The 57,671-nt window shown below is 51.3% G+C and carries 56 protein-coding genes and 1 rRNA gene (1 of these 57 running past the window's edge); 26 read left to right on the top strand and 31 right to left on the bottom strand.

Annotated features, from left to right (window positions below; genetic code table 11):
- From tdh to yibB, 3 genes are all read right to left on the bottom strand, one after another.
- Positions 1–884 carry the 5' portion of an L-threonine 3-dehydrogenase gene (gene tdh / locus A936_RS10420; RefSeq protein ID WP_008457475.1) on the bottom strand. It extends 142 nt beyond the left edge of the window, so only the first 884 of its 1,026 coding nucleotides appear in the window; it begins with the start codon at positions 882–884; its stop codon lies beyond the left edge, outside the window.
- 10 nt (positions 885–894) lie between these two features.
- Positions 895–2,091, bottom strand: coding sequence for a glycine C-acetyltransferase (gene kbl, locus A936_RS10415; protein ID WP_008457474.1), 1,197 nt, complete (start codon positions 2,089–2,091; stop codon positions 895–897).
- Between the two features lie 280 nt (positions 2,092–2,371).
- Positions 2,372–3,229 (bottom strand): protein YibB, encoded by an 858-nt coding sequence (gene yibB / locus A936_RS10410; protein WP_008457473.1) that lies wholly within the window; start codon positions 3,227–3,229, stop codon positions 2,372–2,374.
- A gap of 301 nt (positions 3,230–3,530) precedes the next feature.
- Between yibB and rfaD the strand changes: the two genes are divergently transcribed.
- The 4 genes from rfaD to rfaL are packed head-to-tail and all read left to right on the top strand — an operon-like array spanning position 3,531 to position 7,728.
- The gene (rfaD, locus tag A936_RS10405; RefSeq protein WP_008457465.1) at positions 3,531–4,463 is read left to right on the top strand and encodes an ADP-glyceromanno-heptose 6-epimerase; all 933 of its coding nucleotides are present in this window, start codon (positions 3,531–3,533) and stop codon (positions 4,461–4,463) included.
- 16 nt (positions 4,464–4,479) lie between these two features.
- Positions 4,480–5,529, top strand: coding sequence for an ADP-heptose--LPS heptosyltransferase RfaF (gene rfaF / locus A936_RS10400; RefSeq protein WP_008457463.1), 1,050 nt, complete (start codon positions 4,480–4,482; stop codon positions 5,527–5,529).
- Entirely contained in the window at positions 5,529–6,491 is a 963-nt protein-coding gene (rfaC, locus tag A936_RS10395; protein ID WP_008457458.1) for a lipopolysaccharide heptosyltransferase RfaC, read from the top strand. Before rfaF ends, rfaC begins: the two co-directional genes overlap by 1 nt.
- Before the next feature lie 28 nt (positions 6,492–6,519).
- Entirely contained in the window at positions 6,520–7,728 is a 1,209-nt protein-coding gene (gene rfaL / locus A936_RS10390; RefSeq protein ID WP_008457457.1) for an O-antigen ligase RfaL, read from the top strand.
- A gap of 71 nt (positions 7,729–7,799) precedes the next feature.
- Here rfaL and A936_RS10385 read toward each other — a convergent pair whose 3' ends face one another.
- The 6 genes from A936_RS10385 to rfaQ form a co-directional block, all read right to left on the bottom strand.
- Positions 7,800–8,942, bottom strand: a complete 1,143-nt coding sequence (locus A936_RS10385; protein WP_008457456.1) for a lipopolysaccharide N-acetylglucosaminyltransferase — start codon at positions 8,940–8,942, stop codon at positions 7,800–7,802.
- Between the two features lie 7 nt (positions 8,943–8,949).
- Complete coding sequence (locus tag A936_RS10380) at positions 8,950–9,969, bottom strand: UDP-glucose--(galactosyl) LPS alpha1,2-glucosyltransferase (RefSeq protein WP_008457455.1); 1,020 nt, start codon at positions 9,967–9,969, stop codon at positions 8,950–8,952.
- An 84-nt stretch (positions 9,970–10,053) separates the two neighbouring features.
- Entirely contained in the window at positions 10,054–11,064 is a 1,011-nt protein-coding gene (gene waaO / locus A936_RS10375) for a lipopolysaccharide 3-alpha-galactosyltransferase (protein ID WP_008457454.1), read from the bottom strand.
- Between the two features lie 65 nt (positions 11,065–11,129).
- Complete coding sequence (gene rfaP / locus A936_RS10370) at positions 11,130–11,927, bottom strand: lipopolysaccharide core heptose(I) kinase RfaP (RefSeq protein ID WP_008457453.1); 798 nt, start codon at positions 11,925–11,927, stop codon at positions 11,130–11,132.
- The gene (locus tag A936_RS10365; protein ID WP_008457452.1) at positions 11,920–13,044 is read right to left on the bottom strand and encodes a glycosyltransferase family 4 protein; all 1,125 of its coding nucleotides are present in this window, start codon (positions 13,042–13,044) and stop codon (positions 11,920–11,922) included. The genes rfaP and A936_RS10365 overlap by 8 nt, the downstream gene beginning before the upstream one ends.
- The gene (rfaQ, locus tag A936_RS10360; RefSeq protein WP_085938898.1) at positions 13,044–14,111 is read right to left on the bottom strand and encodes a lipopolysaccharide core heptosyltransferase RfaQ; all 1,068 of its coding nucleotides are present in this window, start codon (positions 14,109–14,111) and stop codon (positions 13,044–13,046) included. Before rfaQ ends, A936_RS10365 begins: the two co-directional genes overlap by 1 nt.
- 372 nt (positions 14,112–14,483) lie before the next feature.
- On the opposite strand from rfaQ, the gene waaA reads away from it, so the two are divergent.
- Both waaA and coaD read left to right on the top strand, forming a co-directional pair.
- On the top strand, positions 14,484–15,761 hold the full coding sequence (gene waaA, locus A936_RS10355; protein ID WP_008457450.1) for a lipid IV(A) 3-deoxy-D-manno-octulosonic acid transferase: 1,278 nt from the start codon (positions 14,484–14,486) through the stop codon (positions 15,759–15,761).
- An 8-nt stretch (positions 15,762–15,769) separates the two neighbouring features.
- The gene (coaD, locus tag A936_RS10350; RefSeq protein ID WP_008457448.1) at positions 15,770–16,249 is read left to right on the top strand and encodes a pantetheine-phosphate adenylyltransferase; all 480 of its coding nucleotides are present in this window, start codon (positions 15,770–15,772) and stop codon (positions 16,247–16,249) included.
- Here the strand turns inward: coaD and mutM are convergent, their stop codons facing one another.
- The 4 genes from mutM to radC form a co-directional block, all read right to left on the bottom strand.
- Complete coding sequence (gene mutM / locus A936_RS10345) at positions 16,250–17,059, bottom strand: bifunctional DNA-formamidopyrimidine glycosylase/DNA-(apurinic or apyrimidinic site) lyase (protein WP_008457446.1); 810 nt, start codon at positions 17,057–17,059, stop codon at positions 16,250–16,252.
- Between the two features lie 68 nt (positions 17,060–17,127).
- Entirely contained in the window at positions 17,128–17,295 is a 168-nt protein-coding gene (rpmG, locus tag A936_RS10340) for a 50S ribosomal protein L33 (RefSeq protein WP_002436700.1), read from the bottom strand.
- Positions 17,296–17,315: 20 nt separating this feature from the next.
- Complete coding sequence (gene rpmB / locus A936_RS10335; RefSeq protein WP_008457442.1) at positions 17,316–17,552, bottom strand: 50S ribosomal protein L28; 237 nt, start codon at positions 17,550–17,552, stop codon at positions 17,316–17,318.
- Between the two features lie 214 nt (positions 17,553–17,766).
- Positions 17,767–18,444, bottom strand: a complete 678-nt coding sequence (radC, locus tag A936_RS10330; RefSeq protein ID WP_008457436.1) for a RadC family protein — start codon at positions 18,442–18,444, stop codon at positions 17,767–17,769.
- Positions 18,445–18,609: 165 nt separating this feature from the next.
- On the opposite strand from radC, the gene coaBC reads away from it, so the two are divergent.
- The 3 genes from coaBC to slmA all read left to right on the top strand — a co-directional run bounded on the left by coaBC (position 18,610) and on the right by slmA (position 20,974).
- On the top strand, positions 18,610–19,821 hold the full coding sequence (gene coaBC / locus A936_RS10325; protein WP_008457434.1) for a bifunctional phosphopantothenoylcysteine decarboxylase/phosphopantothenate--cysteine ligase CoaBC: 1,212 nt from the start codon (positions 18,610–18,612) through the stop codon (positions 19,819–19,821).
- Complete coding sequence (gene dut / locus A936_RS10320; RefSeq protein ID WP_034808728.1) at positions 19,799–20,257, top strand: dUTP diphosphatase; 459 nt, start codon at positions 19,799–19,801, stop codon at positions 20,255–20,257. The genes coaBC and dut overlap by 23 nt, the downstream gene beginning before the upstream one ends.
- Before the next feature lie 120 nt (positions 20,258–20,377).
- Complete coding sequence (gene slmA / locus A936_RS10315) at positions 20,378–20,974, top strand: nucleoid occlusion factor SlmA (RefSeq protein ID WP_008457430.1); 597 nt, start codon at positions 20,378–20,380, stop codon at positions 20,972–20,974.
- 37 nt (positions 20,975–21,011) lie between these two features.
- Here the strand turns inward: slmA and pyrE are convergent, their stop codons facing one another.
- Both pyrE and rph read right to left on the bottom strand, forming a co-directional pair.
- On the bottom strand, positions 21,012–21,653 hold the full coding sequence (gene pyrE, locus A936_RS10310) for an orotate phosphoribosyltransferase (protein WP_008457428.1): 642 nt from the start codon (positions 21,651–21,653) through the stop codon (positions 21,012–21,014).
- Between the two features lie 65 nt (positions 21,654–21,718).
- A complete protein-coding gene (rph, locus tag A936_RS10305; RefSeq protein WP_008457427.1) occupies positions 21,719–22,435 on the bottom strand; it encodes a ribonuclease PH in 717 nt (238 codons plus the stop codon).
- 125 nt (positions 22,436–22,560) lie between these two features.
- Here rph and A936_RS10300 point away from each other — a divergent pair, with 125 nt between their 5' ends.
- Positions 22,561–23,424 (top strand): YicC/YloC family endoribonuclease, encoded by an 864-nt coding sequence (locus A936_RS10300; protein WP_008457425.1) that lies wholly within the window; start codon positions 22,561–22,563, stop codon positions 23,422–23,424.
- Positions 23,425–23,469: 45 nt separating this feature from the next.
- Here the strand turns inward: A936_RS10300 and A936_RS10295 are convergent, their stop codons facing one another.
- Complete coding sequence (locus A936_RS10295; RefSeq protein WP_008457423.1) at positions 23,470–23,859, bottom strand: hypothetical protein; 390 nt, start codon at positions 23,857–23,859, stop codon at positions 23,470–23,472.
- A gap of 186 nt (positions 23,860–24,045) precedes the next feature.
- Between A936_RS10295 and A936_RS10290 the strand changes: the two genes are divergently transcribed.
- Positions 24,046–24,663, top strand: coding sequence for a trimeric intracellular cation channel family protein (locus A936_RS10290; RefSeq protein WP_008457422.1), 618 nt, complete (start codon positions 24,046–24,048; stop codon positions 24,661–24,663).
- On the opposite strand, the gene ligB is transcribed toward A936_RS10290, so the two are convergent.
- On the bottom strand, positions 24,657–26,360 hold the full coding sequence (gene ligB, locus A936_RS10285) for an NAD-dependent DNA ligase LigB (protein WP_008457420.1): 1,704 nt from the start codon (positions 26,358–26,360) through the stop codon (positions 24,657–24,659). The genes A936_RS10290 and ligB overlap by 7 nt on opposite strands.
- A gap of 245 nt (positions 26,361–26,605) precedes the next feature.
- On the opposite strand from ligB, the gene gmk reads away from it, so the two are divergent.
- The 5 genes from gmk to recG are packed head-to-tail and all read left to right on the top strand — an operon-like array spanning position 26,606 to position 32,477.
- Complete coding sequence (gene gmk / locus A936_RS10280) at positions 26,606–27,229, top strand: guanylate kinase (protein WP_008457418.1); 624 nt, start codon at positions 26,606–26,608, stop codon at positions 27,227–27,229.
- Positions 27,230–27,283: 54 nt separating this feature from the next.
- Positions 27,284–27,559, top strand: coding sequence for a DNA-directed RNA polymerase subunit omega (gene rpoZ, locus A936_RS10275; protein WP_008457417.1), 276 nt, complete (start codon positions 27,284–27,286; stop codon positions 27,557–27,559).
- A gap of 18 nt (positions 27,560–27,577) precedes the next feature.
- Positions 27,578–29,698: a bifunctional GTP diphosphokinase/guanosine-3',5'-bis pyrophosphate 3'-pyrophosphohydrolase gene (gene spoT / locus A936_RS10270; RefSeq protein ID WP_008457411.1), complete on the top strand. Its 2,121-nt coding sequence runs from the start codon at positions 27,578–27,580 to the stop codon at positions 29,696–29,698.
- Between the two features lie 4 nt (positions 29,699–29,702).
- Entirely contained in the window at positions 29,703–30,392 is a 690-nt protein-coding gene (gene trmH / locus A936_RS23605) for a tRNA (guanosine(18)-2'-O)-methyltransferase TrmH (RefSeq protein ID WP_008457409.1), read from the top strand.
- Between the two features lie 3 nt (positions 30,393–30,395).
- Entirely contained in the window at positions 30,396–32,477 is a 2,082-nt protein-coding gene (recG, locus tag A936_RS10260) for an ATP-dependent DNA helicase RecG (protein ID WP_008457407.1), read from the top strand.
- Here the strand turns inward: recG and gltS are convergent.
- On the bottom strand, positions 32,474–33,676 hold the full coding sequence (gene gltS, locus A936_RS10255; RefSeq protein ID WP_008457405.1) for a sodium/glutamate symporter: 1,203 nt from the start codon (positions 33,674–33,676) through the stop codon (positions 32,474–32,476). The two genes, recG and gltS, sit on opposite strands and share 4 nt — an antisense overlap.
- Positions 33,677–33,904: 228 nt before the next feature.
- Between gltS and A936_RS10250 the strand changes: the two genes are divergently transcribed.
- Both A936_RS10250 and A936_RS10245 read left to right on the top strand, forming a co-directional pair.
- Positions 33,905–35,296 carry a nucleobase:cation symporter-2 family protein gene (locus tag A936_RS10250; RefSeq protein ID WP_008457403.1) on the top strand — a complete coding sequence of 464 codons (1,392 nt, stop codon included), beginning with the start codon at positions 33,905–33,907 and terminating at the stop codon, positions 35,294–35,296.
- Between the two features lie 122 nt (positions 35,297–35,418).
- Positions 35,419–37,101, top strand: coding sequence for an AsmA family protein (locus tag A936_RS10245; RefSeq protein ID WP_008457401.1), 1,683 nt, complete (start codon positions 35,419–35,421; stop codon positions 37,099–37,101).
- A 13-nt stretch (positions 37,102–37,114) separates the two neighbouring features.
- On the opposite strand, the gene fabY is transcribed toward A936_RS10245, so the two are convergent.
- The 5 genes from fabY to typA all read right to left on the bottom strand — a co-directional run bounded on the left by fabY (position 37,115) and on the right by typA (position 41,968).
- Positions 37,115–38,056: a fatty acid biosynthesis protein FabY gene (fabY, locus tag A936_RS10240; protein WP_008457400.1), complete on the bottom strand. Its 942-nt coding sequence runs from the start codon at positions 38,054–38,056 to the stop codon at positions 37,115–37,117.
- 37 nt (positions 38,057–38,093) lie between these two features.
- On the bottom strand, positions 38,094–38,531 hold the full coding sequence (gene dtd / locus A936_RS10235; RefSeq protein ID WP_008457399.1) for a D-aminoacyl-tRNA deacylase: 438 nt from the start codon (positions 38,529–38,531) through the stop codon (positions 38,094–38,096).
- Positions 38,528–39,400 (bottom strand): virulence factor BrkB family protein, encoded by an 873-nt coding sequence (locus tag A936_RS10230; protein WP_008457398.1) that lies wholly within the window; start codon positions 39,398–39,400, stop codon positions 38,528–38,530. Before A936_RS10230 ends, dtd begins: the two co-directional genes overlap by 4 nt.
- The gene (gene yihX, locus A936_RS10225) at positions 39,397–39,993 is read right to left on the bottom strand and encodes a glucose-1-phosphatase (protein WP_008457397.1); all 597 of its coding nucleotides are present in this window, start codon (positions 39,991–39,993) and stop codon (positions 39,397–39,399) included. The genes A936_RS10230 and yihX overlap by 4 nt, the downstream gene beginning before the upstream one ends.
- 148 nt (positions 39,994–40,141) lie before the next feature.
- The gene (gene typA / locus A936_RS10220; RefSeq protein WP_008457395.1) at positions 40,142–41,968 is read right to left on the bottom strand and encodes a ribosome-dependent GTPase TypA; all 1,827 of its coding nucleotides are present in this window, start codon (positions 41,966–41,968) and stop codon (positions 40,142–40,144) included.
- Between the two features lie 376 nt (positions 41,969–42,344).
- Between typA and glnA the strand changes: the two genes are divergently transcribed.
- From glnA to A936_RS23470, 4 genes are all read left to right on the top strand, one after another.
- Positions 42,345–43,754: a glutamate--ammonia ligase gene (glnA, locus tag A936_RS10215; RefSeq protein ID WP_008457394.1), complete on the top strand. Its 1,410-nt coding sequence runs from the start codon at positions 42,345–42,347 to the stop codon at positions 43,752–43,754.
- A 137-nt stretch (positions 43,755–43,891) separates the two neighbouring features.
- On the top strand, positions 43,892–44,941 hold the full coding sequence (gene glnL / locus A936_RS10210) for a nitrogen regulation protein NR(II) (protein WP_008457392.1): 1,050 nt from the start codon (positions 43,892–43,894) through the stop codon (positions 44,939–44,941).
- Positions 44,942–44,949: 8 nt separating this feature from the next.
- Entirely contained in the window at positions 44,950–46,365 is a 1,416-nt protein-coding gene (gene glnG, locus A936_RS10205) for a nitrogen regulation protein NR(I) (RefSeq protein ID WP_008457391.1), read from the top strand.
- A 112-nt stretch (positions 46,366–46,477) separates the two neighbouring features.
- The gene (locus A936_RS23470) at positions 46,478–46,600 is read left to right on the top strand and encodes a YshB family small membrane protein (RefSeq protein ID WP_008457389.1); all 123 of its coding nucleotides are present in this window, start codon (positions 46,478–46,480) and stop codon (positions 46,598–46,600) included.
- A 28-nt stretch (positions 46,601–46,628) separates the two neighbouring features.
- Here the strand turns inward: A936_RS23470 and hemN are convergent, their stop codons facing one another.
- Entirely contained in the window at positions 46,629–48,002 is a 1,374-nt protein-coding gene (hemN, locus tag A936_RS10200; RefSeq protein WP_008457387.1) for an oxygen-independent coproporphyrinogen III oxidase, read from the bottom strand.
- 190 nt (positions 48,003–48,192) lie between these two features.
- Entirely contained in the window at positions 48,193–48,708 is a 516-nt protein-coding gene (yihI, locus tag A936_RS10195; RefSeq protein ID WP_008457385.1) for a Der GTPase-activating protein YihI, read from the bottom strand.
- A gap of 449 nt (positions 48,709–49,157) precedes the next feature.
- On the opposite strand from yihI, the gene yihA reads away from it, so the two are divergent.
- On the top strand, positions 49,158–49,793 hold the full coding sequence (gene yihA / locus A936_RS10190; protein ID WP_008457383.1) for a ribosome biogenesis GTP-binding protein YihA/YsxC: 636 nt from the start codon (positions 49,158–49,160) through the stop codon (positions 49,791–49,793).
- A 120-nt stretch (positions 49,794–49,913) separates the two neighbouring features.
- Here yihA and spfP read toward each other — a convergent pair whose 3' ends face one another.
- Positions 49,914–49,961: a small protein SpfP gene (spfP, locus tag A936_RS24075; RefSeq protein ID WP_071892919.1), complete on the bottom strand. Its 48-nt coding sequence runs from the start codon at positions 49,959–49,961 to the stop codon at positions 49,914–49,916.
- 165 nt (positions 49,962–50,126) lie between these two features.
- Positions 50,127–52,913 carry a DNA polymerase I gene (polA, locus tag A936_RS10185; protein ID WP_008457382.1) on the bottom strand — a complete coding sequence of 929 codons (2,787 nt, stop codon included), beginning with the start codon at positions 52,911–52,913 and terminating at the stop codon, positions 50,127–50,129.
- A 446-nt stretch (positions 52,914–53,359) separates the two neighbouring features.
- On the opposite strand from polA, the gene yihG reads away from it, so the two are divergent.
- On the top strand, positions 53,360–54,268 hold the full coding sequence (gene yihG / locus A936_RS10180) for a 1-acylglycerol-3-phosphate O-acyltransferase, YihG family (protein ID WP_008457381.1): 909 nt from the start codon (positions 53,360–53,362) through the stop codon (positions 54,266–54,268).
- A gap of 15 nt (positions 54,269–54,283) precedes the next feature.
- Here the strand turns inward: yihG and dsbA are convergent, their stop codons facing one another.
- The 3 genes from dsbA to A936_RS10165 all read right to left on the bottom strand — a co-directional run bounded on the left by dsbA (position 54,284) and on the right by A936_RS10165 (position 56,275).
- Complete coding sequence (gene dsbA / locus A936_RS10175; protein WP_008457380.1) at positions 54,284–54,907, bottom strand: thiol:disulfide interchange protein DsbA; 624 nt, start codon at positions 54,905–54,907, stop codon at positions 54,284–54,286.
- 27 nt (positions 54,908–54,934) lie between these two features.
- Positions 54,935–55,921, bottom strand: a complete 987-nt coding sequence (locus A936_RS10170; RefSeq protein ID WP_008457379.1) for a serine/threonine protein kinase — start codon at positions 55,919–55,921, stop codon at positions 54,935–54,937.
- Positions 55,922–56,005: 84 nt separating this feature from the next.
- Positions 56,006–56,275 (bottom strand): YihD family protein, encoded by a 270-nt coding sequence (locus A936_RS10165; protein ID WP_008457378.1) that lies wholly within the window; start codon positions 56,273–56,275, stop codon positions 56,006–56,008.
- A gap of 73 nt (positions 56,276–56,348) precedes the next feature.
- On the opposite strand from A936_RS10165, the gene mobA reads away from it, so the two are divergent.
- Together mobA and mobB are read left to right on the top strand one after the other, a co-directional pair.
- Positions 56,349–56,933: a molybdenum cofactor guanylyltransferase MobA gene (gene mobA, locus A936_RS10160; RefSeq protein WP_034808753.1), complete on the top strand. Its 585-nt coding sequence runs from the start codon at positions 56,349–56,351 to the stop codon at positions 56,931–56,933.
- Complete coding sequence (gene mobB, locus A936_RS10155) at positions 56,915–57,439, top strand: molybdopterin-guanine dinucleotide biosynthesis protein MobB (RefSeq protein WP_008457374.1); 525 nt, start codon at positions 56,915–56,917, stop codon at positions 57,437–57,439. Before mobA ends, mobB begins: the two co-directional genes overlap by 19 nt.
- 89 nt (positions 57,440–57,528) lie before the next feature.
- Here mobB and rrf read toward each other — a convergent pair.
- A 5S ribosomal RNA gene (gene rrf / locus A936_RS10150) occupies positions 57,529–57,644 on the bottom strand.
- Positions 57,645–57,671 lie beyond the last annotated feature (27 nt).

Here is a 57,671-nt window from a genome sequence, read left to right as displayed (position 1 = left end):
CAGGTTTCAAACATCTCGCGGCCATAGATACCTTTAATAAACAACCCCTTAAAGATAACTTTGGTCCAGTCGATAGACATATCTGACGGCGGGATCCCCAGCATCGCAATACGGCCACCGTGATTCATGGTGTCAAGCATGGTGCGGAACGCCGGTGGTGCGCCGGACATCTCCAGACCCACGTCAAACCCTTCGGTCATCCCCAGCTCGCTCATCACGTCCTGCAGGCTTTCTTTGCTGACGTTGACCGCACGAGTGATTCCCATTTCACGCGCCAGCTCGAGGCGGTATTCGTTCACGTCGGTAATCACTACGTTACGCGCACCGACATGCTTTGCTACTGCCGCCGCCATGATCCCGATAGGGCCCGCGCCGGAGACCAGCACATCTTCGCCCACCAGGTCGAACGAAAGTGCCGTGTGCACTGCGTTGCCGAACGGGTCGAAGATGGAAGCCAGGTCGTCTGAGATATTGTCCGGGATCTTGAACGCATTAAACGCCGGGATAACCAAATACTCAGCAAAACAGCCAGGGCGGTTCACACCCACGCCGGTAGTGTTACGGCACAGGTGGGTACGCCCGCCGCGGCAGTTACGACAGTGTCCACAGGTGATGTGCCCTTCGCCGGAAACGCGATCGCCAATCTTGAAGCCTTTCACTTCCTGGCCTATGCCGACCACTTCACCCACGTATTCGTGGCCCACAACCATAGGAACAGGAATGGTTTTTTGCGACCATTCGTCCCAGTTGTAAATATGGACGTCGGTCCCGCAAATCGCCGTTTTACGAATTTTGATCAGCAGATCGTTATGACCCATTTCCGGCTTGGGAGCATCCGTCATCCAGATGCCTTCTTCCGCCTTCAGTTTTGCTAATGCTTTCATGACCGCTCCCTTAAGCGATAACGCCTAATTGCTTACCGATGCGCGTAAACGCATCTACCGCACGTTCAATTTGCTCAGGAGTATGCGCCGCCGACATTTGGGTGCGAATACGTGCCTGACCTTTTGGCACCACCGGGTAGAAGAAACCGGTGACATAAATACCTTCTTTTTGCAGCTCGCGCGCAAAGTTTTGCGCCACAACTGCTTCACCAAGCATCACTGGAATAATGGCGTGATCTGCACCTGCAAGCGTAAATCCGGCAGCGCTCATTTTTTCACGGAACAGACGAGCGTTTGACCACAGACGCTCACGCAGCTCTTCGCCTGACTCCAGCATTTCCAGTACCTTGATAGAGGCGGAAACAATGGCTGGCGCGAGTGAATTTGAGAAAAGGTAAGGACGGGAACGCTGGCGAAGCCATTCGATAACTTCTTTGCGACCTGCGGTATAGCCACCAGAAGCACCGCCCAGCGCTTTACCCAGCGTGCCGGTAATAATATCAACCCGGTCCATGACATCGCAGTATTCGTGCGTACCGCGCCCATTGGCACCAACAAAGCCCACGGCGTGGGAGTCATCGACCATAACCAGCGCATTGTACTTATCCGCCAGATCGCAAACGCCCTGCAGGTTGGCAATCACACCGTCCATTGAGAACACGCCATCGGTGGCAATCATCACATGGCGAGCACCGGCTGCACGAGCCTCTTTCAGGCGAGCTTCCAGTTCCTGCATATCGTTGTTGGCATAGCGATAGCGCTGTGCTTTACACAGGCGCACACCGTCGATAATTGAGGCATGGTTCAGTGCGTCAGAAATGATGGCATCTTCCGGCCCGAGCAGCGTCTCAAACAGGCCACCATTGGCATCGAAGCAGGAGGAGTAAAGAATCGCATCGTCCGTTCCCAGGAAATCGGCCAGCTTGCTTTCCAACTGTTTATGGCTGCCCTGAGTACCGCAAATAAAGCGGACCGAAGCCATACCAAAACCGTGTTTATCCATCCCCTGTTTAGCCGCTTCAATCAGCTGCGGATGGTTAGCAAGACCCAGATAGTTGTTGGCGCAGAAGTTAATAACGTGGCTACCGTCCGCGACGGTGATGTCCGCCTGCTGGGCGGAGGTGATAATACGTTCTTCTTTAAAAAGCCCTTCTGCTCGAGCGGTTTCGAGTTGGGAAGTCAGCTGTTGGTAAAAATCTTCGCGCATCGCGATTCTCCAGGCATGGCAAGTTTTGGCACATCTTACCCAAACCTATATCACCAGGCGAGATGACGCTTCAGGGATTCTTAATTTTGCAGGATAAATCACGCTAGAATACGAGGCCGACAGGGGCTTTAAGCGGTATGAAGGCCGTGCAGGAATCATCATTAACATATTGAATAATAATGTAAATATTGAAATCATTAAAATCCTGACAGGTCAGATAGATTCCCGTATATCTGACCTGTTGAAATCATCTTCAGATGATTTATTCCCTCAGCAGGAGCTACTTCCTCGAGAGAAAAATTCTAAGCGCCTGCAGTCTGGCGCCTAAAGCGGAGTGCCTGAAGCAACGGAACAGGTCGAACCATTTTCCTTTCCCAAGATAATTCAGGGTGAATAATTCAGGGCGTTTGTAATAACAGAGAACAAATATACCCTGATCATCATCCACGATATTATTTTTCAGCGTAATTTTCTGGCTTTCCGTTACCAGAGAATAAAACTCTTGCCATTTACTCTGAGAACCGACAATAGCACCACCGATAATATAAACATGGTTACCAATCATAAAGTCAAATGCCTGTTTCAACGACGTAACATTTAGCCCTTTCTTGATGGTAAAAAGATGCATGGTATTTTTATTAAATGGAAAATCCCACACTTTTAAACCACGAATTACTTTAGATTCCCGGCAATAGCCAAAATCAACCCATGCAACCAGTGGTGTTTTTATTAACCCATCATTAATGGCTTTGTTAACAAAGTAGGATTTTAAATTACAGACCAGCACGTACTCTGGCGACCAATATTCAGGGTTTTTTAACTGATGGGTCTCTAATTGATTGGTAAAACTCTCGTCCTGCTGAACGCTCTCAATAAGACGCCGAATATGTTTAAATTTGTTTTTTATATCAATGGCAATAACCGTAGTAGGCTTTCCCTGTCGAATGGCTTCAACTCTTTCCTTGAGATCGGGTGAAGTGAATACCACCATATCATTTTCTAAAGCGGCCAATCGCTCGAAGTAATTAAAATAAACATCTACAGAGCGGGCAAGATTATCACGGAACCCTTTATTAGCAGTCCACTCCCCTCTACCGAGGTCAAAATAAGCCGTTACAATTGTGGTAGATGATTTCATCGCTAATAAAAACCATTAATATAAATAAATATTATATCACAATCATTTACCCTCTGTACACAGTACACTTTGCGTTCAGATCGGCCTTAACGAATACAATAATTCCCCGGCAAACATTAAAATAAAAATAATATTAAATTAAATAGCAGGTAAACCTTGGAAAAGTCAATCGGGCTTAAACCACCTGGATGACAAACCTGCCGCATTGTGTAAATGGCTGAAGCGATGCAAATGTAATGGTATGATTATGCACATTCATGTCTGAGATTGTCTCTGACTCCATAATTTTAAGGCTACAGTTATGATCATCGTTACTGGCGGCGCCGGCATGATCGGCAGCAACATTGTTAAGTCACTGAACGAACAAGGCTATCGCGATATCCTGGTGGTAGATAACCTGAAGGATGGGACTAAATTTGTTAACCTGGTTGATCTGGACATCACCGACTACATGGATAAGGAAGACTTCCTGATCCAAATTATGGCCGGGGAAGAATTCGGTGATATCGACGCCATCTTCCATGAAGGGGCCTGCTCGTCCACGACCGAGTGGGACGGCAAGTACATGATGGACAACAACTATCAGTACTCTAAAGAAATCCTGCACTACTGCCTGGAGCGCGAAATTCCGTTCCTGTATGCCTCTTCTGCCGCCACCTACGGCGGGCGCAATGCAGATTTCATCGAATCCCGCGAATATGAACAGCCGCTGAACGTGTACGGTTACTCAAAATTCCTGTTTGATGAATATGTTCGCCAGATCCTGCCAGAAGCAAACTCTCAGGTGACCGGCTTCCGCTACTTTAACGTCTACGGGCCGCGCGAAGGCCACAAAGGCAGCATGGCGAGCGTGGCATTCCATCTCAATACTCAGTTGAATAACGGTGAGAACCCAAAACTGTTTGAAGGCAGCGACGGCTTCAAGCGTGACTTCATCTATGTGGGTGATGTTGCCGCCGTTAACCTCTGGTTCTGGCAAAATGGCGTTTCCGGTATTTTCAACTGCGGTACCGGTCGTGCGGAATCCTTCCAGGCCGTGGCAGACGCAGCGCTGGCGTATCACAACAAAGGCAGCATCGAGTACATTCCTTTCCCGGAAAAGCTAAAAGGTCGCTATCAGGCTTATACTGAAGCTGACTTAACCAATCTGCGCGCTGCGGGTTACGACAAGCCGTTCAAAACCGTTGCCCAAGGGGTTGCGGAATACATGAAATGGTTAAATCGCGACGCATAAGCTGCACAGGAAAAGCATGAAAATTCTGGTGATTGGCCCGTCATGGGTGGGCGACATGATGATGTCGCAAAGTCTTTATCGCACGCTCAAGGCGCGTTATCCCCAGGCGATCATTGACGTGATGGCACCCGCGTGGTGCCGTCCGCTATTATCGCGTATGCAGGAAGTGAACGAAGCCATCGCCATGCCTTTGGGTCACGGTGCGTTGCAAATCGCAGAGCGTCGTCGCCTTGGACGCAGCCTGCGGGACAAACGCTATGACCATGCGTACGTTCTGCCAAACTCGTTTAAGTCCGCGCTGGTGCCTTTTTTTGCCAACATACCTCACCGTACGGGTTGGTTGGGCGAGATGCGTTACGGCCTGCTGAATGACAGCCGTAAGCTGGACAAACAAGCCTGGCCATTGATGGTAGAGCGCTACGTCGCCCTGGGTTATGAAAAAGGCATAATGCAGTCGGCTAAAGACCTCCCGCAGCCGCTCCTGTGGCCTCAACTACATGTTAGTGAAGGTGAAAAAACACTGACTTGCGCTGCTTTTAATCTTGATCCACAGCGTCCGATGATTGGTTTCTGCCCTGGAGCAGAGTTCGGCCCGGCAAAACGTTGGCCGCACTATCATTACGCCGCGCTCGCAGCAAAACTCATCGATGCGGGCTATCAGGTTGTGCTCTTCGGTTCTGCCAAGGATAAGGACGCAGGTAAAGAGATTCTTGCTGCTCTCACCACTGAACAGCAGGCATGGTGCCGTAACCTTGCCGGGGATACCCAGCTTGAACAGGCCGTGATATTGCTTGCCGCTTGCGAGGGTGTGGTCACCAATGATTCCGGCCTGATGCATGTCGCAGCTGCGCTCAACCGTCCTCTGGTCGCACTTTATGGCCCCAGCAGCCCGGATTTCACCCCACCACTTTCCCACAAAGCGAGAGTTATTCGCTTGATCAGCGGCTACCATAAAGTGCGTAAAGGCGATACCGCTGAGGGCTATCATCAAAGCCTGATCGATATCACACCAGAAAGCGTGCTGGTTACATTGACTGAACTGCTAACCAGCAGCAAGGAAGACTAATGCGCGTCCTTCTTGTTAAAACGTCTTCGATGGGCGATGTTCTCCACTCTCTTCCTGCGCTTACAGACGCGATGCTGGCAATGCCGGGAATTTCGTTCGATTGGGTGGTAGAAGAAGGTTTCGCACAGATACCAGGCTGGCACCCCGCCGTGGATAAAGTGATTCCCGTCGCGATCCGTCGCTGGCGTAAAAGCTGGTTCACCGCTGAAACCCGCGCGGAACGAAAAGCTTTTTATTATCAGCTTGAAGCAAGAAAGTACGACTGCGTCATTGATGCTCAGGGCCTGGTAAAAAGCGCAGCGTTGGTGACTCGAAAAGCACATGGCATCAAGCATGGCATGGACTGGAACAGCGCCCGTGAACCTCTGGCAAGCCTGTTTTATAACAAACGCCATAATGTGGCCAGGCAGCAGCACGCCGTGGAACGTACTCGTGAACTTTTCGCCAAAAGTTTGGGTTACGCAAAACCGCAATCTCAGGGTGATTATGCGATTTCAGGGCATTTTCTTACTAATCCGAAAGAAAGTGCGGAAAAGTATGCGGTATTTTTACACGCAACAACTCGAGATGATAAACACTGGCCAGAAGAAAATTGGCGGGAGCTGATTGAGCTATTGAAGGCAACCGGACTGCGGATAAAACTCCCTTGGGGGGCACCGCACGAAGAAGAACGAGCCAAACGACTGGCGGCAGGATTTAGCTTTGTGGATGTTCTGCCAAAATTAACGCTTGAAGAAGTCGCCAAAGTTCTGGCGAATGCCAAATTTGTGGTTTCTGTTGATACAGGATTAAGCCATCTTACGGCAGCATTGGACCGACCGAATGTGACGCTTTACGGACCTACAGATCCGGGCCTCATTGGCGGGTATGGAAAAAATCAGGTCGTGTGCCGCGCACCGGGTAACAGACTTGAAAATTTGACTGCCTTTACAGTCTTGAATCAACTTACGACAAGCCTGTAAGTACGCGAATTTCGATATCGGAGAAGAGATGGCCCTCACATTATTTTTTTCTAATGAGAAAAAAAACTGGACCTTATACTGGAATAGAACGCTTGTATTCTTATTTATTGCCACTTATTTTTTAGGTGGCATAACGCGTTATAAACACCTCATTGTTATATTGATGACGCTCACAACTCTTGTATATCTGTGTAAGCAGCCTAGACAATTTCTGCCAGAATTCAAAAATTTTCTATTTTTTAGCATAGCTGTTTTGACTTTCGCCGTGTTTCTTTCGCTGTTTCAGACACCTGATTTCAAAGCAACCCTGAAGGAAATCAGCAAGTCTGTTCTGGAAAACACTCTTTTATGTACAATTTCCATTCCCGTACTGCTGAGAAATGAAAGCAAAGAGTTAATTTCAAAAATAATTTTCTTTTCATTTATTACAGCGCTGAGTCTACGTTGCATATCAGAGATCGTGCTTTACTACCAAGAGTACACACAGGGTGTCATGCCATTTATCGATTTCAGACATCGTGGTATATCCGACTCGTTGGTATTCCTTTTCCCTGCCTTATTGAGCATGTGGTTAATAAAATCTGTTAAGTATAAGGTTGCCTTTGTTCTGCTAAGCGCGGTCTATCTGTTTCTCATTTTAGGCACACTATCCCGTGGCGCTTGGCTTTCTGTAATAACTGTTGGCTTACTGTGGGTTGTGTTAAACCGGAAATGGAAATTATTGATTGCCGGGATTTTAATTTCTACCTTGACAGTCGGCGCAATTTTGACGCAAGAAAAAATACCAACAACTTTAATGACTAAGCTTCAGCAGACAGACAGCTCCAATCGTTATTCAAATGGTGTGCAAGGTAGCGCGATGAATCTTATTATGGAAAATCCTTTGCTGGGATACGGCTTTGGAAATACAGCCTATAAAGATGTCTACAACAAACGTGTGGTTGATTATCCCAACTGGACCTTTAGAGAGTCTCCCGGGCCACACAACCTGGCATTGTTTGTCTGGTTTGGCACCGGGTTACTCGGATTCGCAGGCCTGCTACTCACCTATGCAGCGATAATTAAAGAATGTACTTCCAACGCCTTCGAGAAAAGCTCGTCCTTCCCGGTAAATGCACACATGATAATCTTGTTATCATTTATCGGCTATTTCCTCATTCGAGGAAATGTTGAACAAATACAGCTAGACCTGCTTGGCGTATTGGTTGGGTTATTGATAGCACTGAATAAAAAATAACAATAAAAAAGGCTACATCACGTAGCCTCTTTTATGCTTAAACTAAAGCAAGTATGTAAGAGAAATTTTAGTTAGTGAAACCAATTATTAATCACGTCTTCAAATCTCTGAGTCACTCCGGCCCAACTAAAATGATTATAAACAAAGCGTTGCCCACATTTTGCCATGTCATTTATATCCGGACTTTGCAGTGTGCTCATAATATCTTGAGCAATAGAGTCTGCAGTCATGGGCTCTCGCAGATGAAAACCTGTCTCTTTTTCCCTGACGAATTCAACCATGCCGCCACGGGTGCTGACCAATACCGGCTTGCCTGCCCCCATTGCCTCAATAGCCACCATGCAAAATGGTTCCTGAAACTGAGAAGGAATGACAACCAGGTCAGCCAGAGGATAGTAACGGTGCATGTTTTCCGGCGCTATGCTTCCTAACATAATACATCGCCCCTGCAAACGCTCGGCAATCTCTCTGACCTCACGCTGATAAGCGCCATTATCCGCTTTGTTCACCTCCAGGTGATCGCCAACCACTACGAGTTTCATATCGTCATGTTCTCTGGCCAACTTTTCAAACGCCTGCATGAGCAATAAAATCCCCTTATCCGGAACAATACGCCCCGCATAGAAGAGGACTTTATCATTCTCAGAAATGCCCAGATCTGCTTTAGAAACAGGTGTATAAGCAGATTGATAAACATCCAAATCGATGCCATTAGCAACCACTTTAATATCGGCTTTCGGCAAAAGATTCTGATAAAAATCTCTTAAGAAATTGCTCGGCACAATCATTTTTACATCCTGGTCCAACCCTTTGGGTTCGAACGCATTATGCATATGGATGACGATTTTCTGCTGAGGAGCACGTTGTCTGATTTGCCGATAAAGCTTCATGCTGTTATGCACAACGACAATGCTGTCATCCGTAATATGAAAATCTTTCGCAATATTCAGTATTCGCTGCGAATACGGCAGTGGATCAAGGCGAGTCCACTTCTGGAAGATGCGCTTATAAATGCGGCTGAATCCAATGCGATGGATACTACAGTTATCGTTTACAGGGGTAAAATCTGTATACCCTTCATTTTTAATGCATACCAAGCGATTGGGAATAGACGTTCTCTGTGCGACCTGGTACATCCACGTTTCAACTGCAGCGGCACCGCGCGGAGGAATAGAAAATATAGGTGTGACAGTAAATATAATTTTATCAGTCATATAATTTTCAACCCTGCATTAAATTATATTTAATCGCAGCGCAGAGGCCACCAAAAACTTTCCCTTGATAAAGCAAATGTTTATATTTCTCTCTATACTCATGCTTTTTCACTGCACTTTGATAAGGTATATTCCGCCACGGGGAAACATCATAAACATTACGGAAAAACTGTGCTGACGGATAATTAGCCCAGTCATGCCAGGGTTTTGTCACGCCCGTATAATGTATAAACACCGTGCTTTCCTTAATGAACTCACTGTAATATTTACTGTTTTTATTCTCAAACTCAGATTTTAGAGAGTAGATGGTATTGTATTCCCGGGGCAATATTCTTGCGTGATGAAGGAATATAATATTAAGAATATCCTGGTCCGGATACTTTAATTTTCCAACCACACTCTCATCTGAAAGTAAGTTGAAAAACCTTTCCGTTAAGCTTGATTTTAGCCATTGATTTAAGTTTATGTACATTACCCCAGAATTGAAGTAATTCCCTTCAAATTCTGGATTTTGTAGACGCACAGCACTTTTCTTTTGCATGGTGTCAACATCAATAACCACCGCGCCGTACTCTTCATTAAATTCTAAAGAAGCTAAAGATTGCAATGAGCCTTTACATATAACATCGGCATCCAGATATAAAAGAGTATCAAGACGCTCAGAGAAATAATCAAAAGAAAGCAAGCGATAGTATATTGATACTGGCCAAATGTTTGTTTTCGGCAAAGACCTTAGCGGCGCAGAATCAATGTGATAGATTTTTATAACCGTCTTATATTGCTCGGCTAACTGTGTTAAAAGCTCAACATACTCATTATCTAAGTAATCAGCGATAATATGAAAGGTAAAATCAATATCACTCTTTTTATTATTCTCAAGAATGGAAGCAATCGATATCGCGGCACCTATCTGATAATTTTTATCGATACCCCATGAAATATTGAATGTTTCCCGATCATCACACTTTACAAGGCGCCGATCCAGAACAATGATATCGTTAAATTGTGTGATTTGTTTAAAGTTCAATGTCAATTACCTTTCATCACCATTAGTCGTGTAGCATGGTTATTTTCATAACATTCCATGCCAGCAATACTGTCGCGAGCACAACTATTCTTTAAATTTAGCCACATAATAGTTAAAGTAGTTCGACAGCCCCTGCAGATAAAGCTTTTGATTGAACTTATGTTTTGCAGAGTATCGATATTGGTGACTATTAATTGGCTTTAGAAGTTCGACATTACGCCAGGGTGAGGCCTCTTTCGCCGTTAAGAAGCTCTGAGAGACGGGATAAGTGCCCCAGTCATGCCACGGTTTTGTCGGACCGACATAATGAATAAAAACAGTTTCATCATTGACAGGATTCACTACGTTGTCTTTGAGCTCATAATTAATACTGAAACGAGTGTTATATTTCCCTTCAATGAATTTAACTTTCCCTACCAACAAGACATTCAGCACATCCTGGTCAAGGTGAGTGATTTTTTCTACCCACTGAGGATCCCGCAGCATCTCGATTGCTTTATAAGAAATATTGTTGATATTCCATTCATTGATGTTTATAAGCAAAAAACCCGCATTGAAGTAACCAGACACTAACTCCGGTGTTGAAAGTGTTGCAGCCCGGTTCGACCACCACTCAATGTCCCTTTCCACAACCACAGCGGCAATTTCGTTCTCTGCAAAAACATAATCAACTAACGGCTGAATACTTCCTTTGCAGGCGATATCCGCATCCAGATAAAGAAGTTTATCAACTCTGTGATAGAGATAATCTGCAATAATAAAACGGAAGTATGTCGCGTAACTCCAGTTTTTTGTACTCGGTAATGATTTTAGCTTCTCACAGTTAATGACATAGATATTAATATGTGTTTTATATTGTTTAGCTAATGCTTCGAATCGAGCCTTATCGGCTTCACTGAATGAATCAGTGAACACATGAAACTCAAAAGATGCAGATGCATTACTCAACAAGACTGAGGAGATAGCAACACCACAGCCGAAAAGGAAATTCTTATCAATACCAAATGCTATATTGAGAACATTGGCAGCTTTCTTTTCCTGGTAGTTAAAATCGAAAACAGAGAGGATGATATCTTCATCACTGAATTGAGACATGTTGATTCTTATCCGACTAAGATGAATAGACGACTGTAACCGGCAATGACGCCCCTTACAGGCTACTACAACGATTTTCTAATCGTTCGTTCTTTGATTTTTTCCGCTTTATCTTCTGCTTTAGCCAGCAATGCATGTTCCGTTTCTAGCACACCTCTAAGTGGCTGATTAGAATACGTCACCATAAAGCGCCAAATATCACGCTGTGTCAGCCCAATGTTCATCGATGAAAAATAGAGTCCAATGAGATCTTTGTCCCGCCAGCGTCGAGGAACTTTTGTTCGAATCTGCGCACGATGCAGGTCAATCACCGAAACCTTCAGTTCGCTTTCCCGACCAGAAAAGGGGAGATGCAATAAGAAATGGCAAATATAACAATCCCGATGATTTACGCCACCACCGTGCATTTTACGTACCATTGTGGCTACACGCTCAATCAGCATCCGCTTGATTTTTACGTCAGGTGGATTCGTCGCCCAATCAGCACAGTAATCTTCGAGACTGATCGTAGGCGTTAAATCTTCAGTAATGATGAACGACGTTTTGTTGATTGGGTTTAACCCCTTTTCACCAAAACCAACGCCCTGCATCGTGTCGACATCCAGAGTTTTCAGCCGGTGAATCGCCTTCCACTCGCGATCGGCCCCTAAAACCGGCATTCGCAGCGAAATAAGATTTTTTATCACTTCTTTGATAGACGTTCCCTGGTGCCATTTTAAGAAATAGCTTTTTCCTGCGGCCTCGAAACGTAGCGTGCGGCGTGTTTCCAGTTCGCGGAAAATTTCCCCCTGAAGTTTTCTGACTTCAGCAAAAACGTCCTTTCCTTTCCAAAGAGAGGTAAAAGGTTCTTTTAACTCAACCACGCGGCTCTCCCACTATGATATCTGCTGCCTTTTCGGCCAGGCTATAAATATCCTGGGTTGAGGCATAATGACGAGCGTGACTCGCCCAGCTCAGGCGCTGCTCTGCATTACCCAGAACGTCAGATAAAGCCGCATTAAGCGATGCCTGGCTAAACGGTTCTTTGATAACAACCCCACACTCAGCGTCTGCAATATAATGTGCATAGCCGCAAACTTCCGTCACAAGGATTGGCAATCCGGCAGCTATCGCCTCAAGCAAGACAATACCGGCAGCTTCCTGATAGGCAGGATGAATCAAAACATCCGCAGCCATCATCAGTTCAGAGACGTCATCTCTTCCGGAGAAGAAACTAACCCGGCTCTCTACGCCACGTTTCTGCGCTAATGTCTTAAACCGCCCGGGTTTATCCTGCCCGACAACAAACAAAGTGGTTCGACTACGGATGGCCTCAGGCAAAGCAGCCAACGCTTCAATAGAGCGATCAACGCCTTTACGCGTGAAATCGGAGCCTACCTGCAAAACGAGGTAGTCATTCACACCAATGCCGTTTTTTTCTCTGTAACGCTCCCGGCTACCCTGCGGATGGTTGTCGAATCGACGATCGGGGTAAATACCTGGAGGCAGGATCAGAAAACGCGAAGATTCCGTACCATAGTGTTTTTCAAAATCAGCAATTTGCTTATCAGTCAGCATCAGCAACTTGGTTGATTTTCCTTGCTCGAATGTGGCTTTTTCAAACTGTGAATAATGCCGATATCGGGCGGTCAGGCGATAAAAGAAACCTTTCTCTTGTGCTACTTTTTCGGCGTAACAAACGTCTGCTGCATAATAAACATCGAGACCCGGCATTTTATTAAAACCCACTACGCGGTCTACCGGATGCTGACTCATATGAGCCTTCACCCATTGATAATATTCAGCATTACGACCGTGGTTCGTTTTTGACCGCACAGGAACGATGACGATATCAAAGGCATCAGGTTTCTCGCCCTGCCAGGACTGCACATAAACCCGGACGTTATGCCCACGCGATGCAACAGCCCCGGCAATACGCATAAAATCGCGCTGCAGGCCGCCAAAGGGAAAATATTTATACAGACAAAAAGCAACTGTCATCATGCTTCGTCTCTTGGTGATAGCGCCGCAGCGGCAGGAAGCATTTTAGAAATGGCGGCAATCACATCCTCAGCAGGGATCACCGACATATATTTTTTATTGCGGTCGAGTTGAGCACGGGACGGCATAGATTGATAGTTACCTGCCCAGAATTGCGTAATTTGCTCTGTCCATGGACGCCAGTAAACATGGTCCGTTGCACCAAACAGGCTAATGACAGGCGTTTTTACCGCCGCAGCGATATGCCCAGGCGCTGAGTCCACCCCAATAAACAATGCTGCATGATCGATTAAAGCGCCCAACTCCGGGAAGGTTGTTTTGCCGGCAAGCGCCACGACGGGCATTATTTTGCATCCTTGAGCTATCTCATTAACGCAGGTGAGATCGTCACGACCCGGTCCAGAGGTCAATACAACCGGGAATCCTTCATCCTGCAAGTAATCAATGATCTGAGAAAACTTATCGTTGTCCCAACACTTAAAGAGCTGTCGGGCCGTGGGCTGAATGACAACATACTTGTCAGCAACGCTTTCAGCATCAAGCACTTCACGGATCTTTTGCCAATCGGCCTCAGTGTAGTACAGCGTTGTTTCTGTAAAAAAATCCGTAATTCCTAAAGGAGAGAGCACTGAGAGGCTAGCTTCAACGACATGCTTACCAACGACAGGGGCAAGGTGAGTGAAGCTTTTTTTCCAGAATGAAGACTGCCGGTGAGCGTAATCCTGGGAAATTTTTACTGCCGGCCCAAGGCAGCGAACCATCCATGCCACGCTCCGCTGATCGGTCAGATTAACAATCAGGTCATAATGATTGCTCCGCAAGCGGCGAATCAAGGAAAGAAAATTACTGATTTTCTTTCCTGTTTTAACGCCTTTGTTGCTTATACCGTAGCGCGCATTTATTTCTGGATTTCCAGAAAGAATGGGAAGGGTATCCTGATACTGCAGGACATCTATTTTTGCTTCAGGATAGTTGCGCTTAAGGGTACTGATCACAGGCGTTGTCAGCAACATGTCGCCGTGAAAGCGCATTTTAATCACTAAAATTCTTTTAAATGTCGTATTCACCGTCAGCTCTTAATATCAGCAATACTGAAAAATAAAAAACACGCTACCGCCCCAGGCTCCACAGCTACCTGTTCACTGACAACGTGTTCATTTTTACGTGTAGTGTACCACTTATCGCTCCCATTCCGAAGGATACGCAAGCCAAGACAATTCATTGGTAAACATATGAATTAAAATAATTTATTTTCCTTAAACTCAAAGACCATTCACTTTTGACTTTTGCACAACTGCTCAATCCAACCATTGCCTGGCAATACATACCTTTGACACAAGCCATCAACCTGGTTTTCGCCCAATTTCCGCAAAAGTAATGGCAAAGCTCAGGTTAAATACATAGAATCCCCAGCACATTCATAATGCCAGCCGTGTCCTATGCTCCAATTGCTTTACACCGTACTGCTTTACCTCATACAGCCACTCATCTGGCTGCGATTATGGGTGCGCGGTCGTAAAGCTCCTGCATACCGCAAACGCATTGGCGAGCGCTACGGCTTCTATAAAAAGCCGCTCAGGCCAGGTGGTATTATGTTGCATTCGGTTTCCGTTGGGGAAACGCTGGCCGCCATACCTCTGGTTCGCGCGCTTCGCCACCGCTATCCAGAATTGCCGATTACCGTCACGACAATGACACCAACCGGCTCAGAAAGGGTCATGTCCGCTTTCGGAGAAGACGTCCAGCACGTCTATCTGCCTTACGATTTGCCGTGTGCGCTCAACCGCTTCCTGGATAAAGTCGATCCAAAGCTGGTGCTTATTATGGAAACCGAACTTTGGCCAAACCTGATAGCCGCGCTGCACAAACGCTATATCCCATTAGTGATTGCCAATGCCAGGCTTTCCGCACGCTCGGCAAAGGGCTACGCAAAACTTGGTGACTTTGTCAGAACGCTGCTGCAGCGCATTACGCTTATCGCCGCACAGAACGAAGAAGATGGTGAACGCTTCATCTCACTAGGTGCAAAACGGAGCCAATTGACGGTTACCGGTAGCCTTAAGTTTGATATTTCGGTGACACCGCAGTTGGCCGCTCGAGCCGTGACGCTGCGCCGGCAGTGGGCACCGCACCGCCCGGTCTGGATAGCTACCAGCACGCACGAAGGCGAAGAAAGCATCGTCGTGCAAGCTCATCAGTCGCTTTTAAAGCAGTTTCCTAACTTACTGCTGATCCTTGTACCACGCCACCCGGAACGCTTCCCGGATGCCATCAATCTGGTCAGAAATGCTGGATTAAGCTACATAACTCGCTCTTCTGGAGAGGTACCGTCTTCCAGTACGCAGGTCGTCATTGGCGATACTATGGGTGAGTTAATGTTACTGTACGGGATTGCCGATCTGGCTTTTGTTGGCGGCTCGTTAGTTGAGCGTGGTGGCCATAATCCCCTCGAACCAGCCGCACACGCTATTCCAGTGTTAATGGGTCCACATACCTTTAACTTCAAAGATATCTGCGCGCGCCTGTCGCAGGCAGATGGCCTAATCACCGTGACGGACGAGCAGTCATTAGTAAAAGAGATTGCGTCTTTGCTCACAGATGAGGATTATCGTAACTTCTACGGGCGCCATGCTGTGGAAGTGCTTTACCAGAACCAGGGTGCATTGCAGCGCCTGTTACAGCTACTGGAACCTTATCTCCCCCCTAAAACACACTAAGGTCAGATATGCAAAAGCGGGCAATCTATCCGGGGACTTTCGATCCCATCACCAACGGCCATATTGATATCGTTACCCGTGCAGCCAGTATGTTTGACCAGGTGATCCTTGCGATTGCAGCAAGCCCCAGCAAGAATGCCTTGTTCACCCTGGATGAACGCGTTGCGCTGGCGCAGCAGGCACTTGCGCATTTACCCAACGTTCAGGTTCTCGGTTTCAGCGATTTAATGGCAAGCTTTGCACGTAACCAGCAGGCGAACGTGCTGGTGCGTGGGTTGCGTACCGCGGCTGATTTTGAATATGAAATGCAGCTGGCCCACATGAACCGCCATCTCATGCCTGAACTGGAAAGCGTGTTCCTGATGCCATCTAAAGAGTGGTCGTTTGTCTCTTCTTCCCTTGTCAAAGAAGTGGCGCGCCATCACGGAGATGTAGCCCACTTCCTGCCAGAGCATGTCTGTAAAGCACTTATCGAAAGGCTTAAATAGCTATCGCTGACAGCGGCGACAATAGTAAGTGCTACGCTGGGCGTGCTTAGCGGCGGAAATCGGCGTACCGCATACCCTGCAAGGTTCTCCTTCCCGGCCATATACCTGCAGCTCCTGAGCAAAATAGCCGGGTTTGCCATCGGACTGAAGGAAGTCTTTTAAAGTGGTTCCACCTTGTTCTATTGAGCGTTGCAATACAGCTTTGATAGCTGCGACCAGAGTTTCAGACTCTTTTTTTGATAGCGACTGTGCGCTACGGTCGGGATGGATCCCCGCTGCGAACAAGGATTCGCTGGCATAGATATTCCCCACCCCAACAACCAGTTTGTTATCCATTAGCCAGGGCTTGATAGCCGTTTTCTTTTTGGCCGATTTTTCGCGCAGGTATTCTGCACTGAATGTGTCGCTCAAAGGCTCCGGACCAAGGTGAGACAATACATTGCTCCCTTCCAGCTCTTTGCCCCACAGCCAGGCGCCAAAGCGGCGGGGATCGGTATAGCGCAGAACTTTGCCGTTACTCATGATCAGATCGACATGATCGTGCTTTTCCGCAGGAAGTTCTTCCGCGAGGATCCTCAGGCTGCCGGACATTCCCAGATGAATGATGATCCAGCCATCCGGTAGCTCCAGCAGCAAATACTTCGCCCGCCGCTGTACGCTCAACACCGGCTTATCGCTCAGAGCATGTATTTCATCAGAAACCGGCCAGCGCAGCCGAGCATTGCGCACAACGGCATACAGGATGGTTTCACCCACCAGGTGCGGCTCAATACCGCGACGACTGGTTTCTACCTCTGGTAATTCAGGCATCTCTCCTCCGGGAAGCAGGCATAAAAAAACCCGGCCTGAGCCGGGTTTCTTCAACAAAGTTACCAGAATTATTTAATTTTGGCTTCTTTGTATACAACGTGCTGACGGACAACTGGATCGAACTTTTTCAGCTCCAGTTTTTCCGGCTTAGTACGTTTGTTCTTCGTGGTGGTATAGAAGTGACCAGTACCAGCAGAAGAAACCAGCTTGATTTTCTCACGAATACCTTTAGCCATGATTTATTTCCTCTAAGTACTTAGTACTTTTCGCCACGGGCACGCAGTTCGGACAGAACTGTATCGATGCCTTTCTTATCGATTACACGCATACCTTTAGCAGATACACGCAGGGTGACAAAACGCTTCTCGCTCTCAACCCAGAAACGGTGAGAGTGCAGGTTCGGCAGGAAACGGCGTTTAGTCGCGTTCAGTGCGTGGGAACGGTTATTACCGGTCGCCGGACGCTTGCCAGTAACTTGGCAGACTCGGGACATGTCTATTCTCCAAAAATCAAATTAGCTCGAGCTTCGTATAGGGTTAGGCGCCTCGTCAGGCTGCAAGCCTGGTCCCTGGCGGTTCAATGTGAACCACAGTGCCAGGCGCATAATGCCAAACCCGAGATTCTCAAAGGTGGCGTAGTATACGCTGTGTGAGGCATGTGCTCAAGTCCCGAACAGACAAAGATCCCAATGGATCGCGCCTGATGGCTTAAATCCACCCTCGTTCAGCGAAAGAAACGTATTCTCCGTGACCAATAACCAGATGATCAAGCACTCGAATTTCCATAAACAGGCAAACTTTCACGATGCGTTCCGTAATAGCCCGGTCTGCTTTACTGGGTTCGGCCTTACCTGACGGGTGGTTGTGCGCCAGTATAATGGCACCGGCGTTGCATTTCATCGCTTCACGGACAATTTCTCTCGGGTGAACTTCAACGTGACTTAGCGTTCCGGCAAACAACCGCTCACATTTAATAACCTGATGCTGATTATTCAAAAACAGCACCATAAAGATTTCACGCTGCTCGGTCGTCAACTGACTCTGCACATACTCCCGCACCTTTCCAGGCGTAAGCAATGAGAGTTCTTTGATACCCTGAGACGAGTAATAACGCCTCGCCAGCTCGGCAATCGCGTTTAGTTGAGTGTATTTCGCTTCACCAATCCCCTTCACGCCCTTGAAATGGGAATAATCTGCCGACAACAAGCGGTGCAGGGAACCAAACTCACGCAGCAGCATATTGGCAAAAACCAAAACGTGCATTCCCTGGTGGCCCGTACGTAAAAAGAGCGCAAGCAGCTCAGTATCGGTGAGAGCACCCACACCGAATTGCAGCAGCTTTTCCTTGGGTAAATACGCGTTTTCAATCTCATTATCCCTGTCCATCGCACCTCTCCCTCTCTTAACACTCTCATGATGCGGCCTTTTTTATTATCAGGCGATGAGCGGGTTTTGGTCTTGCGTAGTGCCTCGCAAACTGCAAAAAGTCGCCTGTCAGGGATTGTGATAAAATGGCCATTCGACTGTGACTTCCAACGGATAAAAATCATGATGGGACTTTCCGGCAAGAAAATTGTTCTTGGTGTGAGCGGCGGTATTGCGGCCTATAAAACACCTGAGCTGGTTCGTCGTCTGCGCGATCGCGGAGCGGATGTACGAGTGGTAATGACCGAGGCGGCGAAGGCCTTCATCACGCCACTAAGTTTGCAAGCAGTGTCCGGTTATCCTGTGTCCGACAGTTTGCTAGACCCCGCAGCAGAAGCCGCCATGGGCCACATCGAACTCGGCAAATGGGCAGATTTAGTGATACTCGCACCTGCGACAGCAGACCTGATTGCGCGCGTGACTGCAGGCATGGCAAACGACCTGGTCAGCACTATTTGCCTGGCAACCGCCGCACCGGTTGCCGTTGTTCCGGCAATGAACCAACAAATGTTCCGCGCGGCCGCCACTCAACATAATTTGGACGTGCTAAGCGCTCGTGGTCTCCTGATTTGGGGCCCGGATAGCGGAAGCCAGGCCTGCGGCGATATTGGACCAGGCCGAATGTTAGATCCGCTAACGCTGGTTGATATGGCCGTTGAACATTTCTCCGTAGTCAAAGATCTGCAACATCTGAACGTCATGATTACCGCCGGCCCAACGCGCGAACGCCTGGATCCCGTCAGATACATTACTAACGACAGCTCAGGAAAGATGGGGTTTTCTATAGCCGCCGCAGCGGCAGCGCGCGGGGCAAACGTAACCCTGATTTCAGGCCCGGTAAATCTGCCTACTCCGGCATGGGTCAACCGCATTGACGTCACTACGGCGCTGGAAATGAATGAAGTGGTCCAAAAACGCGTCACCGGGCAGCATATATTCATTGGCTGTGCCGCCGTTGCCGACTATCGAGCAGCCGTGGTTGCTGACGAGAAAATTAAAAAGCAAGGCGATGAAATTACGCTAAAAATGGTCAAAAACCCGGATGTTGTTGCGGGTGTTGCGGCGCTTTCTGAAGGACGTCCCTATGTAGTAGGGTTTGCCGCCGAAACAAATAATGTGGAAGAATACGCCCGGAAAAAGCGTGCCGCTAAAAACCTGGATCTGATCTGCGCTAATGACGTATCTCAGAATAATCAAGGGTTTAATAGCGATAATAACGCATTGCACCTTTTCTGGCAGGAGGGAGACAAAGTCTTACCGCTTGAGCGTAAAGCACTCCTTGGCCACCTTTTACTGGACGAGATCGTTACCCGCTATGATGAAAAAAATCGACGTTAAAATTCTGGACCCGCGAGTTGGTCAGCAATTCCCGTTACCAACTTACGCCACCTCCGGCTCTGCCGGTCTTGACCTGCGCGCTTGCCTGGATGACGCCGTAGAACTTGCACCTGGTGCAACAACGCTGCTGCCAACCGGCCTGGCTATTCACATTGCTGACGCCTCTCTGGCAGCGGTCATCCTGCCTCGTTCCGGCCTGGGCCACAAACACGGTGTTGTGCTGGGTAACCTGGTGGGGCTGATTGACTCCGATTATCAAGGCCAGCTGATGGTTTCTGTCTGGAACCGCGGCCAGGACAGCTTCACCATTCAGCCCGGCGAACGCATTGCGCAGATGGTCTTTGTACCTGTTGTGCAGGCCGAATTTAACCTGGTTGAAGATTTTGACGCCAGCGACCGTGGCGAAGGCGGATTTGGTCATTCAGGCCGCCAGTAATACCGTTTTATCAACGTAACCCTACCGCGTAGATAACGTTAAAACAGACCGCAAACCAAGCGTTTGTGGACGCGGTTCGGTGCTTACCTGACAAGGTATTTTTCAGGGGTATTTTAGAACATGGCAGAAAAACAGACCGCGAAAAGGAATCGTCGCGAGGAAATACTTCAGTCTCTGGCCCAAATGCTCGAATCCAGCGACGGCAGCCAACGCATTACGACCGCTAAACTAGCGGCAACCGTTGGCGTGTCCGAAGCCGCACTTTATCGGCATTTTCCCAGCAAAATGAAAATGTTCGATAGCCTGATTGAGTTTATCGAAGATAGCCTGATTACCCGCATTAACCTGATTCTAAAAGATGAAAAAGACACGCTGGCCCGCCTGCGGTTGATCGTACTTTTGGTGTTGGGTTTTGGTGAACGGAACCCAGGTCTGACGCGTATCCTCACCGGGCACGCGCTGATGTTTGAGCAGGATCGCTTGCAGGATCGCATCAACCAGCTTTTTGAACGCATTGAGGTTCAGCTGCGCCAGGTTATGCGTGAAAAGAAAATGCGCGAAGGCGAAGGGTTTAGCACCGATGAATCCTTGCTGGCGAGCCAGCTACTGGCTTTCTGTGAAGGAATGCTTTCACGATTTGTGAGAAGTGATTTCCGCTATCTGCCTACGGATGATTTTGATACCCGCTGGCCGCTGATTGCTGCTCAGCTTTACTAGTCAATAAGGGCCGGAAGGCCCTTATTTATTTTCCGACTTAGACGCCGAACTCTTCGCGATATTTACGCACTGCAGCCAGCTTGTCCGCCATTTCTGGCTTCTCTTCCAGGTAAGAAATCAGGTCTTTGAGCGTGATGATCGAAATGACTTTGCACTGATAGTCGCGCTCAACTTCCTGAATGGCGGAGATATCTGCACGGCCACGCTCCTGTCGGTCGAGAGAAATAAGCACCCCGGCAAGGCTCGCACCGTTCGCGGCAATGATCTCCATTGACTCACGAATAGCGGTCCCAGCAGTTATCACGTCGTCCACCAGCATAACGCGGCCCTGAAGCGCACTGCCCACCAAATTACCGCCTTCGCCATGATCTTTCGCTTCTTTGCGATTAAAGCAGTAAGGCACATCGCGCTCGTGGTGCTCAGCCAGTGCCACCGCGGTCGTTGTCGCGATAGGAATGCCTTTATAGGCCGGGCCAAAGAGCAGATCAAAATCGATGCCGGAGTCCATCAGAGCGGCAGCATAGAAACGCCCTAATAACGCCAGATCGCGCCCGGTATTAAACAGCCCGGCGTTGAAGAAATAGGGGCTAGTGCGCCCGGATTTCAGCGTGAATTCGCCAAACTTGAGTACCTGTTTGTTAAGCGCAAACTCAATAAACTGGCGCTGATACGGTTTCATGGATTTGCTCCTTAGCATTGTGACACGGACATAAAAAAAGCGACTTCTCAGTCGCTTTTAAAAAATTAATTTTCTAACGCCGCCTTCTGCGACGCGATGATGGAATCAATGCCCCCTCGAGCCAACGCCAGTAGCGCCAGTAACTCTTCGTGGGAGAACGGCTCACCTTCCGCAGTACCCTGCACCTCAATCATGCGCCCGTCTTCCATCATGACAACATTCATGTCGGTTTCGGCTGCCGAGTCTTCGACATATTCCAGATCGCAGAGAGCTTCACCGTTGACGATACCAACGGAAACCGCCGCAACCATCCCTTTCATAGGATTAGTTTTCAGTTTGCCAGAAGCGACCAGACCGTTTAACGCATCGGCCAGCGCTACACAGGCACCGGTGATGGACGCGGTGCGAGTGCCGCCGTCGGCCTGCAGAACGTCGCAGTCGAGGGTGATAGTAAATTCACCTAATGCTTTTAGATCCACCGCTGCGCGTAATGAACGGGCGATGAGACGTTGAATCTCGAGAGTACGGCCACCTTGTTTGCCTTTTGCCGCTTCACGGGCATTACGGCTATGGGTTGCACGCGGCAGCATGCCGTATTCAGCGGTGATCCAGCCCTGACCCTGGCCTTTCAGAAAGCGAGGCACGCCTTCTTCAAGGGTCGCGGTGCACAACACTTTGGTATCACCGAACTCGACAAGCACGGAACCTTCAGCGTGTTTAGTGTAATGACGGGTCAGGGTAACTGGGCGCACTTGTTCGGCGCTACGACCTGATGGACGCATGGGCTTTTCTCCGGCTAAAACGAATGTGGCTGCGCATTATACGGACTTCAGGCGCTTATTCCTATCCTGCAAGACCCCTGATGGCTATAATCCCCCCATACATTAGCTGAAAACGGGTACGTACTATGATCCGCAGTATGACCGCCTACGCCCGGCGTGAAGTAAAAGGTGAATGGGGCTCCGCCTCCTGGGAATTACGCTCGGTAAACCAGCGCTATCTCGAAACGTATATCCGCATGCCGGAACAGTTCCGCAGTCTTGAGCCTGTTGCTCGTGAGCGCATTCGCAACCGCCTCACCCGCGGAAAAATTGAGTGCAACCTGCGCTTTGAGCCCGATGCCCGTTCACAAGGATCGCTGATTCTTAATGAAAAGCTGGCTAAGCAGCTGGTTGAGGCCGCTAACTGGGTCAAAATGCAAAGCGATGAAGGCGAAATCAACCCGGTTGATATTCTACGCTGGCCAGGCGTGATGGCCGCTCAGGAGCAGGATCTTGATGCGATTACCGCTGAAATCCTTTCCGCTCTTGATGGCGCCCTGGACGACTTTATTGTTGCCCGTGAAACCGAAGGTCAGGCCCTGAAAGGGCTGATTGAACAACGCCTGGAAGGCGTCAGCGCCGAAGTGGTTAAAGTCCGTGCTCAAATGCCAGAAGTAGTGAAATGGCAGCGCGAGCGCCTGGTTAACAAGCTGGAAGAGGCCGAAGTTCAGCTTGAGAACAACCGCCTTGAACAAGAACTGGTGCTGATGGCACAGCGCATTGACGTCGCGGAAGAGCTGGACCGTCTGGAAGCCCACGTCAAAGAGACCTACAACATCCTGAAAAAGAAAGAAGCCGTTGGTCGTCGCCTCGACTTTATGATGCAGGAGTTTAACCGCGAGTCGAATACTCTGGCCTCCAAGTCTATCAATGCCGACGTGACCAATTCAGCTATCGAGCTGAAAGTCCTGATCGAGCAGATGCGCGAACAGATTCAGAATATCGAATAGCGTGACATAAGCCTGCGTTCAGCAGGCTTTTTCTTTTGATGCGTACTAGGTATACGCCAATAGCTGCTCCGCAGTGATAAGCCTCATCTTTTCAAGCTGAATAGCTACCGCTCTCGGAGAACGTTCAAACTCATCCCCCAGGGTTTCGATAGCGCCAGTTTGCTCAAATCGCTCTGCAAGAATCAGTTTCTCTTCTTCGGCCCAGGGAAAGTGAGACTTAGCCGGACGTCCTTCGGCAAGGTTACGCTGCTGTCTCTCCTCAGGGGTTAGCCTGGGCTTTTTCTGTTTTTCCGGGCTCACCGACAGCTCCTCAGCCAGGGCAAACAGCGCTCTTATCGCTTCCGGCTTATTGGCTGTTGATTTAGCGCCAAGCACCTCTCCAGTTTCTGGATTGACGCCATTTGCTAGCGCTTTTAACATCGCCGATATTTTCATTGCGCCTCCTTAAATACTTCTACTAATCCATTTAATTTTAAAAGAACCTGACAACACCCAAATATAAAGGACAAATTTTATATTTTGGATAAATAAAACTAATCCATATTCATTCAGCTTAGAAAATCTCAATCGTGACATAGTGCACAAAACGTTACCCTCTGCCGGTATTCTGAGGGGACAAATATGCTGCTACACATTCTTTATTTGATTGGTATTACGGCGGAAGCCATGACCGGGGCCCTGGCCGCCGGGCGTCGTCGCATGGATACGTTTGGCGTCATTATTATCGCCACTGCCACGGCGCTGGGCGGCGGTTCTGTTCGCGATATTCTGCTGGGCCACTATCCCCTCGGCTGGGTGAAACACCCTGAGTACGTAGTGATTGTTGCCGTTGCGGCAGTACTCACAACCATCATGGCTCCCGTAATGCCGCACCTACGCAAACTCTTTTTGGTACTGGATGCGCTGGGTCTCGTTGTCTTTTCTATTATCGGTGCGCAGGTTGCTTTGGATATGGGCGAAGGCCCAATCATTGCGACCATTGCCGCCGTTGTCACCGGCGTCTTTGGCGGTGTTCTAAGAGATATGTTCTGCAAACGAATTCCCCTCGTGTTCCAGAAAGAACTGTACGCTGGTATCGCCTTTGCTTCAGCCGTGCTGTATATCGCGCTGCAGCACTACGTCAGCAGCCATGACGTCGTGGTTATAGCAACCTTATTGTTCGGCTTTAGCTCTCGGCTACTGGCACTGCGTCTGCGGCTTGGTCTACCTGTATTCCATTACAAACACGCCGATCACTGATGACCAAAACCCGGGATGTTATGCTGGCCAAGGAAGGCGGCCAGGGCAATCACCTGTGGATGCTTCATAAAATCGACTAACTGACTTGCCCGCTTAGCCCCCACTCCGGGTAAAGTTTGCCATCGGGATTGATCCCAGTCGCCAAGCTGCTGCCAGTGCTTGTCTTTAAGAACGGCATGCGAACTTCGCGGCAGCGGCATCCCTAAGGCCAATACCCAGCGGATAAACGGCTGTTTTCGGGACAGAGAAAACTGATGCCATAACAGCTCGGCTTTTTTCACTGAAATTCCCGGTAAACCAGACAGAATTGTCTTGTTCAAATCCAGCCATGAAAAAACGTGCTGAAAGCGTGACGTCATGTGTAAATGGCGCCAGGTGCTTTGACTAACGCCAGCCAGATCCAGAACTCGCTTTTGGCTCATCTCCGTCAGACGGGCAATGAATTGTTCTGCGCATTCAGATGAAGCATAAAGGCAAGTCACCGGTGTAAAAGCCACCATTTCCGGTATGGATGTGTCTCGCTGACTGACGCGCCAGACGACTTCGTCCATCCGAGGTATTCCCTGTCCCGCCAGACTTATTTTTACTTTATCACCGGCCACAACATCCCATTCCTGCCAGCGCTTTAGTGAACCGATATTCACTCGTCGAACACGTTTATCGTCGAGCTGAACCTCTTCCAATTCAAGCACGACGGACACCTTACCCGTTCGCCCTACGGCAAAATCAACGTTACGGACCACGGCGATTTGCTCAGCAGGAGGATATTTCCACGCGATGGCCCACTCCCCCTGCCCCGGCTGCCAGAATTTAGACTCGGGTTCACGTTCCTGACGAATCACAATGCCATCCGTGACAAAGGGAAGAGACTGGCGAAACCACCCCTCACGTAAGCGGGCAATTTCATCAATATTTGTTACAGGCCGGGACCATAGAGCCGTCAGAGAAAACCCGGCATCACGCAATATACTGCCTTTTTCAGCATGGCTTTTGGGGCCATCTGGCCATGCCCAGATAAAAATGCCCAGCGCGTCTGGATCGCTAACCGCCCCGGTACGAAGCATTTCCCCGGCAACTTTAGATCTCGCATTCACACCTCCAGCCAGGCTTTGAATATGGCCTTCCCGTTTCAGGAAAAGCTCGCCTTGCAGCACACTGTTCGCAAGAGATCCGGCAAGATGAAGGGGTATGGCATCAATACCGGCAGCTTTATGCGTCCAGTCCTCTCCTTTAATGCCATTGCCACGGCTTAGCATTTTCACCAGCCGCCCTTGTTGATAGACCAGTGTGATAGCCACCCCATCTACTTTGGGCTGTACCCATAAGTTCTGTCGGCCTGCAGCCCATAGCTCGACTGCACGTTTATCCGGTAACTTTTTCAGCCCTGTATGCGCAACAGGATGAGACGAGTTTCCTGCTGCTCCCATCCTTGCAGATTCTGCCTCTTGCCCCTGTTTAATGCAGCGCCTCCAGACAGACAATGTCTCCTTTAAGTCATCGTAAACGGCATCGCTCACCAAACTTTTTCCCTGCTGGTAATAGGCGTCATCCCAGAGGGATAGCTGGTGCGTAAGGCGTTCAATCTCCTTCTGTGTTCTGACATCAGACCATGCTGGACACGATGCCATTATCGTTGATGAAACCCCCAGTAAAATGACAAAAACTGCTAACGCGACCCCTTTCATACCACCCTCCATTTCCTTTCTCCGGGGAGGTATAACCGTGTCCAGCATCAATCGCGAGCATGAAAGATCCTGAGTACGAGATACGTCCCTAAAAACTAATCTCGTTGCATCGAGAATGACAAAAAGGTGGAAAACATCGCGTAAAACACGAGAAAAAACGCACCTGGCAATGACAAAACCTACGTACTGGGGCAGCGGTGTGTATAATATGCCGGTAGACGCTCTTCCCTTTATGCATACCGATTAAGTTAGAACTCATGGCTCAAGGCACGCTTTATATTGTTTCCGCTCCAAGTGGCGCGGGTAAATCCAGCCTCATCCAGGCTTTGTTAAAGACACAACCGCTGTATGACACCCAGGTTTCCATCTCGCACACCACTCGCGGTGAACGCCCAGGTGAAAATCACGGGGAACATTACTTCTTTGTCAGCAAAGACGAATTCCAGCAGATGATCGCTGAAGACGCTTTTCTTGAGCACGCGGAAGTATTTGGTAACTACTACGGTACATCCCGCCAGGCGATCGAAAATGTGCTGGCGACCGGCGTAGATGTGTTTTTAGATATCGACTGGCAGGGTGCAGAGCAAATTCGTAAGAAAATGCCGCAATCCCGCAGTATCTTTATTCTGCCGCCGTCAAAAGACGAGCTGGACCGGCGCCTGCGTGGTCGCGGTCAGGATAGCGAAGAGGTGATTGCAAAACGCATGGCGCAAGCCGTTGCAGAAATGAGTCACTATGCGGAGTATGATTACCTTATCGTTAATGATGACTTCGACACTGCCCTGTCTGATTTAAAGATAATCATTCGTGCCGAGCGTCTACGAATGGGTCGCCAAAAGATGCGACATGACGCTTTAATCAGCAAACTATTGGCAGACTGACACCAGTTTCAGTATCATGCCCAGTCATTTCTTCACCTGTGGAGCATTTTAATTATGGCACGCGTAACCGTTCAGGACGCTGTAGAGAAAATTGGTAACCGTTTTGACCTGGTACTTGTGGCCGCGCGTCGCGCTCGTCAGATGCAGGTTGGCGGTAAAGATCCGCTGGTACCGGAAGAAAACGATAAAACGACCGTTATCGCACTGCGTGAAATCGAAGAAGGGTTGATCACCAACCAGATTCTCGATGTTCGTGAGCGCCAGGAACAGCAAGAGCAGGAAGCCGCAGAACTGCAGGCCGTGACTGCTATTGCTGAAGGTCGTCGTTAATTAGCCTGCGGGTAGCCCTTGTATCTGTTTGAAAGCCTGAATCAGCTGATTCAAAACTATCTGCCAGAGGAGCAAATTAAGCGCCTCCGGCAGGCATACCTTGTCGCACGTGATGCTCACGAGGGACAAACACGTTCAAGCGGTGAACCCTATATCACCCATCCCGTCGCCGTTGCCTGTATCCTGGCCGAGATGAAACTCGACCATGAAACGCTAATGGCAGCGCTTCTGCATGACGTGATTGAAGACACCCCGGCCACCTACCAGGATATGGAACAGCTGTTTGGCAAAAGCGTTGCCGAACTGGTGGAAGGGGTTTCTAAGCTAGATAAACTGAAGTTCCGCGATAAGAAAGAGGCTCAGGCCGAAAACTTCCGCAAAATGATCATGGCGATGGTGCAGGATATTCGCGTCATTTTGATCAAGCTTGCCGACCGCACGCACAATATGCGCACGCTTGGGTCATTGCGCCCAGATAAACGCCGCCGTATTGCCCGTGAAACCCTCGAAATTTATAGCCCACTCGCTCACCGCCTCGGTATTCATCACCTGAAAACCGAACTGGAAGAGCTTGGCTTTGAAGCGCTTTATCCGAACCGCTACCGCGTCATTAAAGAAGTGGTTAAAGCGGCGCGAGGTAACCGCAAAGAGATGATTCAAAAAATCCTCTCTGAAATCGACGGGCGTCTTCAGGAAGCAGGCATTGCCTGCCGCGTTAGCGGTCGCGAAAAGCACCTTTACTCCATTTACTGCAAGATGACGCTCAAAGAACAGCGTTTCCATTCGATCATGGATATCTACGCGTTTCGCGTCATTGTCCATGACATGGATACCTGCTATCGCGTCCTCGGGCAGATGCACAGCCTCTATAAACCTCGTCCAGGGCGGGTGAAAGACTATATCGCCATCCCGAAAGCGAACGGCTATCAGTCCCTGCACACCTCAATGATTGGGCCGCACGGCGTCCCGGTTGAAGTGCAAATCCGTACTGAAGACATGGATCAGATGGCGGAAATGGGGGTTGCTGCGCACTGGGCTTATAAAGAGCAAGGCGAAAGCAGCACGACGGCACAAATCCGCGCTCAGCGCTGGATGCAAAGCCTGCTGGAGCTGCAGCAAAGCGCCGGTAGCTCATTTGAATTCATCGAGAGCGTAAAATCCGATCTGTTCCCGGATGAGATTTACGTTTTCACCCCGGAAGGCCGCATTGTAGAGCTGCCCGCAGGCGCAACGCCGGTGGACTTCGCCTACGCGGTACATACCGATATCGGTCACGCCTGCGTAGGCGCTCGCGTCGATCGCCAGCCTTACCCGCTTTCACAGTCGTTGACCAGCGGGCAGACTATCGAAATCATCACCGCACCCGGGGCGCGTCCAAACGCCGCATGGCTTAATTTTGTTGTCAGTTCCAAAGCTCGCGCCAAAATTCGCCAAATGCTGAAAAATCTGAAGCGTGATGATTCCGTCAGTTTAGGGCGTCGCCTGCTCAACCATGCGCTCGGTGGCAGCCGTAAACTGGCTGAAATTCCTGCCGAAAATCTCCAGCGTGAACTGGACCGCATGAAGCTTGCGTCACTTGACGACCTGCTGGCCGAAATTGGCCTCGGGAACGCAATGAGCGTCGTCGTGGCGAAAAACCTGCAAGGGGAATCACCGGTTGCTTCTCAGTCAGGCACTGCGCCTTCAGCAAACCACAGCAACTTGCCAATCAAAGGTGCAGACGGCGTTCTGATTACCTTTGCCAAGTGCTGCCGCCCAATTCCGGGAGATCCTATCGTCGCTCACGTCAGCCCAGGTAAAGGGCTGGTTATCCACCATGAGTCTTGTCGAAACATTCGTGGCTACCAGAAAGAGCCCGAGAAGTTTATGGCCGTGGAATGGGATAAAGAGATCGAGCAAGAGTTTATCACCGAGATCAAGGTGGACATGTTTAACCACCAGGGTGCGCTGGCAAACCTGACCGCGGCAATTAACACTGCGGGCTCTAACATCCAGAGCCTGAACACCGAAGAGAAAGACGGCCGCGTATACAGCGCCTTCATTCGCCTGACAGCCCGGGATCGCGTCCATCTGGCGAACATCATGCGCAAGATTCGCGTGATGCCGGATGTGATTAAAGTGACCCGCAACAGAAACTAGAGTTATGAATCCTCAACGTTATGCGCGTATTTGCGAGATGCTCGCCAGACGCCAGCCGGACCTGACCGTTTGTATGGAGCAGGTGCACAAGCCCCATAACGTCTCCGCCATCATCCGTACCGCCGACGCCGTAGGCGTGCATGAAGTGCACGCCGTTTGGCCAGGAAGCCGTATGCGCACCATGGCGTCTTCCGCCGCAGGAAGTAATTCCTGGGTTCAAGTCAAAACACACAAAACTATCGGCGAAGCCGTCCGGCAGCTCAAAAGCGGCGGCATGCAAATTCTGGCGACTCATCTTTCCGATAAAGCCGTCGACTTCCGTGAGATAGATTACACTCGCCCCACCTGCATTCTGATGGGTCAGGAAAAAACCGGCATTACCGAAGAGGCGCTCGCGCTTGCCGATCAGGACATCATTATTCCTATGATCGGTATGGTGCAATCCCTGAACGTGTCCGTCGCCTCGGCGCTGATTTTGTACGAAGCCCAGCGCCAGCGCCAAAACGCAGGCATGTATCAGCGTGAAAACAGTACGTTACCGGAAGCAGAGCAGCAGAGACTGCTGTTTGAAGGTGGCTATCCTGTGCTGGCGAACGTTTCCCGCCGGAAAGGCTTACCGTACCCACATGTGAATCAGCAGGGTGAGATAGAAGCTGATGCCGCATGGTGGGCCACGATGCAGTCGGCGAAATAAGCCATGAAAGGCCGCCTGCTGGATGCCATACCGCTAAGCACGCTTGCCGGAGTAGGCGCCAGCCAGAGCGGAAAGCTGGCCAAAATAGGCCTGCATACCATCCAGGATCTGCTGCTGCACCTGCCGCTTCGCTACGAAGACCGTACCCATCTTTACCCCATTAACGACCTTCAGCCGGGCCTGTACGCCACGGTGGAAGGCGAAGTGCTGAACAGCAATATCACCTTCGGCGGACGCCGGATGATGACCTGCCAGATTAGCGACGGCACCGGCATTCTCACGATGCGTTTTTTCAATTTCAACGCCGCGATGAAAAACAGCCTTTCTGCCGGCAAGCGCGTGCTCGCCTACGGTGAAGCCAAACGTGGCAAATACGGTGCCGAGATGTTCCACCCTGAATACCGCATTCAGGGCGACCTCAGTACGCCGGATCTGCAGGAAACGCTCACGCCGGTTTACCCGACGACCGAGGGAATCCGCCAGGCTACGCTACGTAAGTTGACCGTTCAGGCACTCGAGCTGCTGGATACCTGCGCAATTACCGAACTTCTGCCCGCCGAACTGAGTCAGGGCATGATGAGCCTGCCGGAGGCATTACGCACCTTGCACAGGCCGCCGCCGGACATGATACTGGCCAATCTGGAAACCGGTAAACACCCGGCTCAGCAGAGATTAATCCTCGAAGAGCTACTTGCCCATAATCTGAGTATGCTGGCGCTACGAGCCGGGGCACAGCGCTACCATGCGCTACCGCTGGTTAATCACGACGCACTAAAAAACCAGTTACTTGCTGCCCTGCCCTTTAAGCCTACCGGGGCTCAGGAACGAGTCGTCGCAGAAATAGAACGAGATATGGCGCTGGACGTACCTATGATGCGTCTGGTGCAGGGCGACGTAGGTTCCGGTAAAACGCTGGTTGCCGCCCTGGCAGCCCTTCGTGCTATCGCACACGGTAAGCAGGTTGGCCTGATGGCCCCCACCGAGTTGCTGGCTGAGCAACACGCCAATAACTTCCGTCAGTGGTTTGAACCATTAGGTATCGAGGTAGGCTGGCTGGCTGGGAAGCAAAAAGGCAAAGCCCGGATTGCGCAACAGGAAGCCATTGCCAGCGGCCAGGTTTCGATGGTGGTTGGCACTCACGCTATTTTCCAGGAGCAGGTTCAGTTTGCCGGGCTGGCGCTGGTTATCATTGATGAGCAGCACCGTTTTGGCGTGCATCAACGCCTGGCGCTGTGGGAAAAAGGTCAGATTCAGGGCTTCCATCCTCATCAGCTGATCATGACCGCAACGCCGATTCCACGCACGCTGGCGATGACTGCCTATGCTGACCTCGATACCTCAGTCATCGATGAATTGCCGCCGGGACGAACGCCAGTCACTACCGTGGCAATAGCGGACACCCGCCGCAGCGAGATAATTGAGCGAGTACGCAACGCCTGCCGCGACGAAAAACGTCAGGCATACTGGGTTTGTACGCTGATTGAAGAGTCTGAACTGCTGGAAGCCCAGGCTGCGGAAGTGACCTGGGAAGAGCTAAAAACCGCCCTCCCGGAGCTTAGCGTTGGTCTGGTACACGGGCGCATGAAGCCACAGGAAAAACAGGCGGTAATGCAGGCCTTCAAGCAGGGCGAACTGCATCTTCTGGTCGCCACCACGGTGATTGAAGTCGGCGTGGATGTGCCCAACGCCAGCCTGATGATCATCGAAAACCCTGAGCGTTTAGGGCTTGCGCAACTCCACCAGCTCCGCGGCCGTGTTGGCCGTGGCGCCGTGGCCTCTCACTGCGTGCTGCTGTATAAATCCCCGCTATCCAAAACGGCACAGCTTCGCCTGCAGGTGCTGAGAGACAGTAATGATGGTTTTGTGATCGCGCAAAAAGACCTGGAGATCCGCGGGCCTGGCGAGCTGCTAGGAACTCGCCAGACGGGTAACGCAGAATTCAAAGTGGCCGATCTGCTGCGGGACCAGGGAATGATCCCGCAGGTTCAGCGCCTGGCGCGCCACATCCACGAACGCTATCCTGAACAGGCTAAGGCGCTGATCGAACGCTGGATGCCGGAAACCGAGCGTTACTCCAACGCTTAAGCAAACAGCGGTAGCATCAGGAACAGCTTGATCACCACCGCATTCACGATGTCGATAAAGAACGCCCCCACCATCGGCACCACCAAAAATGCCATATGCGACGGACCAAATCGCTCGGTAATCGCCTGCATATTAGCAATCGCCGTCGGTGTGGCGCCCATGCCAAAACCACAGTGACCGGCGGCCAGCACCGCCGCATCGTAGTTTTTGCCCATCAAACGCCAGGTAACAAAGATAGCGTACAGCGCCATAAACAACGTTTGTACAGCCAGAATAGCCAGCATCGGTAACGCCAGAGAGGCCAGTTCCCAAAGTTTAAGGCTCATTAACGCCATCGCCAGGAACAGCGAAAGGCTGACGTTGCCCAGTACGGAAACCGCCCGTTCGAAGACACGATAGAAACCCACGGCCGCGAGCAAATTACTGAGAATCACGCCAATAAACAGCACGCAGACAAACGTCGGCAGCTCGAAAGGTGTGCCCTGCAATAACCCCGCAACGACACGCCCTACCGTCAGGCAGATAGCAATCAGGGCGATGGTTTCAATCATCACCAAAGAGGTAATGACCCGCCCGACATCTGGCTTTTCAAACGCGCCGGGGATCTCGTTATCTTCAGGCGCACCATTCGGCGTAGACGAATGTTTAACCAGGTAGCGGGCAACCGGGCCACCAATTAAACCGCCCAGCACCAGGCCAAAAGTCGCACAGGCCATAGCGACTTCCGTCGCATTCTGGAAACCATAGCGTTCGGTAAAGAGTTTGCCCCAGGCTGCACCGGTACCGTGCCCGCCGGACAACGTTATCGAACCTGCCAGCAGCCCCATCAGCGGATCGAGCCCCAACATGCTGGCCATACCGATGCCAATGGCGTTCTGCATGACCAGTAGCCCAACGACGATAAACAGGAAAATCCCCACCACTTTCCCGCCTTTGCGCAAACTGGCGATATTCGCATTCAGGCCGATTGTGGCGAAGAAAGCGAGCATCAAAGGATCTTTGAAGCTCATATCAAACTCAATTTCCCAGCCCATGCTCTTTTTCAGGACAAGCAGGGCTATCGCCACCAGCAGCCCACCGGCCACGGGTTCAGGAATAGTGTATTTTTTGAGAAAAGGGACCGAGTGGACCATTTTACGCCCCAGAAGCAGCACTAACGTGGCGGCCACCAGGGTAGAAAGGGTATCAAGATGAAACATTGCAGGACTCCTTTTATTGCGCATCCATCATTCGCGCTTAATTATCCTTCGCTGTTATTTCCTTCATGGATGAAATCAGCCGGCGCATTTTAACCAAAAAATGCGCCGTCGTTATAACTAATGCTCAATTTATGACATTTCGCTCTTATCCCATCAGGCTAGCAATCGTTTGCTTTTGCCGTTCAGTCCGTTAAAATCAGCGCTTTTCCAGCCATGAGATCGTCACTGATGTCCGTGAATGCCGTAGAGTCAGATAATGCGCAACCGGTTGCGCAGACTCGCCCGAGCGAACTAATTTATCGCCTTGAAGACCGCCCGCCGCTGCCACAAACCCTTTTTGCCGCCTGCCAACACCTGCTGGCGATGTTTGTGGCTGTGATTACACCGGCATTGTTAATTTGCCAGGCGTTGGGGTTACCGGCATCGGACACACAGCACATTATCAGCATGTCTTTGTTTGCCTCTGGCGTGGCTTCGATTATTCAGATCAAAGCCTGGGGGCCAGTAGGTTCAGGTTTGCTGTCGATTCAGGGCACCAGCTTTAACTTTGTCTCTCCGCTGATTATGGGCGGCATGGCGCTGAAAAATGGCGGTGCGGACGTGCCAACGATGATGGCGGCACTCTTTGGCACGCTGATGCTTGCCAGCTGCACGGAAATGCTGATTTCACGCGTGCTGCATCTTGCTCGTCGTATCATCACTCCTCTGGTTTCCGGCGTGGTGGTCATGATTATCGGTCTGTCCCTGATTCAGGTTGGGCTGACCTCTATCGGCGGTGGCTATGGCGCCATGGCCGATCACACGTTTGGCGCACCGAAAAATCTGCTGCTGGCAGGCGCAGTTCTGCTGGTTATTATCCTGCTGAACCGCCAGCGTAATCCGTACCTGCGCGTAGCGTCCCTGGTCATCGCGATGGCCGTGGGCTATCTGCTCGCCTGGGCTCTGGACATGCTGCCAGCCACGACTCAGGCCGCGAACACCGACCTCATCATGGTTCCTACGCCGCTGTATTACGGACTTGGCATCGACTGGAGCCTGCTGATCCCGCTGATGCTGGTGTTTATGGTGACCTCGCTGGAAACCATCGGCGACATCACCGCCACCTCCGACGTCTCCGAACAGCCCGTTTCCGGCCCGCTGTACATGAAACGCCTGAAGGGCGGCGTACTGGCTAATGGTCTGAATTCCTGCGTTTCTGCCGTGTTCAATACCTTTCCGAATTCCTGCTTTGGCCAGAACAACGGGGTTATTCAATTGACCGGCGTTGCCAGCCGCTATGTGGGCTTTGTTGTCGCCCTGATGCTGATCGTGCTGGGCCTGTTCCCGGCAGTAAGCGGCTTTGTACAGCATATTCCTGAACCTGTTCTCGGCGGCGCAACGATTGTGATGTTCGGCACCATTGCCGCTTCCGGGGTGCGTATCGTCTCCCGCGAGCCGCTGAACCGCCGCGCGATTATGATCATCGCCCTGTCGCTCGCCGTTGGCCTTGGCGTATCCCAGCAGCCATTGATCCTTCAGTTCGCGCCTGACTGGCTGAAAACCCTACTCTCTTCGGGCATTGCTGCCGGTGGGATCACGGCCATCGTGCTTAATCTGATTTTCCCGCCAGAAAAAGAGTAACGCCCTTACGCGCCGGCAATGATTTTTTGCCGGCGCGAAATCTCCTTTGACAATCCCCTCCTTGAGCTACAGCGGTAAATCGGGCATAACACCCTTAGCGAAACTGAAAGGGGTGGAAGGCAATGAAATTCCTCGGAAAGCTGGTTCTTATCCTGTTGGGCCTTGTGATACTGGCGCTGGTTGCCTTTTACATCCTGCTGCAAACCCGCTGGGGCGCGGGCCAAATTAGCAGTTGGGTGAATGAAAAAACGAGCTACCACCTCTCTTTCAATGAGATGGCGCATGACTGGTCTTCGCCCACCCATCTGGTGTTCCATAACGTTACTTTTGGCCGCACCGGCCAGCCCGCTACTCTGGTCGCGAAGAGCGTGGATATTGGCCTGAGTACGCGCCAGTTTTCTCAGCCTCTCTATGTCGACACTATTTTGCTCCAGCAAGGGACGTTAAATCTCAGCGCAAATGCGGTTCCACTCCCGCTTGAGGCAGATAAGCTGCAGTTGCATGATATGGCGATTAACAGCCCGGATAGCGAGTGGAATCTCAGCGCCCAGCGCGTTGAAGGCGGCGTGGCCCCCTGGCTGCCGCAGGCCGGAAAAGTGCTGGGTAACAAGGCCACTATCGCTTTCAGCGCAGGTTCTCTGACGCTCAACGGGATTAACGCCAGCAACGTCCTGCTGCAAGGGACGCTGGATAATGAACAGGTCACGCTGACCACTATCGGGGCGGACGTTGCTCGCGGCTCGCTGACGGGTAATGCCCACCGCAACGCCGACGGCTCATGGCAGGTGGGCAGCCTGCGCCTCAATGACATTCGCCTTCAAACGGCAAAATCACTCACCGATTTTCTTGCGCCAGTAACATCTGTTCCCTCGTTAACTATCGATCGCCTTGAAATAACCGATGCACGACTGGAAGGGAAAGAGTGGGCGGTAAGCGACCTTGCCCTTAGCCTGCGGAATCTGTCGCTGGCGAACGGGGGATGGCAAAGCGATGACGGCCAGCTGTCGATGAACGCCAGCGAATTCATTAACGGTTCGCTGCATTTGCAGGATCCGATCGTGAACGTCGATTTTGCCCCGGCAGGTGCCACGCTCCGGCAATTTAGTTCGCGCTGGGAGGGCGGCCTGGTTCGAGCTTCCGGGCAATGGTTGCGCGACGGTAATCAAGCGGTGATGGATGAAGTGGTCGTAGGCGGGCTGGAATACACGCTCCCGTCCAACTGGAAGGCCCTGTGGATGGAGAAACTGCCTGACTGGTTGAACAGCGTTACGGTGAAAAAGTTTTCGGCAAACCGTAATCTGGTTATCGATATCGACCCAGACTGGCCATTCCAGTTCACCGGGCTGGATGGCACTGCCACGAATATCCAGCTGGCACGAGATCATCAGTGGGGTATTTGGTCCGGCAATGCCTCGTTTAATGCCGCGGCGGCCACCTTTAACCGCGTTGACGTGCGGCACCCGTCGCTGTCGCTGACGGCGAACCAGAGCCAGATCGCGATCACGGAGCTAAGTGCGTTCGCGGGTGAAGGCTTACTGGAAGCCAGGGCAAACGTAAGCCAGACGCCTCTGCGTGCGGTGAGCGTTAGCCTGAAGGGCCAGAGCGTGCCGGTGAATGTGTTGCACGCCTGGGGCTGGCCTGCTCTGCCGCTCGAGGGGAACGGAAATCTGCAGCTTTCGGCGACCGGGCAGGTGGCCGCAGGCACTGCGCTGAAGCCCACCGTAAATGGCACCTTGCAGGCCACCAGCGCCAGTGGGCAACAGATTCAACAGACTATGCGTAACGGAGATGTGCCCGGCGCGTAGCTTATATCCTAACCTATTCCTCTTCGTTTCCGCCCTCTTCCAGAGGGCCGAACGGCTTAGCTGGCAGCACCAGATAGACGCCTTCAAACACCGCGCCGGGCGTGTCATTGCCGTAAAGCTCGACTTCAAGCGCTACGCGAGCTTTGCGGCCCCGGGCCAGCCTGTCCAGATCGCCACTCAGCGACCCCAGGTCAGCCGTAGCCCCCGGTTTTCCGGTGATCGGTTTGCTATAACGGATATGGGCATCGGCCAGAATAATCGTCCCGCCGAGATGCCGCTCACGCAGCATCAGCCAGATAAGCCCCCAGCCGGTTAACGTGGCCAGCGAGAACAAACTCCCCGCGAAGAGCGTGTGGTGCGGGTTTTGGTTGCCCGTTTCCGGCATCGTGGTGATAAATTTTTGCCCAGTGTACTGCTGAATACGCACGCCCATTTTCTCGCTCAGCGGAATATGTTCGTACCAGGCCTGTTGAAGCTGCCCGCACCAGTCGCCCCGATGCAAGATGTCATCAAGCGTAGCGACCGGCTTAATCATCAGGAAGTGGCGTACCGGCGTGGTTTGCGGGGTGGTGATTTCTCCTTGATTCACAAAGCCAAGCTTGGCAAAAAATGGAACGGCATCTTCACGTGCGCTACAGGTCACGCGCTTAACGCCTTCCTGGCGCGCCACGGACTCCAGCGCCATCGCCACCAGCGTCCCTAAGCCTTTATCCTGAACCGACGGGTGCACCGCCATAAAGCGAATCGCGGCTTCGTTATCGGCATTGATATAGAGGCGGCCCACGGCAACGGTATTGCCCTCTTCATCGACCACCATCTGATGATGCGCCATTGCATCCCAGGCATCGCGCTCGGAACCTTTTGGCTGATGCAGCGGTTTGCGCAACATTTCCCAGCGGAACTGGTAATAACGATCTAGTTCTTCTTCTGTTTGTGGCACACGAAGGTGATACATACATTGTTCTCTCGTTGCGCGAGCCGGATGGCGAGGGTTACACCTGCAGCCAGAACGTCACCGGCCCGTCATTAATTAGCGAAACCTGCATATCGGCGGCGAAACGCCCGGTTGGGGCGTCGATACCTTGTTGTTTGCAGCGCTCGACAAAATATTCATAAAGGGCTTCAGCCTGCTGTGGCGCTGCGCCACCGGAGAAGCTCGGACGCATCCCGCGTTCCGTGTCCGCCGCCAGCGTAAATTGAGACACCACCAGCAGGCTACCGCCCGCCTGCTGGACGTTCAGGTTCATCTTGCCCTGCTCGTCGCTGAAAATTCGATACCCTAATACACGCTCGCACAGGCGATTGGCTTTCTGTTCGTTATCTTCTTTTTCGACACCCAGCAACACCAAAAGTCCGGGACCAATTTCACCCGTCACTTCACCCTCCACGGTGACGCTGGCACGGGTAACGCGCTGAATTAATGCAATCATTGTTCTTCCAGTTCTTCCTGCTCTGCAGCCTGTCGCAATTTACGGTAGTCGCCCAACGAAGCGGTGATTTCCGCCCCCAGCAACACGATACACCAGGTCCAGTAGACCCAGACAAATAATATGGGGATCACCGCCAGCACGCCGTAAATCAGCTGGTAAGAGGGGAACATGGTGATATAGAGGGCAAACCCCTTCTTACCCAGTTCAAACAGCAGCGCGGCAACCAGCGAGCCTATCATGGCGTCCTTTGCCCGCACGCTGGTCGTCGGCACCAGGCTGTAGAGCAGCCAGAACGCAAGCCAGGAAAGCAGCAGAGGAAAAATACGCAGGACTTCATCAAGCATGCTGTTGAGTTCTGAGGCCCAGCGTAGAGAAAGGAGGTAAGAGCTTATCGCTAGGCTGGCCCCGGCCAGCAGCGGCCCGAGCGTCAGGATCATCCAGTAAATGGCAAAGGAGTACACCTTTGGCCTCGCGCGCTTACTGCGCCAGATAGTGTTCAACGCGCTATCTACCGCATACATCAGCAGCAGCGAGGTGACGATCAGACCAATGGCCCCCACCGCCGTCATTCTGTTGGAGTTCGCGACAAACTGTTCGATGTAGCGCTGAATTACATCGCCAGTGGCGGGCATAAAATTGGCAAAAATGAAGTGGCGCAGCTGAACGCTGATATCGGCAAACATCGGGAAGGCGGCAAACAGCGCAAAGACAACCGCCACCAGCGGCACCAGAGACAGCAATGACACATAGGCAAGGTTACCCGCCAGGGTCGTCATGTTGTCCTGGTCGATACGCTGCCACAGCAGTTTGCCCCAGGCCCAGAGAGGCCTGAGGCGATGCACAGTTTTACGGGGCACGCTTTTAATCATCCCTGTTTAGCAAACCAGTCGGGGATAGTCTGCTTGTCGATCACCTGAATGCTGGTGATGCCCAACGCTCGTGCACCGTGAATATTGTCGGCATTATCATCGAAGAATACGGCCTGATCGGCAGAGAAGCCTTCTTCCTCTAGCACCTTAAGGTAGATTTCCGCGTCCGGCTTGCGCATCCCCATTTCCTGGGAGAGGTAGATTTTATCGGCCGACTGCGCCACTTCCGGGTATTCATCAGGCCAGAAACCCGTATGCAGGCGGTTGGTGTTGGAAAGCACCACCACGCGATGCCCCTGCTCGCGCAGCTTCTGCATGACGCCAATGGTGTCTTTGCGCAGGCCAATGAAAATCGCCTGCCAGCCCGCGGCAAACTGCTCGTAGCTGAGCGCTACGTCCATTTCGTGGCATAAACGTTCAGCAAAGACTTCGTCCGTTATCTGCCCACGTTCATGCTGATGGAAGGTTTCTCCCATCGCGAAACTTTTCTGCAGGTTGGCTAACGGCACCCGGCTGTAATCGCTCCAGACACCGAGCACGCGATTAAAGTCGATATCAACGATGACGTTACCTAAATCAAAGATATACAGCATGCGCACCTCCTTTCCGACATGGAGAAATAACTGTAGCGGGAAAGGCTGGCTTTGACTATCAGAGGAAGGCGAGGTTGCGCATTCTAAGGCAGAAATAAAAAAGCCCCGCCTTTACAGGCAGGGCTTCAGCAGACTGCAGAAAAGAAACTTAAGCTTCTTTGCTACCACGACCCGCACGTTTACGGTCGTTTTCAGTCAGGTGGCGCTTACGGATACGCACGGACAGCGGGGTCACTTCAACCAGTTCGTCGTCATCGATGAACTCCAGAGCTTGCTCCAGGGTCATTTTCTGCGCAGGAACCAGGGTGGTCGCTTCGTCAGTACCGGAAGCACGCATGTTGGTCAGCTTCTTACCGGTCAGGCAGTTTACGGTCAGGTCGTTAGAACGACTGTGAATACCGATGATCTGGCCTTCGTAAACTTCAGCCCCGTGGCCCAGGAACAGCTTGCCGCGATCCTGCAGACCGAACAGCGCAAACGCAACCGCTTTACCCTGACCGTTAGAGATCAGTACGCCGTTCTGGCGCTGACCCACTTCGCCCTGACGAATGTCGTCATAGTGGCTGAAGGTGGAGTACAGCAGACCGGTACCGGAGGTCATGGTCATGAATTCGTTACGGAAGCCGATCAGACCACGGCTTGGGATAACGTAGTCAAGACGCACGCGGCCTTTGCCGTCTGGATTCATGTTTTTCAGGTCGCCTTTACGCTCACCGAGCGCCTGCATCACGGAGCCCTGATGCTGCTCTTCGATATCCAGCGTCACGTTTTCGAACGGCTCTTGTTTACGGCCGTCGATTTCGCGGAAGATAACTTTCGGACGGGATACCGCCAGCTCGAAACCTTCACGACGCATGTTTTCGATCAGAACGGAGAGGTGCAGTTCACCACGACCGGAAACGCGGAATGCGTCCGCATCTTCGGTTTCTTCAACACGCAGCGCAACGTTGTGAACCAGCTCTTTGTTCAGACGATCCAGAATCTGACGAGAGGTCACGAACTTACCTTCTTTACCGCAGAACGGAGAGGTGTTGACGTTGAAGAACATGGAAACGGTTGGTTCATCTACGGACAACGCCGGCAGCGCTTCAACATTTTGCGGGTCGCAAATGGTGTCGGAGATGTTCAGCTCGCCCAGGCCGGTGATAGCGATGATGTCGCCAGCTTCAGCTTCGGTAGACTCGATACGCTCCAGACCCAGGTGGGTCAGCACTTTACCGACTTTACCGTTACGGGTTTTCCCTTCGCTATCAATGATAGTGATCTGCTGGTTTGGCTTCACTTTACCGCGTTTGATACGGCCGATGCCGATAACACCAACGTAGTTGTTGTAGTCCAGCTGGGAAATTTGCATCTGCAGTGGACCGTCGAGGTCAACGTTCGGTGCCGGTACGCGATCGACAATGGCCTGGTACAGTGGAGTCATATCCGCCGCCATATCATTGTGATCCATACCCGCGATGCCGTTCAGTGCGGATGCATAGATGATTGGGAAGTCGAGCTGTTCGTCGGTCGCATCAAGGTTAACGAACAGGTCGAAGACCTGATCCACAACCCAGTCAGGACGCGCGCCAGGGCGGTCAACTTTGTTGATAACCACGATCGGCTTCAAACCATGGGCAAACGCCTTCTTGGTTACGAAGCGCGTCTGCGGCATTGGGCCATCCATTGCGTCAACCACCAGCAGAACGGAGTCAACCATTGACATTACGCGCTCAACTTCACCACCGAAGTCGGCGTGTCCTGGGGTATCAACGATGTTGATACGATAGTCATTCCATTTGATAGCGGTGTTTTTAGCGAGGATGGTAATCCCACGCTCTTTCTCCAGGTCATTGGAGTCCATCACGCGTTCAGTGGCTTCAGCACGTTCGTTACTGAAAGTACCAGATTGCTGCAGCAGCTTATCAACCAGGGTAGTTTTACCATGGTCAACGTGCGCGATGATGGCGATATTACGCAGATTTTCGATCACAACTTTGCCTCAGGCATTAGAAATAGCGCGTTATTGTACACGTATTAATCGAAGGACAGAACAGGATCACAAAGAACCTTTACAAACAATGCAGAAAGTAAGGGTTTGTGATCGCTTTCACGGAGCTAAAAAGGGAGCCATAACGTAAATTGCACCAATATGGTGCTCAGGTTTCATACTGAAGCACTATATTGGTGCAAATTATTCATCCTGGTGCAGCCCTTTTGCACTATGGTGCGCATGATAGCGCCTTTTTAGGGTGATTTAAAAGTTGGCACAGATTTCGCTTTAAACATTTTATGGCGAAAAGCCACATTAAGAAGTGTTTGATTACCTCGTTACCACGACGACTACACCAATCCGGGAGAGTTTAAGTATGTCCGCTGAACACGTTTTGACGATGCTGAATGAGCATGAAGTTAAGTTTGTTGATCTGCGCTTTACCGACACTAAAGGTAAAGAACAGCACGTCACTATTCCTGCTCATCAGGTAAATGCTGACTTCTTCGAAGAAGGCAAAATGTTTGACGGCTCCTCGATTGGTGGCTGGAAAGGTATCAACGAATCCGACATGGTGCTGATGCCAGACCCAACGACGGCGGTAATCGACCCGTTCTTCGCGGACTCTACCTTGATTATCCGCTGTGACATTCTCGAGCCAGGCACTATGCAGGGCTACGACCGTGACCCGCGTTCTATTGCAAAACGCGCTGAAGACTACCTGCGCTCTACCGGCATCGCAGACACCGTTCTGTTCGGGCCAGAGCCAGAATTCTTCCTGTTCGACGACATTCGCTTCGGCAGCTCTATCTCCGGCTCCCACGTAGCTATCGATGATATCGAAGGCGCATGGAACACCGGCACCAAATACGAAGGCGGTAACAAAGGCCACCGTCCAGCGGTGAAAGGCGGTTACTTCCCAGTGCCACCGGTCGACTCTTCTCAGGACCTGCGTTCTGCTATGTGTCTGACCATGGAGCAGATGGGCCTGGTTGTTGAAGCTCATCACCACGAAGTGGCGACCGCTGGTCAGAACGAAGTGGCAACCCGCTTCAACACCATGACCAAAAAAGCTGATGAAATTCAGATCTACAAATACGTTGTACACAACGTGGCTCACGCTTACGGCAAAACCGCGACCTTTATGCCAAAACCAATGTTTGGCGATAACGGTTCCGGCATGCACTGCCACATGTCCCTGTCCAAGAACGGCGTAAACCTGTTCTCCGGTGACAAATATGCTGGCCTGTCTGAGCAAGCGCTGTACTACATCGGGGGTGTTATCAAACACGCTAAAGCGATCAACGCCCTGGCGAACCCAACCACCAACTCCTACAAGCGTCTGGTCCCAGGCTACGAAGCTCCAGTTATGCTGGCTTACTCTGCCCGTAACCGTTCTGCTTCTATCCGTATCCCGGTGGTTGCGTCTCCGAAAGCACGTCGTATCGAAGTGCGCTTCCCGGACCCAGCGGCTAACCCATACCTGTGCTTCGCAGCGCTGCTGATGGCCGGTCTGGACGGTATTAAGAACAAGATCCACCCAGGCGAAGCCATGGATAAAAACCTGTATGACCTGCCGCCAGAAGAAGCGAAAGAGATCCCACAGGTTGCTGGCTCTCTGGAAGAAGCCCTGAATGCACTGAGCGAAGACCGTGAGTTCCTGACTGCGGGTGGCGTATTCACCGACGACGCTATCGATGCTTACATCGCGCTGCGCACTGAAGAAAACGACCGCGTTCGCATGACTCCGCATCCGGTAGAGTTCGAGCTGTACTACAGCGTCTAATTGAAGTTGTTTTTTGTTGCCGTGGAAACTTTGGCCCATCTTCGGATGGGCTTTTTTCTCCATCGGATCCTCCTGTGACGCTGTTTTTTGTCACTCAAAGACTATAATGCACTAAAACGGTGCACGGAGACTGCTGTATGGCAACTGGCGCGCTGCCCGATGCTGGGCAGATTCTGAATTCTCTCATCAACAGCATCCTGCTCGTGGATGACGAGCTGGCGGTTCACTACGCCAACCCTGCGGCTCAGCAGCTGCTGGCGCAGAGTTCACGCAAGCTGTACGGCACACCTTTGCCGGATCTATTGAGTTATTTCTCGTTGAATATTGGCGTCATGCAGGAAAGCCTGATGGCAGGCCAGGGGTTTACCGACAACGAAGTGACTCTGGTCATTGATGGCCGATCGCACATTCTTTCTCTGACGGCACAAAAGCTGCCGGAAGGGTACATCCTGATGGAAATGGCGCCGATGGATAATCAGCGTCGATTGAGTCAGGAACAGCTGCAACATGCGCAACAGATTGCTGCCCGAGATTTAGTTCGTGGCCTTGCGCATGAGATTAAAAACCCGTTAGGCGGCTTACGTGGCGCGGCGCAACTGCTGAGTAAAGCGCTCCCTGACCCATCGCTGACGGAGTACACCAAAGTCATTATTGAACAGGCGGACCGCCTACGTAATCTGGTGGATCGTCTGCTAGGGCCCCAGCAGCCGGGGATGCACGTCACCGAAAGCATTCATAAAGTTGCCGAACGCGTGGTGAAACTCGTGTCGATGGAGCTGCCGGATAACGTCACTCTTGTACGGGATTACGATCCGAGTTTGCCGGAGTTTGCGCACGACCCTGACCAAATTGAGCAAGTTTTGCTGAATATCGTACGCAATGCGCTGCAGGCGCTGGGTAGCGAAGGGGGCGAGATTATCTTGCGTACCCGTACCGCTTTCCAGCTGACGCTGCACGGTTCTCGCTACCGCCTCGCGGCACGCATAGATATTGAAGATAACGGCCCGGGTATCCCGGCACATTTGCAGGACACGTTGTTCTACCCGATGGTCAGTGGGCGAGAGGGCGGCACCGGGCTGGGTCTTTCCATCGCGCGTAGCCTGATCGACCAGCATTCGGGGAAAATCGAATTCAACAGTTGGCCTGGTCATACCGAATTTTCGGTTTACCTGCCTATTCGGAAGTAGAGGTCATTATGCAACGAGGGATAGTTTGGGTCGTTGACGACGATAGCTCCATCCGCTGGGTCCTTGAGCGCGCGTTAACCGGAGCCGGATTAAGCTGCACCACCTTTGAGAGTGGCAATGAGGTGCTGGACGCGCTGGCGACCAAAACCCCGGACGTGCTGCTGTCGGACATTCGTATGCCCGGCATGGACGGTCTTGCCCTGTTAAAGCAGATTAAGCAGCGCCACCCGATGCTGCCGGTCATCATCATGACCGCGCATTCTGATTTAGACGCAGCCGTTAGCGCCTATCAGCAAGGGGCTTTCGATTATCTGCCAAAACCGTTTGATATCGACGAGGCGGTAGCGCTGGTTGAACGCGCTATCAGCCACTATCAGGAACAGCAGCAGCCGCGAAATGCGCCGGATAACGGGCCAACGACCGACATCATCGGCGAAGCCCCGGCGATGCAGGACGTGTTTCGTATTATTGGCCGTCTGTCGCGCTCCTCCATCAGCGTACTGATTAACGGCGAATCCGGGACCGGTAAAGAGCTTGTGGCGCACGCGCTGCACCGCCACAGCCCGCGGGTTAAATCGCCGTTTATCGCGCTCAATATGGCGGCTATTCCCAAAGATTTAATCGAGTCAGAGCTGTTCGGGCATGAAAAAGGGGCTTTCACCGGCGCCAACCAGATTCGCCAGGGGCGCTTCGAACAGGCTGACGGCGGCACGCTGTTTCTCGACGAAATAGGTGATATGCCGCTGGACGTTCAGACTCGTTTGCTGCGCGTGCTGGCCGACGGACAGTTTTACCGCGTGGGCGGCTACGCGGCGGTAAAAGTGGATGTCCGCATCATTGCGGCAACCCACCAGAACCTTGAGCAGCGGGTACAGGAAGGCAAGTTTCGTGAGGACTTGTTCCACCGTCTGAACGTCATCCGCGTGCACCTGCCTCCGCTTCGCGAGCGTCGGGAAGATATTCCGCGTCTGGCACGCCATTTCCTGCAAGTGGCCGCGCGCGAACTGGGCGTGGAAGCAAAGCTGCTGCATCCGGAAACGGAAAACGCCTTAACGCGTCTCGCCTGGCCCGGCAACGTGCGCCAATTGGAAAACACCTGTCGCTGGTTGACGGTCATGGCAGCGGGTCAGGAAGTGCTTATTCAGGATCTCCCGAGCGAGCTGTTTGAAACGACAGTGACCGAAAGCGGCGGGGTCACGCAGACCAACCCGGACAGCTGGGCCATGCTGTTGGCACAGTGGGCGGAACGAGCGTTGCGCTCCGGCCATCAGGATCTGCTTTCTGAGGCGCAGCCGGAAATGGAACGCACGCTGCTAACCACTGCGCTGAGACATACTCAGGGGCATAAACAAGAAGCAGCTCGCCTGCTGGGATGGGGCCGAAACACGCTGACTCGTAAGCTAAAAGAGCTGGGTATGGAGTAACGTTCGGCCATTTTGTAAAGAAGCAAATCAGCCCGCAAATTGCTGCTATTTTGTACTTTACTGCCGTGCCGGGTTAAGTATGATCGGGCGCGTTCAGGCAGGAGAGTCAGTTATGTTGGAATCCGTAATTCATATGGTCACGCGCGGCGCTGAAGCTGGTGCAGCCGCTGGCCATTCGCCGCAGACGGCAGTAGCCGCGGTGATGTGCGCGTTACTGGTGAGCTTCTTTAGCTAAAAGAGAAGGCGGGGAAACCCCGCCTTTTTTATATCACTCTGGAAAACTGCTGCAGGCGCGCCTTTTGCCTCAGATAGGCATCAAAACACATGCAAATGTTGCGAATAAGCAGGCGTCCCTTGCCGGTCACCTGAATCCCCTGCTCACTGACCTCCACCAGCCCATCTTTCGCCAGCGGCGCCAGAAGGCCTAAGTCCTCGGCAAAGTAATCCGCAAACGTCAGCGACCATACCTGCTCAATGTCGGCGAAGTTAAGCTGGAAGTTGCAGATCAGCGCCTTGATAACATCGCGGCGAATGCAATCGTCCCGCGTGAGCGCCAGGCCACGCCACAGCGCATTGCCCTGCTCATCCACCTGCTGATAATAGCGCTTTAGCTCTTTCTGGTTCTGCGCGTAACAGTCGCCAATCATGCTAATTGCCGACACGCCAAGCCCCAGCAGGTCGGTATCCCCTTGAGTGGTATACCCCTGGAAATTACGGTGTAGTTTGCCTTCCCGCTGGGCAATCGCCAGTTCATCGTCCGGGCGGGCAAAGTGATCCATCCCGATAAACTGGTAACCAGACCCCGTCAGCGAGTCGATGGTTTCCTGCAGGATATCCAGCTTCTGCTGCGCGCTCGGTAAATCAGCGTCTTTAATCTTGCGCTGGGCGGCGAATAGCGTCGGCAGATGCGCATAGTTGAAAACGCTAAGGCGATGCGGGCTTAGCTCGGCTACGCGCTTGAGCGTGAAGGCAAAGCTTTCCGGCGTTTGCTTTGGCAGGCCGTAAATCAGGTCAATGTTGGTGGAAGTAAACCCCAGTGCCCGCGCACGCTCGATCAGCGCGAAGATAAACGCTTCGTCCTGCTCGCGGTTGACGAGGCGCTGCACTTCTTTATTGAAGTCCTGAACGCCCATACTAAGGCGGGTAAAGCCTTCCTGCCGAAGATGGTCGAGCACATCCAGTTCAATTTCACGCGGGTCAACTTCAATAGACAGTTCCGCGTCATCATTAAAATGGAAATTGCCACGCAACAGCGCCATCAGGCGGCTTATTTGCGCTTTGCTCAGATAAGTTGGCGTCCCGCCGCCCCAGTGCAGCTGGCTAACCTGCCGGCCCGCAAACAGCGGCGCACGGTGGATGATTTCCTGCTCCAGAGCATCGAGATACTGGTCGGCCTTGTGCTGCTGGCGGGTCACAATTTTATTGCAGCCACAGAAATAGCAAAGCTTGTGGCAGAACGGGATATGCACATAAAGCGACAGCGGCCGCTCCGGGTAACGGGCAACCGCCTGCAAAAATGCCGGTTCGCCAAAGGCTTCAGAAAATTCCAGTGCGGTTGGATAAGAGGTGTAACGCGGCCCTGAATAATTATATTTCTGGATCAGAGCCAGATCCCAGTCGATTAACTGCTCAGACATACTCACTCCTTGCGGTGTTGTCGCCGGCGCCGACGAGGCGAAGCTGGCCCGCTCATTCCACGAGCCATAACCCTTCGCCGCAGCGAATTCTGCAGCCGCGACAGCCGCCGTAGTTTAACGAATAACCACAGCAGATAACACACCAGCGGAATAACCATAATAAGAGCAGGTAATCCCATAGGAGTAAACGTCAGTTACCGCCCTTCAGCAGACGCATCAAATCATCCGCTTTTTCTTCTTCTTCCTCTTCATCGTCTTCCCAGGCGATGCCGAGCTGTTCCATTAGTGCATCGATGCGGTCGAGCTTCGCATCCACCCAGGACTGCTCTTCCTTGCTAAGGGTTTCGCCTGCTTCCAGACGCTCCAGCAGCCCATCCAGGCGCTCATCGTTTTCCAGCATATCCAGCTCAGCCTGTGGTGTTAGCATAGGTTTCTCGCTCTTCGGTTTGTGCTGTTTAGCGACCGGTGCTGCATCGGTTACGCCCAGTTGAATAGGTTTTTTACTGCCAATGCGAGGGTCTTTCGCCTGACCCGATGATTTGCCGCCTTTCGCCTGATTGCCACCATTCGCGCGGCTCCCCGCTGCGTGGCCGCTGTGTTTTTTCTGGCGCTTACGCTCACGCGCTTCCTGGTCAAGCTCTTCGCGTGATTTACGGCGTGCTTTTGCCGGTTTTTTACCTTGTGGTGCCGAGTTTGGTTGCTTCATGATAAGTCGTCTTAAGCCATTTTATTCAGTATAGAATTGCGGCGGAATCTAGCAGAAAGCAAGCAAAGAAAAAAGGCGACAGGTTAACCCGTCGCCTTTTTCTTATTCTGGCCCCCGTAAAGGAGCAAATATTCCATGTTAGCTTGAGACAACCCTGTCCTTCCTTCGCCGACACACTCACTTTACCGCTACGCTTGTTATTAACAAGGTGGCCGCCCACGCTCACGGCTTCCCCCACAATGAACTAATCAGTTAATTATTTGAAAATAAACCACTCTTGAATAAATCGTTGCCAATATTCACCGGGATATCTGCCATTTACCATAGCAAATGACTTACAAAATCAATCCACTTCGCTGTAAGCCTTCTGCTTCTGGCGAGAAACACGGCGTTTTCCGCTCGTTCAGGTATAATCCCCGGCAAATGCTTACCTGACGGAGACAACCGTTTTGAAAAACTGGAACTATCAACTGACTAAGTTCGTGCTCAGCGCACCGGACATTCGCCATCTGCCTTCTGATACCGGTATTGAGGTTGCTTTCGCAGGCCGCTCTAACGCGGGGAAATCCAGCTCGCTGAACACGCTGACCAATCAGAAAAGCCTGGCGCGTACCAGTAAAACCCCTGGCCGTACGCAGCTCATCAACCTGTTTGAAGTTGCCGAAGGCAAACGCCTGGTAGATTTACCTGGCTACGGCTATGCCGAAGTCCCGGAAGAGGTGAAACACAAATGGCAGCGCGCGCTGGGGGAATACCTGCAAAAGCGTAACAGTCTGAAAGGCCTGGTCGTGCTGATGGATATCCGTCATCCACTGAAAGATCTCGATCAGCAGATGATTGAGTGGGCAGTAGCCAGCAATATCGAAGTCATGCTGCTGCTGACCAAAGCCGATAAGCTCGCATCAGGCGCGCGTAAAGCACAGCTGAATATGGTGCGTGAAGCGATTCTGGCGTTTGGCGGAAATATCGAGGTCGAGGCGTTCTCTTCCCTGAAGAAAACCGGCGTTGATAAACTGCGCCTGAAGCTGGATAGCTGGTACAACGATCTTCCGCCAGCGGTGGAAGAGGAAGCGGCTGAAGAGTAATTCGTCCCTTCAAGGATCGTCTGCTCACTCTCAGTTCACAACGCGGCCTTGGCCGCGTTTTTCTTTTCTTTCGCGCAATAAAAAACGCCCCAGTCATTTCTGACTGGGGCGGCTAAATATTCAGCCAAATCCGATTACGTGAAGTAAAAGGTCTGAAAGATAGAACATCTTACCTCTGTACCCTACGCGAATAACTTTACTCCTTTTTAATCGCTCAAAAAAGCATTTTTTGTAGTTTTTTTTCACTTTTTGCATCACATTCTTGAATCATCATCACAAAAAGCTATGACTTATGTTGCTTAGTTACAAAAACATGACCTGAGCAATTGTCGATTAATGCGCCTCATCCCAGTTTTTGCCACTGCCGACTTCCACCAGCAACGGCACGTCGAGCTTCATGCTGCTTTCCATCAACTCATGCACCTTTTTAGACACCGCTTCCACGTCGTCTTTGTGCACTTCGAACACCAGTTCATCGTGCACCTGCATGATCATTTTCACACGTGGCTTGTCTGTCTCCAGCCAGCCGTCGACTGCAATCATCGCGCGCTTGATAATATCGGCGGCAGTACCCTGCATAGGGGCGTTAATCGCAGCACGTTCCGCGCCGGCGCGGCGAGCACCGTTGCTGGAATTGATGTCCGGCAGGTAGAGACGACGGCCATCCAGCGTCTCAACATAACCCTGATCTTTCGCCTGAGCACGCGTACGCTCCATATACTCCAGCACACCCGGATAACGCTCGAAGTAGAGATCCATATACTTCTGCGACTCTTTCCGCGGAATATTGAGCTGGCGGGAAAGGCCAAAGGCGCTCATGCCGTAGATCAGACCAAAGTTAATTGCCTTCGCACTGCGACGCTGTTCGCCGGTGACGCTTTCTAGCGGCAGACCAAACACTTCCGCAGCGGTGGCGCGGTGGATATCTTTGCCTTCGGCAAAGGCGCTTAACAGGCCTTTATCGCGGGAGAGGTGGGCCATGATACGCAGTTCAATTTGCGAGTAGTCCGCAGAAAGAATCACGTAGTCCTTAGGCGCAATAAAGGCCTGACGAATACGGCGCCCTTCTTCGTTGCGAACAGGAATGTTCTGCAGGTTAGGATCGGTAGAAGATAAACGCCCGGTGGCCGTAACTGCCTGGTGATAAGACGTATGCACGCGCCCGGTTATCGGGCTAATCATCAGCGGTAGCTTGTCGGTATAGGTGGATTTCAGCTTCGCAAGGCCACGGTATTCCAGGATCACTTTCGGCAGCGGATAGTCCAGCGCCAGCTCTTCAAGCACCTCTTCGGACGTCGAAGGCGCTCCGCCCGGCGTTTTCTTCAGCGGCTTAATTCCCTGCTTTTCAAAGAGAATGGTTTGCAGCTGCTTTGTAGAAGAGAGATTAAATTCTTCTCCGGCGATTTCATGAGCTTTGCGTTCAAGCTCGGCCAGGCGCTTAGTCAGCTCACCAGAATGCGCGTGCAAAATAGCCGGATCGATTTTCACGCCGTTGCGTTCAATGCGCGAAATTACCGGCACCAGCGGCATTTCAACGTTTTTAAAGATGCTTAATGGGCCTGCAACCTTCTCGAGTTTCGGCCACATCTTCAGGTGCAGCTGCAGGGTGACATCCGCATCTTCTGCCGCATAGCGCCCGGCAGTTTCCAAATCGATCTGGTTAAAGGTCAGCTGTTTTTTGCCTTTGCCGGCAATCTCTTCAAACGAGATGGTTTGGTGCTTCAGCCAGCGATCGGCCAGGCTGTCCATATCATGGCGGCCTGCGACGCTGTCCAGCGTGTAGGATTCCAGCATGGTGTCAAAAGCGATACCCCGCAGTTCAATGCCATAGTTTTGCATGATGCCACGGTCGTATTTCAGGTTTTGCCCGACTTTCAGCGCCTTCTCATCTTCCAGCAGCGGCTTAAGTAGTTCCAGCGCACGTTCGCGAGAAATTTGCTCCGGCGCATCGAGATAGTCATGCGCAACGGGGATATAGCAGGCCACACCCGGCTCTGTCGCAAAGGAAAGTCCGACCAGATTGGCACTGACGTTGTCCAGGCTGTCGGTCTCGGTATCAAACGCAAACAGCGGCGCTTTTTTCAGCCGCTCAATCCATTCAAGCAGTACGCGCTCGTCCAGGATAGTGACGTAGTTGTCATAAGAGAGCTGGCTGGCTGGCACTTCAGGTTCGGCTTCAACCTCACCGGCTTTCTGCGGTTGTGCGGCCGGCTTAGCCCCTTTAGCCTGCATCCATTTCCCGGCCTCTACGTCGGTTATCCAGCGTTTGAATTCATACTGCTTGAAGAGTGTCAGCAGTTCGTCTGCCGCCGGCTGCTGGACTTCAAGCTGCTCGCAGCCCAGTTCCAGCTCAACGTCGGTCTTAATGGTGGCGAGCTTATAGGAGAGGTAGGCCAGCTCTTTGCTTTGCTCCAGCTTAGCGGCCATCGTTTTCGCGCCACGGAAGGTGAGTTCGGCAATTTTTTCAGGGTTGGCGTAAAGCGTATCCAGCCCACCCAGCCCCTGAAGCAGCGCCTGAGCCGTTTTTTCACCCACGCCCGGTACGCCAGGGATGTTGTCCGAAGAGTCACCCATCAGCGCCAGGAAGTCGATAATCAGCTCCGGAGGTACGCCGTATTTGGTCAGTACCTCTTCCGGCCCAAGGATGGTATTGGTCATGGTGTTAATCAGCGTCACGCCCGGCGTCACCAGCTGCGCCATGTCTTTATCACCGGTACTGATCAATACCGGGCGGCCGGCTTTTTCAGCCTCCAACGCCAGCGTACCGATAACATCATCAGCTTCAACACCTGAGACGGCCAGTAAAGGCAGGCCCATCGCTTTAACCATCGCATGCAGCGGCTCAATCTGCGCTCTGAGATCGTCCGGCATTGGGGGACGGTGCGATTTATAGTCCTCAAACAGCTCATCACGGAACGTTTTGCCTTTGGCATCAAACACTACGGCAGCGTGCGTCGGCTGGTATTGCAGAATCAGGCTACGCAGCATGTTCAGCACACCGTACATCGCCCCTGTTGGCTCGCCACGGCTGTTCGTCAACGGTGGGAAGGCATGATATGCCCGATAAAGATAGGAAGAGCCATCAACGAGGATAAGCGGGTTGTCTGCGATCTGGACCATAATGTTCCGTTCCATGCCTGTGATTAATGTATTGCTAAAGGATGCCATAGCCTGGCCAAAAACATGAACTATTGGGCGCAATATGCTGAAAAGAATTCCAGGATTGGGGGATCCTGCGTGAGATCGTTTTTGTGGATAACTTTGTGTATATTTTTTTAACTAACTAATTTCACGGCATTATTTTTATTGATCCTTTATTAAATACATTTTAATTTCAGTAAGTTAAATGGATGTGAGTTTAGCCTTACTGAATTAACCAACGATCGTTTGATGTGGATATATACTCAGGCGAGTAAGAAAAACGGGCCACTGTTCTCCCCATAAATGCGATCGGTGAAAATCCTGTTCATTTGGCGAGTCGCCATTATAGGTTTTCTGATAAGATCCGCCCCTTATTGCCGCTAATATCAGCATTCCATACACCCTAACCAGCAAAAACATTACCTATGTCGAGATTACTCGCCGCGATCACATTGGTGTTAAGCATTGCACTGACTATTCTGGTCACGGTTGCCTGCTCTGTTCCTATCATTTTAGCCGGGATCGTTAAGCTGATGCTGCCCGTTCCGTCTATCTGGCGCTCGATCTCGGTATTCGCTGATTTCATGATGTACTGCTGGTGCGAAGGGCTCGCATTGCTGCTGCGCCTCAATCCTTATTTGAAATGGGATGTCGAGGGATTAGAAGGCCTGAATAAAAAGAACTGGTATCTGTTAATCAGCAACCATCAGAGCTGGGCAGATATCGTGATCCTTTGCGTGTTATTCCGCAAACATATCCCCATGAACAAGTATTTTCTTAAGCAGCAGCTTGCCTGGGTTCCTTTTATCGGGCTGGCCTGCTGGGCGCTGGATATGCCGTTTATGAAACGTTATTCAAGAGCTTATTTGCTGCGTCATCCTGAACGCAGGGGTAAAGATGCCGAAACGACCCGTCGTTCATGCATGAAGTTTCGTGCTCACCCCACCACTATTGTGAATTTCGTTGAGGGCTCGCGCTTCACTGCTGAGAAAAAGAAGCAGACCCGTTCACCGTTTAACTACCTGTTACCGCCGAAAGCGGCAGGTATAGCGATGGCGATGAATGTGCTGGGCAAACAGTTTGATAAGATGCTGAACGTTACGCTGTGTTACCCGGACAATAGTCTTCTGCCGTTCTACGATATGCTTTCAGGCAAAATGACAAAAATCGTTGTGCGGGTTTCTTTGGTGCCGATTACCGAAGAGCTTCACGGAGATTATGTTAACGATAAGAGCTTTAAGCGCCGTTTTCAGCTCTGGCTGAATATGCTGTGGAGCGAGAAAGATAAGCAGCTGGAAACGCTACTCTCTGGGGATAAAAAAGCCGGTCAATGACCGGCTTTTTTAATCTTATTTCTTCTCAACCAGGTATTTCACGGTGTCAGCATACTGCTGTACGAAGATATCCATGCTGCTGGTGTCCATGCCCTGCATATTCAGCTGATATTTGCCGTTAACATACATAGCCGGGACGCCCTGCAGCTGGAGATCGGCTGCCGCTTTTTCTTGCTGAGCAACCAGAGATTTCACCACAAAGCTGTTCCAGGCCGCATCGTACTCTTCCGGTTTCACACCCGCGTCGATGAACACTTTGCGGATGTCGGCATCATTCTGCACGGTTTGAGTTTTCTGAACGGCTTCAAACATTGGGGAGGTGATTTTATCTTCTACGCCCAGCGCCATAGCAACAGCCCACGCCTGAGTCAGATCTTTACCTAATGGGCCAAGGAACTCAACGTGATACTTGGTCATTTTGGTGCCTTCAGGCAGTTTTTTCTTCACGTTATCAGACACATGAAGAACCTGTTCAAACTGGTAGCAGTGTGGGCAGTAGAATGAGAAAAATTCTAATACCTGTGGTTCACCAGCCACCGGTTTATCCAGGCTGATGTACTGCTTACCGTCGGTAAACTGTGCCGCAGAGGCGCTAAATGCCAGGATCATGCCTGCCAGCGCCAGCCAAATCTTCTTCATAATCAACTCTCTCCTGAATTTTACTGATCAATACATTGGCGTTAATTGTAATGGAGGTTCTCGTAGAACCCGGACCTGCTCTGTAAAGCTTACAGTCTGTCTTCTCCAGAAATCTTCTTCACTAAACCACGGGAAATTTCGGGGGAATGCGGGGTCATCCCAGCGTCGCATTAGCCACGCGAGATAATAGACGATGCGCATAGCGCGCAACGGTTCAATCAGGGTTAGCTCGCTGGTATCAAATGACGAAAACTCTTCGTAAGCTTCAATAATGGTTTCTAACTGCATCCGCTGTTCGGCTTTATCTCCATTAAGCAGCATCCAGATATCCTGCACCGCTGGGCCATTACGAGCATCATCAAGGTCAACAAACAGCGGTCCGTCGCGCCAGAGGATATTGCCAGGATGGCAATCGCCGTGCAGGCGCAGTGGTTCAAAATCAGTGTGCCAGGTGCGTTTAACTTCCTCTATCAACGCATCCGTTGCAGTCAGAAAATCTTTCTTAAGAGCGCGGGGAATGAGCTCGCTATTTTCAAATAGCTCGCGCGGCTGGAAGAGATATTCATCCAGACCAAAGGTTGGACGATGCTGAAAGAGCTGCCGACGACCCGTTTGATGAATGCGCCCAAGATAGCGGCCCACCCATTCCATCTGGTCGATGTTATCAGTTTCATATTGCCGCCCTCCCAGGCTTGGGAACACGGCAAACATAAAGCCCTGATGCTGCAGAAGAGTGTTTCCAGCAAAACAAAGAGGTGCAGCCATAGGCACTTCATCGGCCAGCAGTTCCAGCGCAAAGTGATGTTCTTCTTCAATTTGCGCCGCGGACCAGCGATGTGGGCGATAAAACTTGACCACAAAACGCTGGCGTTCTTCATCCTGGAATTGATAAACGCGGTTTTCAAAACTGTTTAACGGCGTCAGTCCCGAATCCACCCGAATGCCTTGTTCAAAAAGAGCATCGAGGATTGTATCCGGATGTAGAGTCTGGAAATTAAATGCGCTGTCTGTCATCCCGGCAACCGGAAGTAAATACGAATGCTTCAGGATAACATTTCAAAACCGCTTAAGTGTTTCGACTTACAAGCTTTTACTCTTTTATTCCTTAATGACACCGCGAGCGCGCAGCAGTGCCGTTTTGAAGTCTTCTTCATAATCTTTTTTAAGGCCAGGGATCGCATCATCTTTTGCAGAATCACGCATTTTCAGGTGATAGATCAGTACATCGTCAGTGAGCTCAGCCAGTTCACCGCGATAGCCTGACTCAGCGGCCAATTTCTGCAAGAATTGTATCAGGTTCAGATCTGGCTCTTTTTGCCATGCAGGCTGAAGCAGCTCAAGAAGTTCGTTAAGGCGCTTACATTTCATGTTGGTGTTCCTTATCACATGTGAAAGACAACACGTTAGCAGGCTCAAACCCACATTAAAAGAGGCGATATTCGTGCAGCGATTAACAGAAGTCACCGGCGTTGTGCTAGCCGGTGGCAGGGGAAGCAGAATGGGCGGCAATGATAAGGGATTAGCCCTGCTTAACGGCCAGCCACTTTTCCAGCACGTCCTCAATGTATTAAAACCACAGGTAGGCGATGTTGTCATCAGTGCCAACAGAAACCTTGAGATCTATCAGCAAAGCGGGATTTCGGTTATTCAGGACTCAATGAGTGGTTACCAGGGACCATTGGCAGGTATGTTAGCCGTGATGGAACAAACTGAAAGTGAGTGGCTGCTATTCTGCCCTTGCGATACACCCAATATTCCTGTCGATGTGGCACGCAGGCTTTGGCAAGCGCGTGGGAGCGCGTTGGCAATATGGGCAAATGATGGGCTACGGGATCACCCTGGCGTAGCTTTGCTTCATCATTCGCTTTGTTTGCCATTGAGAGAATATCTGCTCGCTGGCGAAAGGCGAGTGATGCATTTCTTACTGAGCGCAGGAGGACATTCAGTCTCTTTTGATGGCCAGGCTGCTTGTTTTACCAATATAAATACTCTCGATGAGCTTTCACAATGGCAGAAAAAAGGATAACGCCGCCTTTACTGGCTATTTCAGCCTGGAGCGGAACAGGAAAAACCACATTACTGAAGCAGCTGATCCCACTGCTATTGGATAAAGGCATCAGGCCCGGACTCATTAAGCACACGCATCATGATATGGATGTGGACAAACCCGGGAAGGATAGCTATGAACTCCGTAAAGCTGGCGCCGCGCAGACCATTGTCGCCAGCCAGAAGCGCTGGGCACTAATGACTGAAACCCCCGAAGAGCCTAATCTGGATTTACATTATCTCGCCTCAAGAATGGATAACCACAAACTGGATTTAATTCTGGTTGAAGGTTTCAAACACGAAGCCGTGGCTAAGATCCTTTTATTCAGGCAGGAAACTGGCCATAAAGCTGAAGCATTAGAGATCGATCGGCATGTCATTGCTATAGCCAGCGATGTGCCGCTCACCGCTTCTGTCCCTGTATTGGATCTTAATAATGCAGAGGAGATCGCTGATTTTATCTATGAATGGGCAGAACTGCAGTAATACGGAGAAAATATGCGGCTTATGGTCTGTTTTAATCTTTAAAAAGCAAAAAACCCCGGCCTTTCGGTCGGGGTTAATGCTGATTTGATGCCTGGCAGTTCCCTACTCTCGCATGGGGAGACCCCACACTACCATCGGCGCTACGGCGTTTCACTTCTGAGTTCGGCATGGGGTCAGGTGGGACCACCGCGCTACGGCCGCCAGGCAAATTCTGTTATTGACCGTTATATCT

Origin of the sequence: Enterobacter sp. Ag1 (assembly GCA_000277545.1) — a bacterium.
In the GTDB taxonomy this organism is placed as follows: Bacteria; Pseudomonadota; Gammaproteobacteria; order Enterobacterales; family Enterobacteriaceae; genus Cedecea.
This window is presented reverse-complemented; position numbering and strand designations above follow the sequence as displayed.

Excerpts from the sequence above, each read along its gene's own strand:
- pyrE (WP_008457428.1), bottom strand. The coding sequence starts at position 21,653 with ATGAAACCGTATCAGCGCCAGTTTATTGAGTTTGCGCTTAACAAACAG.
- dut (WP_034808728.1), top strand. The coding sequence starts at position 19,799 with ATGATGAAAAAAATCGACGTTAAAATTCTGGACCCGCGAGTTGGTCAG.
- fabY (WP_008457400.1), bottom strand. The coding sequence starts at position 38,056 with ATGTATCACCTTCGTGTGCCACAAACAGAAGAAGAACTAGATCGTTAT.
- yihG (WP_008457381.1), top strand. The coding sequence starts at position 53,360 with ATGTCGAGATTACTCGCCGCGATCACATTGGTGTTAAGCATTGCACTG.
- slmA (WP_008457430.1), top strand. The coding sequence starts at position 20,378 with ATGGCAGAAAAACAGACCGCGAAAAGGAATCGTCGCGAGGAAATACTT.
- rfaD (WP_008457465.1), top strand. The coding sequence starts at position 3,531 with ATGATCATCGTTACTGGCGGCGCCGGCATGATCGGCAGCAACATTGTT.
- dtd (WP_008457399.1), bottom strand. The coding sequence starts at position 38,531 with ATGATTGCATTAATTCAGCGCGTTACCCGTGCCAGCGTCACCGTGGAG.
- A936_RS10170 (WP_008457379.1), bottom strand. The coding sequence starts at position 55,921 with ATGACAGACAGCGCATTTAATTTCCAGACTCTACATCCGGATACAATC.
- mobB (WP_008457374.1), top strand. The coding sequence starts at position 56,915 with ATGGCAGAAAAAAGGATAACGCCGCCTTTACTGGCTATTTCAGCCTGG.
- rfaF (WP_008457463.1), top strand. The coding sequence starts at position 4,480 with ATGAAAATTCTGGTGATTGGCCCGTCATGGGTGGGCGACATGATGATG.
- dsbA (WP_008457380.1), bottom strand. The coding sequence starts at position 54,907 with ATGAAGAAGATTTGGCTGGCGCTGGCAGGCATGATCCTGGCATTTAGC.
- A936_RS10165 (WP_008457378.1), bottom strand. The coding sequence starts at position 56,275 with ATGAAATGTAAGCGCCTTAACGAACTTCTTGAGCTGCTTCAGCCTGCA.
- polA (WP_008457382.1), bottom strand. The coding sequence starts at position 52,913 with ATGGTCCAGATCGCAGACAACCCGCTTATCCTCGTTGATGGCTCTTCC.
- mutM (WP_008457446.1), bottom strand. The coding sequence starts at position 17,059 with ATGCCTGAATTACCAGAGGTAGAAACCAGTCGTCGCGGTATTGAGCCG.
- A936_RS10300 (WP_008457425.1), top strand. The coding sequence starts at position 22,561 with ATGATCCGCAGTATGACCGCCTACGCCCGGCGTGAAGTAAAAGGTGAA.
- yihI (WP_008457385.1), bottom strand. The coding sequence starts at position 48,708 with ATGAAGCAACCAAACTCGGCACCACAAGGTAAAAAACCGGCAAAAGCA.
- gmk (WP_008457418.1), top strand. The coding sequence starts at position 26,606 with ATGGCTCAAGGCACGCTTTATATTGTTTCCGCTCCAAGTGGCGCGGGT.
- trmH (WP_008457409.1), top strand. The coding sequence starts at position 29,703 with ATGAATCCTCAACGTTATGCGCGTATTTGCGAGATGCTCGCCAGACGC.
- gltS (WP_008457405.1), bottom strand. The coding sequence starts at position 33,676 with ATGTTTCATCTTGATACCCTTTCTACCCTGGTGGCCGCCACGTTAGTG.
- A936_RS10230 (WP_008457398.1), bottom strand. The coding sequence starts at position 39,400 with ATGATTAAAAGCGTGCCCCGTAAAACTGTGCATCGCCTCAGGCCTCTC.
- rfaL (WP_008457457.1), top strand. The coding sequence starts at position 6,520 with ATGGCCCTCACATTATTTTTTTCTAATGAGAAAAAAAACTGGACCTTA.
- waaO (WP_008457454.1), bottom strand. The coding sequence starts at position 11,064 with ATGTCTCAATTCAGTGATGAAGATATCATCCTCTCTGTTTTCGATTTT.
- kbl (WP_008457474.1), bottom strand. The coding sequence starts at position 2,091 with ATGCGCGAAGATTTTTACCAACAGCTGACTTCCCAACTCGAAACCGCT.
- rpmG (WP_002436700.1), bottom strand. The coding sequence starts at position 17,295 with ATGGCTAAAGGTATTCGTGAGAAAATCAAGCTGGTTTCTTCTGCTGGT.
- ligB (WP_008457420.1), bottom strand. The coding sequence starts at position 26,360 with ATGGAGGGTGGTATGAAAGGGGTCGCGTTAGCAGTTTTTGTCATTTTA.
- A936_RS10245 (WP_008457401.1), top strand. The coding sequence starts at position 35,419 with ATGAAATTCCTCGGAAAGCTGGTTCTTATCCTGTTGGGCCTTGTGATA.
- glnG (WP_008457391.1), top strand. The coding sequence starts at position 44,950 with ATGCAACGAGGGATAGTTTGGGTCGTTGACGACGATAGCTCCATCCGC.
- rph (WP_008457427.1), bottom strand. The coding sequence starts at position 22,435 with ATGCGTCCATCAGGTCGTAGCGCCGAACAAGTGCGCCCAGTTACCCTG.
- waaA (WP_008457450.1), top strand. The coding sequence starts at position 14,484 with ATGCTCCAATTGCTTTACACCGTACTGCTTTACCTCATACAGCCACTC.
- A936_RS10385 (WP_008457456.1), bottom strand. The coding sequence starts at position 8,942 with ATGACTGATAAAATTATATTTACTGTCACACCTATATTTTCTATTCCT.
- glnA (WP_008457394.1), top strand. The coding sequence starts at position 42,345 with ATGTCCGCTGAACACGTTTTGACGATGCTGAATGAGCATGAAGTTAAG.
- coaBC (WP_008457434.1), top strand. The coding sequence starts at position 18,610 with ATGGGACTTTCCGGCAAGAAAATTGTTCTTGGTGTGAGCGGCGGTATT.
- rfaC (WP_008457458.1), top strand. The coding sequence starts at position 5,529 with ATGCGCGTCCTTCTTGTTAAAACGTCTTCGATGGGCGATGTTCTCCAC.
- rpmB (WP_008457442.1), bottom strand. The coding sequence starts at position 17,552 with ATGTCCCGAGTCTGCCAAGTTACTGGCAAGCGTCCGGCGACCGGTAAT.
- glnL (WP_008457392.1), top strand. The coding sequence starts at position 43,892 with ATGGCAACTGGCGCGCTGCCCGATGCTGGGCAGATTCTGAATTCTCTC.
- yihX (WP_008457397.1), bottom strand. The coding sequence starts at position 39,993 with ATGCTGTATATCTTTGATTTAGGTAACGTCATCGTTGATATCGACTTT.
- A936_RS23470 (WP_008457389.1), top strand. The coding sequence starts at position 46,478 with ATGTTGGAATCCGTAATTCATATGGTCACGCGCGGCGCTGAAGCTGGT.
- hemN (WP_008457387.1), bottom strand. The coding sequence starts at position 48,002 with ATGTCTGAGCAGTTAATCGACTGGGATCTGGCTCTGATCCAGAAATAT.
- recG (WP_008457407.1), top strand. The coding sequence starts at position 30,396 with ATGAAAGGCCGCCTGCTGGATGCCATACCGCTAAGCACGCTTGCCGGA.
- A936_RS10295 (WP_008457423.1), bottom strand. The coding sequence starts at position 23,859 with ATGAAAATATCGGCGATGTTAAAAGCGCTAGCAAATGGCGTCAATCCA.
- A936_RS10290 (WP_008457422.1), top strand. The coding sequence starts at position 24,046 with ATGCTGCTACACATTCTTTATTTGATTGGTATTACGGCGGAAGCCATG.
- rpoZ (WP_008457417.1), top strand. The coding sequence starts at position 27,284 with ATGGCACGCGTAACCGTTCAGGACGCTGTAGAGAAAATTGGTAACCGT.
- A936_RS10365 (WP_008457452.1), bottom strand. The coding sequence starts at position 13,044 with ATGACAGTTGCTTTTTGTCTGTATAAATATTTTCCCTTTGGCGGCCTG.
- radC (WP_008457436.1), bottom strand. The coding sequence starts at position 18,444 with ATGGACAGGGATAATGAGATTGAAAACGCGTATTTACCCAAGGAAAAG.
- yibB (WP_008457473.1), bottom strand. The coding sequence starts at position 3,229 with ATGAAATCATCTACCACAATTGTAACGGCTTATTTTGACCTCGGTAGA.
- coaD (WP_008457448.1), top strand. The coding sequence starts at position 15,770 with ATGCAAAAGCGGGCAATCTATCCGGGGACTTTCGATCCCATCACCAAC.
- A936_RS10250 (WP_008457403.1), top strand. The coding sequence starts at position 33,905 with ATGTCCGTGAATGCCGTAGAGTCAGATAATGCGCAACCGGTTGCGCAG.